At 74.6% G+C, this 57,671-nt stretch carries 47 protein-coding genes (1 of these 47 running past the window's edge); 27 read left to right on the top strand and 20 right to left on the bottom strand.

The features are described 5' to 3' along the window. The 3 genes from CAE01nite_RS00230 to CAE01nite_RS00220 all read right to left on the bottom strand — a co-directional run. Window positions 1-555, bottom strand: partial view of a class I fructose-bisphosphate aldolase gene (locus CAE01nite_RS00230; protein WP_146898391.1) — the 5' portion only. 282 nt of this gene lie to the left of the window's left edge; 555 of the gene's 837 nt are visible here — the first part of the coding sequence; it begins with the start codon at window positions 553-555; its stop codon lies beyond the left edge, outside the window. A gap of 78 nt (window positions 556-633) precedes the next feature. Beyond that, a complete protein-coding gene (locus CAE01nite_RS00225; protein WP_146898389.1) occupies window positions 634-1,665 on the bottom strand; it encodes an alcohol dehydrogenase catalytic domain-containing protein in 1,032 nt (343 codons plus the stop codon). Continuing rightward, window positions 1,665-2,516 carry a DeoR/GlpR family DNA-binding transcription regulator gene (locus tag CAE01nite_RS00220; protein ID WP_146898387.1) on the bottom strand — a complete coding sequence of 284 codons (852 nt, stop codon included), beginning with the start codon at window positions 2,514-2,516 and terminating at the stop codon, window positions 1,665-1,667. The genes CAE01nite_RS00225 and CAE01nite_RS00220 overlap by 1 nt, the downstream gene beginning before the upstream one ends. A gap of 276 nt (window positions 2,517-2,792) precedes the next feature. Here CAE01nite_RS00220 and CAE01nite_RS00215 point away from each other — a divergent pair, with 276 nt between their 5' ends. Further along, window positions 2,793-4,118 (top strand): MFS transporter, encoded by a 1,326-nt coding sequence (locus CAE01nite_RS00215; protein ID WP_222595774.1) that lies wholly within the window; start codon window positions 2,793-2,795, stop codon window positions 4,116-4,118. Window positions 4,119-4,201: 83 nt separating this feature from the next. After that, window positions 4,202-5,179 (top strand): glycerate kinase family protein, encoded by a 978-nt coding sequence (locus tag CAE01nite_RS00210; protein WP_146898385.1) that lies wholly within the window; start codon window positions 4,202-4,204, stop codon window positions 5,177-5,179. Window positions 5,180-5,273: 94 nt separating this feature from the next. Here CAE01nite_RS00210 and CAE01nite_RS00205 read toward each other — a convergent pair whose 3' ends face one another. The 3 genes from CAE01nite_RS00205 to CAE01nite_RS00195 all read right to left on the bottom strand — a co-directional run bounded on the left by CAE01nite_RS00205 (window position 5,274) and on the right by CAE01nite_RS00195 (window position 7,584). Beyond that, on the bottom strand, window positions 5,274-5,918 hold the full coding sequence (locus tag CAE01nite_RS00205) for a hypothetical protein (RefSeq protein WP_246130908.1): 645 nt from the start codon (window positions 5,916-5,918) through the stop codon (window positions 5,274-5,276). A 162-nt stretch (window positions 5,919-6,080) separates the two neighbouring features. After that, on the bottom strand, window positions 6,081-6,911 hold the full coding sequence (locus CAE01nite_RS00200; RefSeq protein WP_146898383.1) for a DUF2382 domain-containing protein: 831 nt from the start codon (window positions 6,909-6,911) through the stop codon (window positions 6,081-6,083). A gap of 265 nt (window positions 6,912-7,176) precedes the next feature. Then, a complete protein-coding gene (locus tag CAE01nite_RS00195) occupies window positions 7,177-7,584 on the bottom strand; it encodes a hypothetical protein (RefSeq protein ID WP_146898381.1) in 408 nt (135 codons plus the stop codon). Window positions 7,585-7,811: 227 nt separating this feature from the next. On the opposite strand from CAE01nite_RS00195, the gene CAE01nite_RS00190 reads away from it, so the two are divergent. Continuing rightward, the gene (locus CAE01nite_RS00190; protein ID WP_246130907.1) at window positions 7,812-8,606 is read left to right on the top strand and encodes a TetR/AcrR family transcriptional regulator C-terminal domain-containing protein; all 795 of its coding nucleotides are present in this window, start codon (window positions 7,812-7,814) and stop codon (window positions 8,604-8,606) included. 90 nt (window positions 8,607-8,696) lie between these two features. On the opposite strand, the gene CAE01nite_RS00185 is transcribed toward CAE01nite_RS00190, so the two are convergent. Together CAE01nite_RS00185 and lepB are read right to left on the bottom strand one after the other, a co-directional pair. Next, window positions 8,697-14,783: a peroxidase family protein gene (locus tag CAE01nite_RS00185; RefSeq protein WP_146898379.1), complete on the bottom strand. Its 6,087-nt coding sequence runs from the start codon at window positions 14,781-14,783 to the stop codon at window positions 8,697-8,699. Between the two features lie 175 nt (window positions 14,784-14,958). Continuing rightward, window positions 14,959-15,462 (bottom strand): signal peptidase I, encoded by a 504-nt coding sequence (gene lepB, locus CAE01nite_RS00180; protein WP_146898377.1) that lies wholly within the window; start codon window positions 15,460-15,462, stop codon window positions 14,959-14,961. Window positions 15,463-15,596: 134 nt separating this feature from the next. Between lepB and CAE01nite_RS00175 the strand changes: the two genes are divergently transcribed. From CAE01nite_RS00175 to CAE01nite_RS00155, 5 genes are all read left to right on the top strand, one after another. Then, complete coding sequence (locus CAE01nite_RS00175; RefSeq protein ID WP_246130906.1) at window positions 15,597-17,330, top strand: multicopper oxidase family protein; 1,734 nt, start codon at window positions 15,597-15,599, stop codon at window positions 17,328-17,330. 1 nt (window position 17,331) lies between these two features. Further along, entirely contained in the window at window positions 17,332-19,332 is a 2,001-nt protein-coding gene (locus tag CAE01nite_RS00170) for a CopD family protein (RefSeq protein ID WP_146898375.1), read from the top strand. 226 nt (window positions 19,333-19,558) lie between these two features. Continuing rightward, a complete protein-coding gene (locus CAE01nite_RS00165) occupies window positions 19,559-22,891 on the top strand; it encodes an ATP-binding protein (protein ID WP_146898373.1) in 3,333 nt (1,110 codons plus the stop codon). 54 nt (window positions 22,892-22,945) lie between these two features. Next, window positions 22,946-23,995, top strand: coding sequence for a Gfo/Idh/MocA family protein (locus CAE01nite_RS00160; RefSeq protein ID WP_146898371.1), 1,050 nt, complete (start codon window positions 22,946-22,948; stop codon window positions 23,993-23,995). 293 nt (window positions 23,996-24,288) lie between these two features. After that, the gene (locus tag CAE01nite_RS00155; RefSeq protein WP_146898369.1) at window positions 24,289-24,726 is read left to right on the top strand and encodes a hypothetical protein; all 438 of its coding nucleotides are present in this window, start codon (window positions 24,289-24,291) and stop codon (window positions 24,724-24,726) included. Window positions 24,727-24,832: 106 nt separating this feature from the next. Here the strand turns inward: CAE01nite_RS00155 and nhaA are convergent, their stop codons facing one another. Then, window positions 24,833-26,146 carry a Na+/H+ antiporter NhaA gene (gene nhaA / locus CAE01nite_RS00150; RefSeq protein WP_146898367.1) on the bottom strand — a complete coding sequence of 438 codons (1,314 nt, stop codon included), beginning with the start codon at window positions 26,144-26,146 and terminating at the stop codon, window positions 24,833-24,835. 301 nt (window positions 26,147-26,447) lie between these two features. On the opposite strand from nhaA, the gene CAE01nite_RS00145 reads away from it, so the two are divergent. After that, entirely contained in the window at window positions 26,448-27,623 is a 1,176-nt protein-coding gene (locus CAE01nite_RS00145; RefSeq protein ID WP_246130905.1) for an RtcB family protein, read from the top strand. Here the strand turns inward: CAE01nite_RS00145 and CAE01nite_RS00140 are convergent. Next, on the bottom strand, window positions 27,610-28,650 hold the full coding sequence (locus CAE01nite_RS00140) for an alpha/beta hydrolase (protein WP_186816347.1): 1,041 nt from the start codon (window positions 28,648-28,650) through the stop codon (window positions 27,610-27,612). The two genes, CAE01nite_RS00145 and CAE01nite_RS00140, sit on opposite strands and share 14 nt — an antisense overlap. A 165-nt stretch (window positions 28,651-28,815) precedes the next feature. Here CAE01nite_RS00140 and clpB point away from each other — a divergent pair, with 165 nt between their 5' ends. Further along, window positions 28,816-31,422, top strand: a complete 2,607-nt coding sequence (clpB, locus tag CAE01nite_RS00135; RefSeq protein ID WP_146898363.1) for an ATP-dependent chaperone ClpB — start codon at window positions 28,816-28,818, stop codon at window positions 31,420-31,422. A gap of 79 nt (window positions 31,423-31,501) precedes the next feature. On the opposite strand, the gene CAE01nite_RS00130 is transcribed toward clpB, so the two are convergent. Continuing rightward, window positions 31,502-32,752: a vanadium-dependent haloperoxidase gene (locus CAE01nite_RS00130; RefSeq protein ID WP_146898361.1), complete on the bottom strand. Its 1,251-nt coding sequence runs from the start codon at window positions 32,750-32,752 to the stop codon at window positions 31,502-31,504. A 69-nt stretch (window positions 32,753-32,821) separates the two neighbouring features. Beyond that, entirely contained in the window at window positions 32,822-33,478 is a 657-nt protein-coding gene (locus CAE01nite_RS00125; protein WP_146898360.1) for a helix-turn-helix transcriptional regulator, read from the bottom strand. 152 nt (window positions 33,479-33,630) lie between these two features. On the opposite strand from CAE01nite_RS00125, the gene CAE01nite_RS00120 reads away from it, so the two are divergent. Then, window positions 33,631-35,820, top strand: coding sequence for a serine/threonine-protein kinase (locus tag CAE01nite_RS00120; RefSeq protein ID WP_146898358.1), 2,190 nt, complete (start codon window positions 33,631-33,633; stop codon window positions 35,818-35,820). Window positions 35,821-35,848: 28 nt separating this feature from the next. Here the strand turns inward: CAE01nite_RS00120 and CAE01nite_RS00115 are convergent, their stop codons facing one another. Both CAE01nite_RS00115 and CAE01nite_RS00110 read right to left on the bottom strand, forming a co-directional pair. Next, window positions 35,849-36,520: a DUF4190 domain-containing protein gene (locus CAE01nite_RS00115; protein ID WP_146898356.1), complete on the bottom strand. Its 672-nt coding sequence runs from the start codon at window positions 36,518-36,520 to the stop codon at window positions 35,849-35,851. Between the two features lie 31 nt (window positions 36,521-36,551). Continuing rightward, window positions 36,552-37,355 carry an exodeoxyribonuclease III gene (locus CAE01nite_RS00110; RefSeq protein WP_146898354.1) on the bottom strand — a complete coding sequence of 268 codons (804 nt, stop codon included), beginning with the start codon at window positions 37,353-37,355 and terminating at the stop codon, window positions 36,552-36,554. A 100-nt stretch (window positions 37,356-37,455) separates the two neighbouring features. On the opposite strand from CAE01nite_RS00110, the gene CAE01nite_RS00105 reads away from it, so the two are divergent. Beyond that, window positions 37,456-38,244 (top strand): SDR family NAD(P)-dependent oxidoreductase, encoded by a 789-nt coding sequence (locus CAE01nite_RS00105; RefSeq protein ID WP_146898353.1) that lies wholly within the window; start codon window positions 37,456-37,458, stop codon window positions 38,242-38,244. Between the two features lie 10 nt (window positions 38,245-38,254). Continuing rightward, a complete protein-coding gene (gene pyrE / locus CAE01nite_RS00100; protein WP_146898351.1) occupies window positions 38,255-38,833 on the top strand; it encodes an orotate phosphoribosyltransferase in 579 nt (192 codons plus the stop codon). A gap of 25 nt (window positions 38,834-38,858) precedes the next feature. Here pyrE and CAE01nite_RS00095 read toward each other — a convergent pair whose 3' ends face one another. Then, window positions 38,859-39,647, bottom strand: a complete 789-nt coding sequence (locus CAE01nite_RS00095) for an HAD-IIA family hydrolase (RefSeq protein ID WP_146898349.1) — start codon at window positions 39,645-39,647, stop codon at window positions 38,859-38,861. Further along, on the bottom strand, window positions 39,644-40,375 hold the full coding sequence (locus CAE01nite_RS00090; protein ID WP_307724961.1) for a VTT domain-containing protein: 732 nt from the start codon (window positions 40,373-40,375) through the stop codon (window positions 39,644-39,646). Before CAE01nite_RS00090 ends, CAE01nite_RS00095 begins: the two co-directional genes overlap by 4 nt. Before the next feature lie 137 nt (window positions 40,376-40,512). On the opposite strand from CAE01nite_RS00090, the gene CAE01nite_RS00085 reads away from it, so the two are divergent. Together CAE01nite_RS00085 and fbaA are read left to right on the top strand one after the other, a co-directional pair. Continuing rightward, window positions 40,513-41,196 carry a TrmH family RNA methyltransferase gene (locus CAE01nite_RS00085; RefSeq protein WP_371862875.1) on the top strand — a complete coding sequence of 228 codons (684 nt, stop codon included), beginning with the start codon at window positions 40,513-40,515 and terminating at the stop codon, window positions 41,194-41,196. Between the two features lie 163 nt (window positions 41,197-41,359). Beyond that, the gene (gene fbaA / locus CAE01nite_RS00080; RefSeq protein WP_146898347.1) at window positions 41,360-42,382 is read left to right on the top strand and encodes a class II fructose-bisphosphate aldolase; all 1,023 of its coding nucleotides are present in this window, start codon (window positions 41,360-41,362) and stop codon (window positions 42,380-42,382) included. Between the two features lie 65 nt (window positions 42,383-42,447). Here fbaA and CAE01nite_RS00075 read toward each other — a convergent pair whose 3' ends face one another. Beyond that, the gene (locus CAE01nite_RS00075) at window positions 42,448-42,885 is read right to left on the bottom strand and encodes an STAS domain-containing protein (protein WP_371862874.1); all 438 of its coding nucleotides are present in this window, start codon (window positions 42,883-42,885) and stop codon (window positions 42,448-42,450) included. Window positions 42,886-42,980: 95 nt separating this feature from the next. Between CAE01nite_RS00075 and CAE01nite_RS00070 the strand changes: the two genes are divergently transcribed. Continuing rightward, window positions 42,981-45,137: a SpoIIE family protein phosphatase gene (locus CAE01nite_RS00070; RefSeq protein WP_146898344.1), complete on the top strand. Its 2,157-nt coding sequence runs from the start codon at window positions 42,981-42,983 to the stop codon at window positions 45,135-45,137. 46 nt (window positions 45,138-45,183) lie between these two features. Here CAE01nite_RS00070 and CAE01nite_RS00065 read toward each other — a convergent pair whose 3' ends face one another. Then, window positions 45,184-45,558, bottom strand: coding sequence for an STAS domain-containing protein (locus CAE01nite_RS00065; protein ID WP_146898342.1), 375 nt, complete (start codon window positions 45,556-45,558; stop codon window positions 45,184-45,186). A gap of 171 nt (window positions 45,559-45,729) precedes the next feature. Here CAE01nite_RS00065 and CAE01nite_RS00060 point away from each other — a divergent pair, with 171 nt between their 5' ends. The 3 genes from CAE01nite_RS00060 to CAE01nite_RS00050 all read left to right on the top strand — a co-directional run bounded on the left by CAE01nite_RS00060 (window position 45,730) and on the right by CAE01nite_RS00050 (window position 48,285). After that, window positions 45,730-46,182, top strand: a complete 453-nt coding sequence (locus CAE01nite_RS00060; RefSeq protein ID WP_246130904.1) for a DUF3151 domain-containing protein — start codon at window positions 45,730-45,732, stop codon at window positions 46,180-46,182. Window positions 46,183-46,340: 158 nt separating this feature from the next. Beyond that, entirely contained in the window at window positions 46,341-47,627 is a 1,287-nt protein-coding gene (locus tag CAE01nite_RS00055) for an adenylosuccinate synthase (RefSeq protein ID WP_146898337.1), read from the top strand. 22 nt (window positions 47,628-47,649) lie between these two features. Continuing rightward, window positions 47,650-48,285: a GNAT family N-acetyltransferase gene (locus tag CAE01nite_RS00050; RefSeq protein ID WP_246130903.1), complete on the top strand. Its 636-nt coding sequence runs from the start codon at window positions 47,650-47,652 to the stop codon at window positions 48,283-48,285. A 31-nt stretch (window positions 48,286-48,316) separates the two neighbouring features. Here CAE01nite_RS00050 and CAE01nite_RS00045 read toward each other — a convergent pair whose 3' ends face one another. Further along, window positions 48,317-48,556, bottom strand: a complete 240-nt coding sequence (locus CAE01nite_RS00045; protein ID WP_146898335.1) for an SCO4848 family membrane protein — start codon at window positions 48,554-48,556, stop codon at window positions 48,317-48,319. A gap of 79 nt (window positions 48,557-48,635) precedes the next feature. Between CAE01nite_RS00045 and purD the strand changes: the two genes are divergently transcribed. From purD to CAE01nite_RS00005, 8 genes are all read left to right on the top strand, one after another. After that, a complete protein-coding gene (purD, locus tag CAE01nite_RS00040; RefSeq protein ID WP_146898334.1) occupies window positions 48,636-50,012 on the top strand; it encodes a phosphoribosylamine--glycine ligase in 1,377 nt (458 codons plus the stop codon). Continuing rightward, window positions 50,009-50,959, top strand: a complete 951-nt coding sequence (locus CAE01nite_RS00035) for a phosphoribosylaminoimidazolesuccinocarboxamide synthase (protein WP_146898332.1) — start codon at window positions 50,009-50,011, stop codon at window positions 50,957-50,959. Before purD ends, CAE01nite_RS00035 begins: the two co-directional genes overlap by 4 nt. Before the next feature lie 164 nt (window positions 50,960-51,123). Next, window positions 51,124-52,191 (top strand): iron-siderophore ABC transporter substrate-binding protein, encoded by a 1,068-nt coding sequence (locus CAE01nite_RS00030; protein ID WP_246130902.1) that lies wholly within the window; start codon window positions 51,124-51,126, stop codon window positions 52,189-52,191. A gap of 31 nt (window positions 52,192-52,222) precedes the next feature. Next, a complete protein-coding gene (locus tag CAE01nite_RS00025) occupies window positions 52,223-53,278 on the top strand; it encodes a FecCD family ABC transporter permease (RefSeq protein WP_146898330.1) in 1,056 nt (351 codons plus the stop codon). Next, on the top strand, window positions 53,275-54,354 hold the full coding sequence (locus CAE01nite_RS00020) for a FecCD family ABC transporter permease (RefSeq protein WP_246130901.1): 1,080 nt from the start codon (window positions 53,275-53,277) through the stop codon (window positions 54,352-54,354). The genes CAE01nite_RS00025 and CAE01nite_RS00020 overlap by 4 nt, the downstream gene beginning before the upstream one ends. Next, window positions 54,351-55,205, top strand: a complete 855-nt coding sequence (locus CAE01nite_RS00015) for an ABC transporter ATP-binding protein (protein WP_146898328.1) — start codon at window positions 54,351-54,353, stop codon at window positions 55,203-55,205. The genes CAE01nite_RS00020 and CAE01nite_RS00015 overlap by 4 nt, the downstream gene beginning before the upstream one ends. Further along, window positions 55,202-55,822: an FMN-binding negative transcriptional regulator gene (locus CAE01nite_RS00010; protein WP_146898326.1), complete on the top strand. Its 621-nt coding sequence runs from the start codon at window positions 55,202-55,204 to the stop codon at window positions 55,820-55,822. Before CAE01nite_RS00015 ends, CAE01nite_RS00010 begins: the two co-directional genes overlap by 4 nt. Window positions 55,823-55,833: 11 nt before the next feature. Continuing rightward, entirely contained in the window at window positions 55,834-57,372 is a 1,539-nt protein-coding gene (locus tag CAE01nite_RS00005) for an amidohydrolase (protein WP_146898324.1), read from the top strand. Window positions 57,373-57,391: 19 nt separating this feature from the next. Here CAE01nite_RS00005 and CAE01nite_RS18295 read toward each other — a convergent pair. Further along, on the bottom strand, window positions 57,392-57,671 hold a 280-nt coding region (locus tag CAE01nite_RS18295), incomplete at its 5' end, for an HNH endonuclease signature motif containing protein (RefSeq protein ID WP_222595771.1).

Below are 57,671 nucleotides of genomic sequence, written 5' to 3'. Positions count from 1 at the left end.
GCCGAGCTCGGCGGCGGCGCGGGACGCGTACAGCACGGACTCCGTGCTGCCCTTCTTGTCGCCCCACATCTCCCCGCTCGGGTAGGCGTGGCAGACCACGGGGATGCCCCACTGGTGCGCCTCCTCGACGACCCTGGTGAGCATCTCGAGCATCGCGACCTGGTTGGCGGAGCCGGCAGAGATGCCGACGGCGATGCCGTCCGCGCCCAGGCGCAGGGCGTCCTGCACGGTCGCGATGGTGGCGTCATAGGTCGGGTGGAAGTCGACGGAGAACATCGACGCCTTGAGGATCCACGGGATCGGCGCCGGGTTGCCGCCGAACACGTGCCCGGCGATGCCCTTGGTGATGGTCACGGCGTCGGGCCGGCCGTCCTGGATGGAGGCGAACGTCTCGGCCATCGACGCCAGCCGCGGGGACACCCCGCGCGGGACGGCCTGGTCCAGGGCCACGGTCACGGTGCGGCCGTCGAGACCGAACAGGCGGCGCAGGCGGATCTCGCGACCCAGGCCGGCGGTCGTCCCGGTGGTGTTGAGGGCGTAGGCGTTGCTGGTCATGGTGGTGCCTCTTTCGGGGTGGGGACGGCGCCGTCCGGCGCCACGGTCGGGGGGAGGGGGGAGGGGGGAGGTGGGGCGTCAGGCCCAGGGGTCGACGCCGACGCGCATGTCCTTGCCGGACGCCGCGAGCTCGAGCGCCTCGGCCGTGCGGTCGAGCGGCAGCTGGGTGCCGATGAGGTCGGCGACGTGCAGCCGGCCGTCGGCGATGAGAGCGGCGACCGCGTGGAAGCCGTCGAGCCGGCAGGACGAGGCACCGACGATCTCCCACTCGTTGTAGTGGATGTCGTTGGCCACGACGGAGATCTCAGCGCTGGAGGGGAAGCCCGCGAACACCGAGACGCGGGCTCCAGGAGCCAGGGTCGAGGTGTACGGGGTGAAGGCGTCGGTCCGGCCGATCGCCATGATGAGGACGTCGACGCCGCCCTTGCTCCACTCGGCGATCTGGGCCGCGGTGTCCTCGCCGGGAGGGAGCACGAGGTCCGCACCGGACGCGGCGGCCACCGCGCGCCGGCCCTCGATGGGGTCGACGGCGGCGACGCGCGGCACGCCCAGCGCCTTCGCGAGCCGGATGTGCAGCAGCCCCAGGGGGCCGCAGCCCACGACGAGGAGCGTCTCCGCGTCGGTCGTCCGGACGAGCTTCTGGGCGTTGTACGCGCAGGCCGTCGGCTCGACGATCGCTGCCTCCGCGGGCGAGACGCCCGGCAGCGGCACGAGGTTGCGCACCGCGCGAGCCGGCACCCGGACGAACTGCGCGAGGCCGCCGGAGAGCTGGTACCCGAAGGCCTCCCGGTTCTTGCAGATGTTCTCGTGCCCCTTGCGGCAGGCGGCGCACTCACCGCACGAGACGATCGGGTACACGCACACCTGGGTGCCGACGGCGAGGCCCTCGGGCAGCGGCCCGTTGCTGTCGACGACGTGGCCGGCGAACTCGTGCCCGAGCACCGTGGGGAACGAGACGTTCTTGCTCTTCGTGCCGTTGTAGATGCGCAGGTCGGTCCCGCACAGCAGGGTCGCGTCGACCTGGATGAGCACGTCGCCGGGCTCGAGGACCGGGACGTCCACCTCCTCGATCGTCAGGTCGAGCGGGGCGGAGAGGACGGCGTGACGCATCAGGAGATCTCCAGTTCGGGGAGGTCGGACTCGCCCCACGTGTCGACGAGCCCGTCGGCGTGGGCGAGATGGATGTGGGTGGCGCCGGCCCGGCGCATGCGCTCGAGCTGGGCCTCGGTCGCACCGGAGTCGGTGACGAGCTCCCACGGCCGGTCCAGCGGGGACCAGAACGGGAAGGCGCCGCCGTCGAGCTTGGACGAGTCCGCCAGCACCACGACACGGGTGGCTCGCTGCATCATCCGAGTCTTGAGCCGGCTCTGCTCCAGGGTGCGGCAGGCCAGGCCGTACGCGGGGTCGAGGCCGTCGGTGCCCAGGAAGGCGATGGCGGCGTGGACCTGTCGCAGCATCTCCTCGGCGACGCCGCCGGTGATCGTCTCGTTGATGCCCCGGAGCCGGCCGCCGAGCACGACCAGGTCGACGTCTCCCGAGTCCATCAGCGCATTCACCACGCCGATGCCGTTCGTGACCACGGTGAGCTCGAACCCGCCCAGGTGGTCGGCGAGCCGGCTGGTCGTGCTGCCGGCGTCGACGATGAGCAGCTCGCCGTCGGTCACGAGCCGGGCGGCCTCGCGGCCGATCGCCTCCTTGGCCCGGGCGAACGTGGTCCGCCGCTCGCGGGTGGGCACCTCGACGGGCTGGACCAGCGCGATGCCGCCGTAGGTGCGGGTGACCCCGTGCTGCTCGCGCAGCCGGGTGAGGTCGCGCCGGACGGTCGCGAAGGACACGCCGAACTGCTGCGCGATCTCCTCGACCGACAGGTCCCCACCGGCGTTCTGCTCCAGCATCCGCAGGATCTGCGCACGCCGGGCGGCCCCCTTGTGGTCCTGCCGGCGACGGCCGTCGTTGGTCATGGACACAGTTCTACCGTGCGTGAACCGCGCAGTCAAGGCTTATGTGCGCGCTTCGCGCATCTACGACGGCCCGCCGGGGCTGTCCCCGTGTGAAAGCGCGCGGTCAGGCACTTAGTTGCGCACTCTTGACACGGCAGCATGCGCAAGTCGATCATCTAACGGACGCAACGAGGCGCGGGCACCTGTGGTGCTCCCCTCCATGGCGAGAGCCCTTCCGCTCCATGAGCGATTCACGCACAGGCCGTTCGGCCTCTGCCCCGGTACGAGGAGGTCACCGTGAGCAGCACCGCAGCAGCACCCGAGCACCAGACCGTTCACACCAGCGTCTCCGCACGCGCGTCCCGCGTGCGCTGGTTCATCGCGATCGCCTGTGCCGTCGGCCTGGCGATCAACTACATCGACCGCTCGGCGATCTCCGTCGCCCTGCCCTTCATGACCGAGGACTTCGCGCTCTCACCGGCGCAGCAGGGCCTGATCCTCTCGGCGTTCTCCTGGTCCTACGCCCTCATGCAGATCCCCGCCGGCCGGCTCATCGACCGGTTCGGCGAGCGGCTGATGTTCGGGGCGTCCGTGCTGGTGTGGTCGCTGTTCACCGGGCTCACCGCGGTCGCGTCGAGCTTCGGCGTCCTCATGGGCCTGCGTCTGGGCCTCGGCGTGGGTGAGGCGGGCGCGTACCCGTCGTCGGCCAAGACGGTGTCGCGGTGGTTCCCGCCCCGGGAGCGCGCACGGGCCACGTCCGTCTACGACTCCGGCGCCCGGATCGGCAGCGCCATCGCGACCCCGGTCATCGCCACGATCATCGCGGTGTGGGGCTGGCGGGCGGTCTTCGTCATCGCCTTCGTCTTCGGCGTCCTGTGGACCGCCGGCTGGTGGGCGCTGTACCGGCACCCCGAGGCGCTGCGCCGGGTCAACGACGCGGAGCTCGCCGTCATCAACGAGGACCGTGCCGTCCCCACGGGCGCGAAGGAGAAGCCGATGGCGCTCCGGCAGCTGCTGCGCTACCGGACCGTGTGGGCCATGATGCTCGGCTTCTTCTGCGTGAACTTCATGGTGACGTTCTTCCTGACCTGGTTCCCGTCCTACCTGGTGAACGAGCGCGGATTCGACCTGCTCAAGCTCGGCATCTTCGGCTCCATCCCGCCCATCGCGGCGATCGTCGGCTCCTGGATCGGTGGCCTCACCGGGGACTACCTGCTGGCCCGCGGGTGGAGCGTGACGCGCGTGCGCAAGACCTGCCTCGTGACCGGCATGCTGCTGTGCGCGGTCATCTCCCTCGCAGCCGTGGCGCCCGAGGCGTGGCAGGCACTGGCTCTCATGTCCGTCTCGTACGCGGCTGCCGCCTTCACCATCGTGACGATCTGGTGCCTCCCGTCCGACGTCGCCCCGACCGGCACCGTCGCCTCGCTCGGAGGTACGCAGAACTTCTTCTCCAACATCGGCTCGGCGCTGAGCCCGATCGTCATCGGCGCCCTGTACGGCGCGACCGGCAGCTTCCAGGCGCCGCTGGTCCTGGCCGGCGGTGTGGCCGTGGCGGGGGCGCTCATCTTCGGGCTCATGCTGCGTCGCGTCGAGCCGCTGGTGAAGACTCCGGTCACCGCGTGAACCCTCCGGGCGTGCCGGACGGCGGTCCACCGCCGTCCGGCACGCCCGTCGTCCCTGCCCGAGCCGTCGCGAGGAGTCCCGCGGTGCGTGTCCTGATCAGTCCCGACAAGTTCAAGGGCACCGCCTCCGCCGACGAGGTCGCCGCGGCGATGGCCGCCGCGGTCACCGCGCGCAGCTGGACCACCGAGCTCATCCCCATGGCCGACGGGGGCGAGGGCACCCTCGACGCCCTCGGTGGACCGAACCGCACGAGCACGGTCACCGGGCCGCTCGGGACGCCGGTGGAGGCCGCGTGGCGACTCGGGGACGGGGTGGCGGTCGTCGAGGCCGCGCGGTGCGCGGGCCTGGTGCTCGCGGGCGGTGCGGCCGGCAACCGGCCGCTCGAGGCCACCACGCGCGGGGTCGGCGAGCTGATCGCCGAGGCCGTCGCGCTCGGGGCGCGCCGCCTGCTCGTCACCGTCGGCGGGGTCGCGACGACGGACGGCGGCCGTGGGGCCCTGGATGCCGTCGGGGACCTGCCGCCCGGTGTCGACCTGCAGGTCGCGTGCGACGTCGCGACGCTCTTCGTCGATGCCGCGGCGGTGTTCGGCCCGCAGAAGGGCGCCACCCCCGGCGACGTCGCCGTCCTCACCCGGCGGCTGCAGGACCTGCGCGCGGAGTACCTGCGGACGACCGGGCGGGACGTCGGCGGGCTGCCGGGCAGCGGAGCCGCTGGTGGGCTGGCCGGTGGTCTGGCGGCGCTCGGCGCACGGCTCGTGCCGGGCGTGGACATGGTCGCCGACGCCCTTGGGATCGACGCCGCGCTGGCACGCGCTGACCTCGTGCTGACCGGTGAGGGCCGGCTGGACGCGCAGTCCTTCGAGGGCAAGGTCGTCGGTGGTGTGGACGGCCGCGCGCGGCGTGCCGGGATCCCGTGCCTCGCCGTCGTCGGCGTGGCCGACCCGGGCGTCGCGCGCCTGCCGGTCGTCAGCCTGGTCGAGGCGTGCGGCCTGGACCGGGCGCTGCACGACACCCGCGCCGCGATCACCGAGGCGACGGGGCTCCTGCTCGCCGGCGTGTGACCCCGTCGTGGGACGACTCACCCCCCACGCCGGGCCGGTCCGGCTCGGGTGGGGGGTGAGGTGGCGCCGGCTGTGCGCGCGGGTGGTGCGGGGGTCAGCGGCCGAGGCCGGCCCTGTCGACCTTGCGGTGGAACCGCATCCCGGCGAGGCCGCCGAGGACGGCGCCGGCGAGGCTCGCGGCGGCGATGACCAGCAGCGCGATGATGCCGCCGGTGGTCACGTCACCCTCCGAGATCGGGATGCGCGGGAAGCTGTTCAGCTGGCCCAGGACGTTGAACTGGTCGCCGGCGACGGCGGCCAGGACGGCGACGGCGACCGCGATGATGACGGCCCACAGCCACACGGCCAGGCCCTGCTTGGCGCCGTTGAAGCGCGCCATGCGCCCCGCCACGTAGCCACCGCAGTAGTAGGCGACGAACAACACGACGAGCAGGACGACCCCGCCGACGACCCCGACCGTGCCCGGGTCCGACGTGGCCTGCTCGGCCGCCTCGGCGGCGTCGGTGTTGCTCGCGACGCCCACCGCGGTGCCCGCGGCGGCGGCCAGTGCGGTCAGCAGGACCGCGGTGCCGGTGGCGGTGAGCCAGCCGAAGAAGGCGGAGCCGACCTTGATGCCACCGAACTGCTCCTTCTCGCGCGCGATCACGCTCTCGCGGTCGCGTCCGAAGCTCTTGGCGGAGACGGAACCCGAGGGCGTCGGGTCCGAGGCAGGGGTCGAGCCGTGCGGGGTGGTGCTCATGGCGGTGGTGCTCCTTGTGGTGACGCCGGGCCGTGCACCGGCGGGACGAGGGCCCCGGCCGGACCCGTGGTGCTCCGCGTGCGGAGCGCCACGGGTGTGGTGCTGGTGGGCGAGGGACGCCGGACCGTCGGTGCGGTCGCGGCGTCCCTGCGCCGGCTCAGGTCAGAGCCCGGTGGTGCCGCGACGCGTGTCCGTGTCGCCCTCGAGCTCGATCTGCTCCTTGCGGACGTCCTCGGTGACCGTCTCGGTCTCCGTGACGACGTCGGTGTCGAGGCGCACGCGCTCGACCGGGACGGTCTCCTTGGCGACGACGGGGCGCTCCTCGGTGAGGACCACCTCGTGCTCCTCCTCGCTGATGGCCGGGCCGTCGAGCGCGTTGCCGACGTTCGCGTCGGTGATCGGCTCACGCTCGAGCCGCACCTCCTCGTGGCTGACCGGCACGGACACCGTCTGCTGCTCGCTGACGACGTACTTGCGCAGACGGGCGCGGCCGGTGGCGACGCGCTCGGTGCCGACGTGCAGCTGCTCCTCGGAACGCGTCATGGCGTTGTCGGTGGTCGGGCCCGAGGTGTCGTGGCCGACTGTCCCGTGCTGGTTGACGTCGCTGACGCCCGCGGTCGTGCCGGCCGTGGTCGTGTCGTAGCCGGCCGTGGTGGTCTCGGTGCCGGTGGTGTAGTCGAGGCCGTAGTAGCGGAACAGCTCCGCCTCCTCGGTCTCGGACAGGTGGCCGTTGGCGTCCGCCACGCGGGGGGCACCCTTGACGGTCGCCTTGTCGTGGGGGACGACGATCTCGTCGCCGCGGATGGTCGCCTGCGCGAGCGGGATGAAGGACTCGGCCGTGCCGAACAGGCCCGTGGTGACGGTGACCCACTCCGGGTTGCCGGTCTGGTCGTCCAGGAAGACCTGGCTGACCTTGCCGACCTTGTCCCCGGTGGTGTCGACGACGGTGCCGCCGGACGCGAGCAGGTTCTGGATCTCGTTCGTGCTGATCATGTTTCCTCCATCGGTGTGCTGCGGACGTGCCTCGTGCTGTCGTACGTGCTCCGAGGCGGGTCGGGCCCGGTCGGCCGGTCGCCCCTGAGGGCGCTCCAGGCGGCCGCGGCCCGTCGGGGCGTCCCGGTGCGGCGTTGGCGACGGTCGGTGCGTCCGGCCCGCTGCGGATGACGTTTACAATGTCAACACGCCCTCAGGGGTCCGGCAACCTGAACGCCGGGATCGTGCTCGACCGGCGTCCCGCGGCGCCTCGACGGGAGCTGCGTCAGCGCTCGGCCGGCGGCAGGAGGCTGTGCTCGCCGCTGTCCGACTCCGCCCGTGGGGTGGTCCTGCTGGCCGGGTCGACGTCGGTGTCGCCGGCGGGGGAGAGCCCGTAGTGGGTGTAGAGCACGGTCTCCGCCCGTCCGTCGAGGTCGTCGCCGTGCGAGGTGACCGGCGCTGCAAGGACCTGGGCCCGGGTCACGTCCAGCAGGAGGCGGCCGCGCGCGTACGAGGCGCTCGCCAGCGGGGCGAAGCGGACGGAGCCGGTCGACTCCTCGGAGACCGTCACCCACTCGGGCCGTCCGGTGTGGTTGTCGGAGTAGATGCCCATGACGGCGCCGATGCGCAGCCCGTCCCGGTCGTACGCCGTCGACCGGGTCACCAGGAACGCCTGGTCCTCGCTGATCGGCATGACGCTCCTCGGGTGGGTCGGTCCGTGCGGCGGGCAGTGTCCGGCGACAGCGTGGAGCAGGGCGCGACGGCGGCCCTGCGGCCCGTCGTCGCCAGGCCGCTGTGCAGGCCGAACACCTAGACTGCCGCCGACGGCGGATCCACGCAGGACGCCGCGGGGGGCATCGGACCTGGATCGTCGCGTCGACGGTCGGTCCCTCCCCGTCGACCGGCGTCGGAGGGAGGACCGTGTCGGGACGAGCGACCCCCGCAGGAGCGGGTCGGGCGCCGGACGAGCGCCCCGCCGGTGACGAGCAGCGCCCACCGGCGACGACCCCCGGCACGCCCGGGGCCCGGCGGCTGCGGCCGGGCCTGAGCCGGAGCGTCGTCCTGGAGGCGGCCATCGACCACGTCGACCAGTTCGGGCTCGCCGAGCTGTCCATGCGCAAGCTGGGCGCCTCGCTCGGCGTCGAGGGCATGGCGCTCTACCGGTACGTGCAGAGCCGCGACGAGCTGCTCGACGCGATGGTCGACCGGCTGATGGACCAGCTGTACGCCGACCCGCAGGTCCTGCTCGCGCCGGAGGACGACTGGCAGACGTTCCTGCGCAAGGTCGCGGCGGGTGTCCGCCGCCTGGCGCTGACCCACCCGCAGATCTTCCCGCTGATCGCCACGCGCAGCCGGGCGGCGCCGTGGATCCGGCCGCCGCTGCGCAGCCTGCGCTGGATCGAGGGGTTCCTCGCGGCGCTGCTGTCACGCGGCTTCAGCGAGGACGCCGCCGTGTACGCCTACCGCGCGTTCGGCAGCTTCCTGGTCGGGCACCTGCTCCTCGAGGCGTCCGCCGAGGGCGCCGACATGGTCACGGTGACAGGCGTCGGCGTCGACGCCACGGACGAGGACCGGCCCACGCTGGACCTCAGCGCCTTCCCCACGCTGAGCCGCCTCGGCGAGCGGCTCGCCATCGAGGACATGCAGGAGGAGTTCGAGCACTCCCTGGGCAACCTGCTCGAGCGCCTGGAGGAGGCCCGGGCGCGGCTCGCCTGAGCCCGGACGACGGGCAGCGCCCCCGGGGGGTACCCGGGGGCGCTGCGGTGTGGTGCTGTCAGCGGTGACGACCGCCGGCTCGGTCCCCCCTCACGGGGTCCTGATGGTGAGGACGAGCCGGGGGTCGTTGGCCGTCTCTCGGGAGTCGAACTGGACGCCGTCGGTGCTGTCGGCGAACAGCTGGAAGGAGACGTCCCCGGCGGTGGTGACCCCGGTGACCGGGGTGGAGACCCGGCCCAGCGGCACGTTGCCGAAGTTGCCCACCGCGGCGGTCCCGACGCGGCCCGGCTGGCCGGTGTTCCACGTCATGGTGCCCTCGGTCCACACCGGGTTGGTCCGCCAGACCTGCGGGCCGTCCGGGGTGTTGTTGGTGACGTTGAGGCTGAGGTTCGCCGCGGTGATGGTCTCCCCGGCCGCCAGGGCCGGGATGGTGAACCGCACGTACGCCGAGGTGCGGGTCGCGGCGTTGCCGCCGGTGAACTCGCTGTCGACGTTCAGGGTCGTCGCGCCGCCGCTGGCGGTGGTGGGCAGGCCCTGCTGGACCCAGGTGTCCGCCGAGGCGTCCAGGGTCAGGGTGCGGGTACCGCCCGCCGCCGCCGTGGTGAAGCTCCACGTGACGTCGGTCAGGGCGAGGTTGGCGTTGTCCCGGATGGCGGTGGTGCCCCCGTCGAGGGTCACCGTGTACTGGGTGTTGGCCGCCAGGTTGGCGTTCGGGTTGAGGATCCACTGGTTGGTGGTCCCGCTCTGGGTGACGGTCGCCGGCACCAGAGTGCCGGTGGCCGAGCCCTGACGAAGGGTGAAGGTCGTCGGGGTCACGCCCTGCACCGCCTCGCTGAACGTCGCGGAGAGGTCAGCGGCCACCGCCACACCCGTGGCGTTGATCGCCGGCACCCGAGCCGTCACCGTCGGAGCCACGGTGTCCACCGGAGCCGTCCCGCCGGTGATGGTGAGGACGAGCCGGGGGTCGTTGGCCGTCTCCCGGGAGTCGAACTGGACGCCGTCCGTGCTGTCGGCGAACAGCTGGAAGGAGACGTCCCCGGCGGTGGTGACCCCGGTGACCGGGGTGGTGACCCGGCCCAGCGGCACGTTGCCGAAGTTGCCCACCGCGGCGGTCCCGACGCGGCCCGGCTGGCCGGTGTTCCACGTCATCGTCCCCTCGGTCCACACCGGGTTGGTCCGCCAGACCTGCGGGCCGTCCGGGGTGATGTTGGTGACGTTGAGGCTGAGGTTCGCCGCGGTGATGGTCTCCCCGGCTGCCAGGGCCGGGATGGTGAACCGCACGTACGTCGAGGTGCGGGTGTTGGCGACCCCCGGTGTGAACTCGCTGTCGACATTCAGGGTCGTCGCGCCGCCGCTGGTGGCTGTCGGGGCGCTCTGGTTGACGAAGGTGTCAGCCGAGGCGTCGAGCGTCAGCGTCCGGGTGCTCCCGCCCGCCGCGGCGGTGGTGAAGCTCCACGTGACGTCGGTCAGGGCGAGGTTGGCGTTGTCCCGGATGGCAGTGGTGCCCCCGTCGAGGGTCACCGTGTACTGGGTGTTGGCCGCCAGGTTCGCGTTCGGGTTGAGGATCCACTGGTTGGTGGTCCCGCTCTGGGTGACGGTCGCCGGCACCAGAGTGCCGGTGGCCGAGCCCTGACGAAGGGTGAAGGTCGTCGGGGTCACGCCCTGCACCGCCTCGCTGAACGTCGCGGAGAGGTCAGCGGCCACCGCCACACCCGTGGCGTTGATCGCCGGCACCCGAGCCGTCACCGTCGGAGCCACGGTGTCCACCGGAGCCGCAGTGGTGAAGGTCCAGGTCGTGGTGGCCAGCGGGCTGTTCGTGAGGTCGCGGATGGCTGCCGCGCCTCCGGTCAGCGTCGCGGTGTACTGCGTGCCGGCTGCCAGGTCGGCGGTCGGGTTGAGCGTCGCGACCCGTGTCGCGGCGTCGTACGTGACGGCTGCCGGGACGTCCGCGGCTGCTCCGGCCGCGCGGAGGGTGAAGCTGGTCCCGCTGACCCCCTGCACCGCCTCGCTGAAGGTGGCCGTGACGTTGTTGCCCACGACGACGTTCGTCGCGTCGGCCACCGGGGTCCGAGCGGTGACGGTCGGCGCCTCCGTGACGGCCGGCGTGTCGATCGTCTGGTCGGTGAACTGGAGCCGCTCGACCCGGCGCAGGGTGTCGGTGCCGTCGACCCCGGCCCCGCCGTCGTGCGCGACCGTCGCCACCCCTCCGGCGGCGGTGATGGTGTAGTCGCTCAGCGGCCCGGAGAAGACCGCCGTGTCGACCGCGGCCGCGTCGGTGGGAGTCAGGACCTCCCGGACGACGCGCAGACGGCCGGGGTTGATCTCACCGGACAGCACCCGGGCCTGGACGTCGCGCATGCGCTCGAACGTCTCGACCTGCGTGCTCGGCTCGGCGACCTGGTTCCGGACGCTGATGCGGACGTTGAGGTAGGCGTCGCCGTCGATGACGTCGTCGCCGCCGCGTCCCTCGATCGAGTCGCTGCCGGCGCCGCCCATGAGGATGTTGCCGCCGGTGAACGAGGTGACGTTCGGCGGGAGCACGCCGGCCAGCCCGGCGACCCGGGCGATCCCGGCAGCGGTGAGCTGGTGGTCCTCCATCGCTGCGGCGTCGCGGTCGTCACCCTTGAGGACGTCGTTCAGGTTGAAGCCCGACAGCGACTCGACAGCGTCGAACCGGTCACGGTTGGTCTCCACCGACGGCGGGAGCAGGACGCTGAGGTCCATGTCGGAGTTGCCGGCCACCGGGTCGGACTCGTGCGTGGCGAAGTCGAACCCGAGCATGCCCTCACTGCGCTGGATGCCCGGACCGAGGAGCATGACGTCGTCACCACCCTCGGCGTCGTAGTCGGTCTCGCCGCCGTACCCGATCAGCACGTCGTGCCCGGGCTCGTTGGGGTCGTCCTGGAACGGTGCGCCGTTGTCGCCCTGGAGCAGGTTGAACGCGCCGCCGCCGGTCCCGGTGACGGAAGCACCGCTCTCGATCCAGTCGTCGCCGTCGTCGCCGAAGACCGTGTCATCACCGGCGCCGCCGGTCACGTAGTCGTCGCCGGCACCGGCGAAGGTCTCCGCCATGTCGTTGCCGGTGACGACGAAGTCGTTGCCCCGACCGCTCTGGTTGAGGTCCCCGCCGAAGCCCTGACCGGACGACAGCGTGTCGTTGCCGTCGCCGCCCTTGAGGACGTCGTCGCCGTTGGAGTCCAGGAGGATGTCGTCGCCGAGACCACCGATGTGGTTGTCGTTGCCGTCACCGCCCTGCATCCAGTCGTTGCCGTCGTTGCCGCGGATCGTGTCGTCGCCCTCGCTGGACCACACGCGGTCGTTGCCGTCGGTGCCGTTGAAGACGACGTGCTCGACCCCGCCGTACCGGATGGTGCCGTCGGGCATGCGGGTCAGGGTGCCCTCGTTGAACGGCGTGGCCGGGTCGTCGAGGACGGGTCCGGACGTGCCGAGGTTGGCGATGTCGAACACCAGCGCCGGGCGGGAGAAGGAGTCCGCCGGGAGACCGCTGACGTCCGTGGTGCGCTGGATCAGCTCGGAGAAGGAGTTCCCCTCGAGCTGGGTCAGCAGGTTGAGGCCGGCGGTGCGGGACAGGTAGTAGAACCGGTCACCGAACTGCAGGTCCTCCATCTGGTCCTCGAACACGTAGTTGAAGGTCGGGCCGAGCAGACCACCGAACACCATCTGCTTCTCGGCGAGACCGCCGACCCACAGGTCGATGTCGTCGACGCCGGTCTGGCTCGCACCGCCGACCGTGACCCACGTGCGGTTGACCTCCGTGGTGACGCCGGTCTCCGGGTCGGTCACCTCGTGCGGAGCGCTGTTGAGGAACGCGTAGCGGTCCGCGGGGACGTTCGCGATGTCGTCGGCGGTGTTCGGGTCGGTGTCCCGCCCGTTGGCACCGAAGACGAGCGCATCGGCGGCTGCCCGCTTGGCCGCGACCGTGGTGGCGCTGGTGATGGTCGGGTGCTTGCCGTAGGCCGCGATGAAGTTGTTGAGCGACGACGAGTGCTTGAGGGAGAAGCTGAAGTCGGCCCAGCTCTGGTAGGGCGCCAGGGCCGAGTTGTTCGACTCCTCGTAGAACGCCTTGCGCGCATTGTTCAGCGTCGGGACACCGGTCTCCCGGGCCCGCGTGATGTTGAGGGTCGCGAGGTCGAGGGGGAGCCCGAGGAGGCGGTTGCGCAGAGCCTCGGTGGTGAACTCGTCGAGCTCGTTGCCGACCTGCCGAGTCATGCCGCGGACGATGTTGCCGGCCGCCTGGTCCGGCGAGAGGCCACCGGCCGTGAACGACGGCGGGTTGAGGAAGGCCTGGAGCAGGTCGATGTCCGACCGCGTCCCGACCGGGTTCACCCGGTCGACGGACTCGTTCAGCATCGAGTGCCCGAAGCGGTAGACCGCGTGGGCGAACTCGGCCTTGATGGCCGGGTTGATGCTGGTGTTGTAGCCGGTACCACCTTCGCCGAACGGGTTGACCAGCGGCTGGACCTTCCGGGCGAACTCCTCGAACGCCAGGTGCTGGTACTCCATCTCCGTGACGAAGCGGGCGGCCTGGAACAGGCGCTCGCCGTAGGTGTAGCTGCCGTCCACGGCGGCGTAGCGCACGGCGTTCCAGTCGGCGCGGTCGGCCTCGCTCATGAGCGCCGGGTCCTTGACGAAGGCGTCGATGTACTCCACGAGCCGGTTGTGCTCGGAGTGGAACACGTGGTGCACGGCGGTCAGGCCGATGTTCTCGTTGACCCGGCCGTCACCGGCGACGTAGTGCGCGTTGAGCATCTCGTCGTCGTAGGTCGAGCCGTTGCGGTCGTCGGCGGTGCCCGCGTCGGTGTCGGGCTGCGCGGGCACGCGCGGGGTCGTCGGGTCGAGGTCGTGGTCGACGGGGCCCGGGACGGCGTGGTGCGCGATGTCGTCCAGGAACGCGTGTCCCGACTTCGTCGCGCCGGTGGTGGTGACGGGAGCGGCGGGGTTGCCCTCGACGAGGCCGCCGGGGGCGCCCGGGACGACGAGCTGAGGGAACCCGTTCTCGCCGCGGGCGAACCGGCCGTACGGGTCGGTCGCGAGCAGCGGCACGTTGAGGACGTCAGCGTCGCTCAGCTGGATGCCGAGCACCGTGGCGGCCTGGCTCTTCACGTCGGCCCACGTGGCCATGCCGTCGTTGGCGGCGGTGAGCAGAGCACCCGAGGGCTGCGGGTCCCCGACCGCGTCCAGCACGTACTTGCGCAGGAACACCTGGTGCGACGGGTGCGAGGTGTAGGTCTGACTCTGGTCGATGAACGGTGACGTCTGGTTGGTGGCCTCGTGGTCACCGCTGTGGGTCGCCCGCGTGAGCACCATGAAGTTGGGCGGGTCGTCGGCGGTATTGCGGATGTTGTCCGGTCCGTCCAGGTCCGGGTTGTACAGCTTGTCAGCCGGCTGGAGGGGCACGAACACGGTGCCGACCCCGCCCTTGTTGACCAGGTCGAGGCCATGGTCGAAGAACTGGCCGAACAAGGTGAACCAGGAGTTGTACGGGGCGGACAGGCCGACGTCCGGCGCGGTGTTCGGGATGAAGTACGCACCGGTCTGCGGGTCGGCGACCGGCGGCGCCGGGTCGTCGAGCTCGTCCGTGGCGGCTGCGGCATCGACGGCGGCCGGGTTCGAGGCCGTCTGGTCGACGATGAGGTTGCTGATGATGCGGGGCTGGCTGTCGAGGACGTTGCCGGACGTCTGGACGTAGCTGCTGCTCGCGATCGGCGGGATGGAGCCCTCGGAGCCGTCCAGGTCGCCGCCCTCCGCGCCCTTGAGCGACTTCGGCACGATGCGCGGGAACCTCTGGTCCGCGGTCCCGTAGCGGCTCTGCCCGGTGATGAGGTTGTTGCACGTGCCGTCGATGGTCCGCAGACCCCACGGCAGCTCGGGGCCCGCGCCGGTCGGCGGGATCTGGTCCGCCGCCGTCCCCATCAACGTCCCGCACTGGTTGGCGGGCGTCAGCGTGTCCGCGTGCCGCTCGGCGATCTTGATCTGCTTGAGGATGAACCTCAGGTCCGAGGCGTTGAGGTTGAACCCCTGACCGACCGGTGCGGCTGCCGCCGGCAGCGTCGCCGCCGACATCGTCCCCAGCCCGACGACCGCGCCCACGGCGGCCGCGACGAACCGTCCCGCCCTACGCACGAGGACCAGCTCCCGCACGAGCGGGGATCGCACGATCCTCCGCACACCTGCTGACGTTCGTCGACATCTCGGTACTCCTTCGGTCCAGGCCGGTGTCGGTCGGGCAGCGCACCCGACGAAGCACGCCGAGCACGCTCCGCCGCCCACCGTCGTGTCCGGGCGCAAAATCGTGCGGGCCGCGCGTGAAACGCTTCGCGTGCCGCAGCCCTCACCAGTGCAGGAGCACGCGTCCGACGAGGTCCGCCTCGCTCACGGGCCCGTACTCCCGCGAGTCCGTGGACCGGGCCCGGTTGTCCCCGAGGACGAAGACGGACCCGGCCGGCACGACGACCTCCCCGAGGTACGTGCCGTCGATGCGGGAGTGGTCCACGTAGGGCTCGTCGACGACCCGGCCGTCGACCGTCAGACGGGCGTCCAGCATCGCCACACGGTCGTCCGGCAGGCCGACGACGCGCTTGACCGACAACGACTCGCTGTCGCCACGGAACACCACGAGGTCGCCGTGTCGCAGGCGGTCCGTGGCGTCGGCCGTGCGCAGGACGAGGACGACGTCGCCGTCGGCGAGGGTGGGCTCCATGCTGCTGCCGTCCACGGTCACCGGGACGAGCAGCAGCGCGCGGATCGCCACGACCACCGCGACCACGGCGACGACCGCGGAGGCGTCGCGGCGACCGTGCGTGCGCGCCGGCCGCACCGCGCCTCTGCGTCCCATGCGCACAGCCCAGCGCGCGGGCGTCACAGGGCTGTGAAGCCGCTCGGTACGCGCACGCCGGCAGCTGGGGACGAAGGCGCAGGTCAGCCCGGCATTACACGGCTCTGTTGCGGCCATCCCTCACCGTGATGCCGATGACTCTGCGGGGCCACCGCGGGGCGCGGCGTGAGGGCTGGTTGAGTGCCATGGAACGGCTGGTCGTCGATCGACGTGAGGTGCTCAAGCTGGGCGGACTGGGGGCGCTCGCGGCCGCCGGCCTCGTCGTGCCGATCGGTGTCCGGGCCGGCGCCGGATCGGCGAGCACGCTCGCCTCGGCCATCATGCCGCGGCCGTACCGCAGGGACTTCCTCCGGCCGCCGGTCCTCCAACCGTACGAGGTCGTCAAGGACGCCCAGGGCAGACCGGTGCTGGAGCGGTACTCCCTCACCGCGCGTCAGTTCGAGGCGGGCATCGTCGGCGGGGGGCTGCCGACGACGATGTGGGGCTACAACGGGATGGTCCCCGGCCCCACGATCAGCGTCCACCAGAACGTCCGGGTCGAGATGCGCGTGCGCAACGACCTGCCAGCGGTCGACACGACCTTCGGCCAGCCGTCGCTCACGTCGACGCACCTGCACGGCTCGGCGTCCCTGCCGCAGTTCGACGGCTACGCCAGCGACGTGACGCAGACGGGGTTCTACAAGACGTACGAGTACCCCGACTTCCAGGGCGCCCGCACGCTCTGGTACCACGACCACGCCGTCCACCACACGGCCGTGAACGCCTACTCGGGACTGGCGGCCCAGTACCACCTGCACGACGACCTGGAGGAGCGGATGCTCCCTCAGGGCCAGTTCGACGTGCCCCTGACGATCAGCGACGCGATGTTCGCGGCCGACGGCTCGCTCGCCTACGACGACAAGGGCGTGAAGAGCCTCTGGGGCGACGTCATCCTGGTCAACGGGGTGCCGTGGCCGGTCATGAAGGTCAAGCCGCGCATCTACCGGTTCCGCATCCTGGTCGCCTCCATCTCCCGGTCCTACCGGCTTCGACTGAGCACGGGGCACACGATGACCGTCGTCGCGACGGACGGCGGGATGGTCCCCGTCCCGCAGCCCGTGACGCAGTTCCGGGCCAGCTCGGGGGAGCGCTACGAGGTGCTGGTCGACTTCAGCAAGTACCCCGTCGGCGCCACCGTGGACCTGCTCAACGCCAGCAACCCCAACAACGTCAACTACGACCACACCAACAAGGTCATGCGCTTCCAGGTCGTCGCGCCGTCGAGCGACGACCCACCGCCGTACGCGATCCCGGCGGACTGGAGGATCGAGGGCGAGGGCAAGGCCACCATGGACCTCCAGCGCACCGGCAAGGAGCGGGTCACCCGGCTGCGCCTGAAGCACGACGACGTCACCAACGTCTGGAGCATCAACGGCGTCACCTGGGACGACGTCGTCGCCTCCGGCTACACGAAGATCGCGGCGAACCCCCGGATCGACGAGGTCCAGCTCTGGGAGCTCGAGAACTCCAGCGGGGGGTGGTTCCACCCGGTGCACATCCACCTCGTGGACTTCAAGATCGTGGGGCGCAACACCAACGGGGGTCAGCCGCACCCCTGGGAGCGCGGACCCAAGGACGTGGTGTACCTCGGGGAGGGCGAGACGGTCCGGCTCCTGGCCAAGTTCCACGTCAGCGACGACACGACCGGTGGCAGGTACATGATCCACTGCCACAACCTGGTCCACGAGGACCACGACATGATGACGCAGTTCCTGGTCGGCGACCCCGACTTCACGAACGACCCGCACCCGATCTACGCGGCCCCGCCGGTCAAGGACGACCTGCCGGAGGACTCGCCCACCTACCTCGAGTACCCCCCGGGCGTGTGACGTGCCCCCGCTCCGCGTCGTGGCCGGTCGTCGCGACCCGGCGCGGGCGCGGGTGCCCGGGCGGCCGCTCCTGTGGCCGGGCGCGGTCGCACTCGTCGTCCTGGTGGCCGCGCTCGTCGCAGCGGGGTCCACGCCGCAGGCCTCGCCGTTCGGTCTCGCCGACGCCGGCCCCGTGGTGCGCTGGGGGCTGCCCGTCGCGCGCCTCATGGTCGACCTCTGCGCGGTCGTCACCGTCGGAGGCCTCCTCGTGGCGTCGGTGCTGGTGCCCGGCTCGCACGCCGCCGGTGTGGTCGGCGGTCCGGCTGACCGGGCAGGCCGCTCCGCGGCGGGCTGGTCGGTGCTGTGGTCGGCGAGCGCGCTGCTGGCCGCCGCGCTGACCGCCTGGGAGGTCGCCGGGCTCCCTCCCGACCAGGTGCGGGCCGGTGACCTCCCGGCCCTCGTCTGGGCGCTGCCACCCGGGCGAGCGCTGGCGACGACGGCCGTGCTCGCGGCGACGCTGCCGGCGCTCGTGCTGCGACGGCGCACCCGGGGCCGGGACGCGGCTGCGCTGGTGCTCGCCCTGGTGGCGCTCACGCCACCGGTGTACACCGGCCATGCCGCGCACGTGGGGCAGGACGTCGCCACCGGCGCCCTCGTCGTGCACGTCGCGGCGGCGTCCGTGTGGCTCGGAGGGCTGGCGGGCCTGGCGCTCCACGTCCGACAGGACCCGCTCCTGGCCACGGCCGCGACCCGCTTCAGCGCCGTGGCGCTCGGGGCGTTCGCTGCGCTCGCCGTCTCCGGCGGTCTCGTCGCGGCGGCGTCCCTCGGGCCGCCGTCGGCACGCTGGACGTCGCCCTACGCCGGCCTCGTCCTGGTCAAGGTGGGTTGCGCGGTCGCGCTCGGCCTCGTCGGCTGGGCGCACCGCCGCCGGACGCTCGTGCGCCTGCGAGCGGGCAGACCGGGTGCGTTCGTGCGGCTGGTCGCCGCGGAGCTCGTGCTCATGGGCGCGACGGTCGGGATCGCGGTCGCGCTCTCGCGCACGCCCGGTGCGACCGGCAGCGGGCTGCTCGAGCGGCCCCGGCGGTCCGCGGGGCCGGGCGGGCTGGCCGAGCACGTGTCGCTCGGCGACCTGCTGACGGACTGGCGCCCGGAGCCGGTGCTGACCACGGCCACGCTCGTCGGCCTGGTCGCGCTGCGACGGTGGCGCCGTCCGGGCCCGGTCGCGTCGGCCGTGACCACGACCGGCCCGTCGGTCGGGGCCAGGCGGACGGCCGCGACGTGCCTGGCAGCGGGGCTGCTGATCCTGACGGCGGGCCTGCCGACGACGTACGACGGGCACCCCCTCGTCGGCGTCCAGGGCTGGCAGCTCGTCGTGCTCCTGCTCGCCGTCCCGGCCCTCCTCGTCGCCGGCGGGGTGGACGCGGCGCTCCGGTCGCCGGCACCGCGGAGCCGGTCGTCGGCCGCCTCCGGCGCAGCAGGCGGCCGAGCTCCGTGGCGGACGGCGTCCGACCCCGCGACCGGCTTCCTCGTGGTGCTGGTCGCCACGGTGGCCGTGCTCGCCTCACCCGTCCGCGTGCTGTCGGCTGCCGGGCCCGGGCGCGTGGTGACCTTGGTCCTGGTCGCTGCAGCCGGGGTGGTGTTCACGCTCTCGGTGTGGGGCCTCGGACCCGGCGGGCGTCGGCCGGTGGCCCGCCGTGCGCCCGTCCTGGCGCTGACGGTGCTGTTCCTCGGCGCCTTCGGAGCCCTGCTGGTGAGCGGTGCGGCAGGTGCCGGCGCCTGGACGGCGGCCGACCTGTCGGACCCCGCCGGTCTCGGGCCGGCCGGAGACCCCCGCGCAGCCGGGTGGGTGCTGTGCTCGTCCGCCGCGGTCCTCGCCGTCGCGGCGGCCGTCGTGCTCCACCGGCAGCTGCGGCACGAGGGCGTGGACCCGGCCGTGCGCGGCGAGCAGGCCGTCGCTGCGCCCTCAGGGACGGCTGGGTCCCCTGTCGAGGCCGAGACGGTGGGGGGAGCGCGGAAGGCGTAGCCGGGAGGGTCGTCGCACGGGCCCCGGACGAGGGAACCCGCTGGTCGCGACCGCGGGCACGGGTGGCGTGGGCAGGTCCGCCGGGGGGTAGCCGCCATGCGGAGGGGGTGGTAGACCGTCACGAACGGCTCCGAACCCGTCACTCCATGCAGTAGGTTCCGCGCAACCGACGCGGTCCGTGGGAAGGCCGGGCGGTGCCCGACGCTGGTTGTCCCGGGGGTTGCGGATGTCCGTGGTGCAGTACGACGACGTCCTGTACGAGTCCCTGGAGATCCGGGTGCTCGGGCCGCTGCGCGTCCGGCGCGCGAACGGGACCGTCGTGCAGCCGGCGGAGTGGCTCACCTCCCAGACCGCGGACCTGCTGAGGCTGCTCGCGGTGCGGGTCAACGAGCCCGTCGCCGTGGACGTCCTGACCGAGGCGCTGTGGCCCAAGGTGGACGAGGCCCGCGGCCGCGCCAGCCTGCGCAACGCGGCGTCCCGGCTGCGTAAGGTCCTCGGCGAGGACTGCGTGCAGCGCAGCCTCGGCGGGCTGGTCCTGACCGGCGCCTGGGTCGACGCGCACGCGTTCCGGACGCTGGCCCACCAGGCGCGCCGGGAGATGATGGCCGGGGCGTCCGCGCAGGTGGTCACGACCACGCGCGAGGCCGAGGCGGTGTACCTCGGCGAGTTCCGGGCGCAGAACGAGACCGCCGACTGGAGCGTGCGCGAGCGGGACGCGCTCGCGGCGACCTACCGGACCATGGTGGCCGACGCCGCCGAAGCCGCGGCCGCGCTGGGCTGGTGGCACGACGCAATCGCGTTCGCCGAGCGGACCCTGCACGCCGAGCCCGTCTCGGAGCGGGCGTTCCGCGTGCTCATGCGCGCGCAGCGCGGCATGGGCGAGACGGCGCTGGCCCTCAAGACCTACGACCGCTGCCGGCGCGTGCTGGCCGAGGACGTCGGGGCGGACCCGTCCCCCGCGACGCGCAAGCTGTACCTCGAGCTGCTGGCGGACGAGCCGGTCGCCCCGCCGGTGCCGCCGTTCAGCGGCCGGACGCACGAGTCGGAGTGGATCGGCGAGCTGCTCGAGACGGTCGCCGCCACCGGGGCCCCTGCGATGGTCTGCCTGACCGGCGAGCCGCGATCGGGCAAGACCCGGCTGGTCGAGCACGCCGTCTCCGCCGGCGGCGTGCCGCTCACGACGGTGACGTGCACACCGACGGACGACCCGTGGCCGGCGGTCCGCGCGGCCGCCGAGCGCGCCACCGGCGCGGGACCCGCCGGGGACGCACGCCCGCGGGCCGGGGGCGGCGCCGTCGCCGTCCTGGTGGACGACGCCCACGTGCTGCCCCGGGAGGCGGTCGACGCGCTGGCCGAGCGGCTGGCGACCCTGACCGGACCCGTGTGCGTCTTCGTCGCGGGCCGGCCGGCGCTCGCCGACGGGCGCGCGACCACGCTCGTCCGGCGCTGGGGCGGCCCGGCCAGCCGGCTGACGCTGCCGCCGCTGGAGTCCGAGGAGGTGGCCGAGCTGTGCGCGGCGCTGCTGCGCGGGGAGGTCTCCGAGCAGCTCGTGCAGGACGTGCTGGCGCAGACCGGCGGAGCGGCGGGCGCCGTCGTGGCGCTGGTGCGCGAGTGGGCCGCCGCCGGCCGCATCGCCGCGACCAGCTCGGGGCTGGTCGTCCTGCAGCCGCAGGTCCCCGGGGAGACGGACGCGACGGTGCGTCAGCTGCTCACCGAGGCGGTCGACCACCTGCCCCCGAACGCCCTGGACCTGCTCCAGCTGGTCGCCGTGGTGGGCCGACCCGTCACCGTCGAGCTGCTGCTGCCGCTGACGTCCGGGCTCGGACTGGCGGCCGGCGCGAACGACTTCCAGTGGCTGCGGACCACGCTGGACCACCTCACCGACCTCGCGCTGCTGAAGTCCACCCAGGCCGGGCTCGTGCCGCGCGACGCCCTCTTCAACGACCTCGTGCAGACCTGGCTGCGGCCCAGCGCCCGCCGTCAGCTGCACCGCCGGGTCGCCGAGCAGGCCTACATCACCGCCGCGGAGCGCGTGGAGCACTGGACCCGGGCCGGTGAGCCGCAGCTGGCCCGGGCCGCCGCGATGGACGCGGCCGCCGACGCGGTCGAGGACCACCAGCACGAGCGCGCCCGCCTCCACCTGCGGCGGCTGTGCCGGACGAGCGAGGAGAGCAACGCCACGCCCGCCGACCGGGCCGAGCTGTACGAGCGGTGGGGCGACGCGGCGGCGCTGCTGGGCCGGACCCACGAGGCGCGGGCGGCGTACGCGGCGGGCGCCTCGACCGCACGCGCGCACGGGCTGCCCGACCGCGCCCGGCTCGAGCTCAAGAGCAGGCAGGTGGTCGAGGGGACGATCGCCCCCGCCCCGACCCGCGAGCCGGACGCCCCGCCCGCCGGTGGGACGGCGACCCCGCCGGTGGACCGGCGGCCGCCCGACGTCGGTGCGCCGTCGGCGACGCCGGCCGTGGCGCCCGCGTGGCCGTACGCCGGAGCACCCACGGACGTGGACCACCTGACCGTGCGCAGCCAGCAGGCCATCCGGGAGGCGGACGCGCAGGGCGACCCCGACCTGCGGGCCTCCGCGCGCACGCGGTACATCTGGGACGTCGGCATCCCGCAGCGCAAGTTCCGCGCCGTCCGCCGGGTGTCCAAGCAGGCCCTCGGCCTGGCGACCGATCCCGACGTGCGTGCCGACGCCCTGGCCGGCGGGTGGATCGCCGGCGCCGTCGTGGGCGATGCCGCGGCGGCGGAGGTCGGCCTGGGCCGGTCCGCCGGGGGCCGAGGTGCGGCGGCCGGCTCCGGCGCCCTGCTCGCCGTCCGGGCGCTGGTCGCGCACGACCTCGGACGGCGCGAGGCCCGGTCGCTGCTGACCGCGGCGGCCGAGCAGGGTCTGCTCGCCGACCCCCTGCGGTACCAGTGGCTCGCCATCCGGGTGGCGACCGAGCGCTACGACTTCGGCGCGGCGATGCAGGCCGATGCGGCGCCCACGCCGGCGAACGCGTCGCCGCTCGTGCGGGCGCTGCGGGCGTGCGCCTCGGCCGCCCTGGCGATGGAGCTCGGCCGTCCCGACGAGGCGCGCCCCTGGCTGACCCAGGTGATCGAGGACTCCCGGCGCACGGGCGTCACCCTGCTGGTGCCCGAGGCGGCTGCCCGGCTCGCCGTCCTGGAGGCGCACACCGACGCACCGAGCGCCCGACGGCGCTTCGACCAGTTCGAGGAGGCGGTCGAGGGCCAGACCGCCTTCCCGCGCGAGTCCGTGCTCAAGCTCGTCGCGCGGGCTGCCATGCGGTCCGCCGACGGCCGGCACGCCGACGCCGCGGCCTCGGTCGCCGGCGCGGCGGACGTCGCCGAGCGAGCCGGCCTGGTCCACCTCGCGGCCCTCGCCCACCGGCACCGTGCCTTCCACCTCACGGCGGCCGGCAGCGTGCACGAGGCCCGGCTGGCCGCGGCCGCCGAGGCGCGCTGGCGCAACGTGGGCTCCCCGAAGGGACGGCGGCGGGCGGCGGAGCCCCCTGCCGAGGACCCCGAGCCTGCCGGTGCCCGCCGGGGTGGTCGCTGACCGGCTGACGCCGGTCCGCCCGCAGCGGGGCCGACGCGCGTAGGGTCGCGGACCGTGAGCATCCGCACCGCCCTCATCGGGTACGGCCTGGCCGGCCAGGTCTTCCACGCCCCGTTCCTCGCAGCCGACGAGGACTACTCCCTCGACGTGGTCGTCACCGGCGACGCCGAGCGCGCCGCCGAGGCGGCCCGTCGCCACCCGGGCGTGCGGGTCGTGCCGACCGTCGAGGAGCTGTTCGACGCGGCCGGTGACCTCGACCTCGTCGTCGTCGGGTCGCCGCCCGCGACGCACGCCGACCTCGCCCGCCGCGCGGTCGACGCCCGGCTCGCTGTCGTGGTGGACAAGCCGCTGTGCGCGACCGCCGCCGAGGGCGAGAGGCTCATCGAGCACGCCGACCGGGCCGGCGTCCCGCTCACCGTGTTCCAGAACCGGCGCTGGGACGGCGACTACGTGACGCTGCGCTCGTTGGTCGACGACGGCGCGCTGGGGACGGTGCGCCGCTTCGAGTCGCGGTTCGAGTGGTGGCGCGCCACGGAGACCAAGGCGTGGAAGGCCGCCGCGACGCCGGCGCAGGGCGGCGGGATCCTCTACGACCTGGGGACCCACCTGATCGACCAGGCGATCGGGCTGTTCGGGCCGGTCGAGCAGGCGTATGCCGAGCTGACCGCGCACCGGCCCGGCGCGGCCGCCGACGACGACTCGTTCGTGTCCCTGTTGCACCGGTCCGGTGTGCGCTCGCACCTGTGGATGAACGCCATGGCCGCGCAGGTCGGGCCGCGGTTCCACGTGCTGGGGTCGGCGGCGGCGTACACGTCGTGGGGGCTGGACCCCCAGGAGTCGTCACTGCTCGCCGGCGGGCGTCCGAGCGACGCGGACCACGGCCGCTACCCGGAGTCCCGGTGGGGGCAGCTCGGCGTCGACGGCGACCTGCGGCCGGTGCCGACCGTGCCGGGGGACTACGCCGGCTTCTACCGGACGCTCGCGCGGTCGCTGACGTCCGGCGGGCCCCTGCCGGTGGACCCCCGCGACGCCGTGGTGGTCCTGGCCCTCATCGAGTCGCTGCACCGCGACTTCCCCGTCGTGGACCGCTCGGCGCGCGGCTGACCGGCGGGACGGCCAGCAGGGCTGACCGGCAGGGCTGATTGGCAGGGTCGACCGGCAGGGACGGCCGGCAGGGCTGACCGATGTGGCGCGGGCCGCACCCGTGCCCCCTCACAGGGTGAGGGCGGCCGTCGATCTGGGGATCGGCCCGCCGCCGACGGCGACGGGCCTCCGGCGCAGACCCCGGCGCGCGCGACCCGCGCGCCGCTGCGCTGTGCCCGCGTGCCGACCGGTGCGCGGGGACGGACCAGCCCCCAACCCCGGCGCACCCCTGCCGGGCGCGACACCGGAGAGACATGCACGCCGCTACGGAGGCCATCGGCATGATGGCCTCGCTCACCTCGTTCCTGCTCTGGCTGCCCCAGGGCGCCCGCGTCTGGAAGCACCGCCACGACCCGGCACGGCTCGCCGGCATCGCCGTGAGCACGCAGGTCATCGCCCTCGCCGGGAACCTGCTGTGGGGCGTCTACGCGCTCCTCATCGACTCCTTCTGGCTCGGCGCGCCCGCGGTCGTCAACGGCCCGATCGCGATCGGGACCATCCTCGTCCTGCGGCGCGGGGCTCCCGCCGCCGCGACGCCCGCCGCGACGCCGGCCCTGCCCGACGCCCCGGCGGCCCCCACGCAGCCCGAGGCGGACCGGCCCGCCCGCACGCTGCAGGCGCCCGGGACGGCCGTCGCGCTCGACGACGTCGAGCCTGTCGGCCGCGGGACGCGCGAGCTCGTCCTGGTCTGACGGTCGCGACGCCGTCCGGACCGCCGTCCGGACCAGTTTCCCGTGCCGTCCGACCCGCCGTCCGGACCGATGTCCGATGCCGCCCGACCCGCCGGCCGGCGCGGGCTCACGCCGGGCGCTGGAAGACGTCCGGGACGCCGTCGGCGTCGTCGTCCGTCGTCTCCTCGGCTTCGATCCGGCGGTAGGCGCGGTTGCGCGCGCGGAGCACCACCGAGGCGAGCAGCGCGGAGACCACGGACCCGGTCAGCACGCCGACCTTGACGTGCTCCTCCCGGGGGCTGCCGGTGCCGAACGCCAGGTCGCCGACCAGCAGCGACACGGTGAACCCGATGCCCCCGAGCAGGGCGAGCCCCAGGACGTCGAGCCACCGCAGGCGCTCGTCCAGCCGGGCGTGGGTGAACCGCGACACCAGGGCGGTGGTCCCCAGGATCCCCACGGTCTTGCCGACGACGAGGGCGGCCACGATGCCCAGGGCGACGCGGTCCTGCAGCGCGTCGACCAGACCGGACAGCCCGCCCACGGTGACCCCCGCCGCGAAGAGTGCGAACACGGGGACCGCGAGCCCCGCCGAGATCGGCCGGAACCGGTGCTCGAGGTGCTCGGCGAGCCCGGGTCCGGTGTCCGGGCCGCCCGCCCGCACGCTGCGGACCACCGGGACGGTGAAGCCGAGCAGCACCCCGGCGACCGTGGCGTGGATGCCGGACGCGTGCATGAGGGCCCAGGCGCCCAGCGCGAGCGGCAGCAGCAGCCACCCCGAGCGCAGGCCGCGCTGCACGGCGAGCCCGAACACCGCGATGCAGGCGAGCGACCCGAGCAGCGGCGTGAGCGCCAGGTGCTCGGTGTAGAAGATCGCGATCACCGTGACGGCGAGCAGGTCGTCGACCACGGCCAGGGTCAGCAGGAACGTGCGCAGCGCGGCCGGCAGGTGCGTGCTGAGCACCGCCAGGACGGCGACGGCGAACGCGATGTCGGTCGCGGTCGGGATCGCCCAGCCGCGGGTCGCGTCGTCGCCGGCGCCCGCGGCGATCGCCACGTAGACCAGCGCCGGGGCCGCCATCCCCCCGACGGCCGCCAGGATCGGCAGTGCGGCCCGCCGCGGGTCGCGCAGGTCCCCGGCGACGAACTCGCGCTTGAGCTCGAGCCCGACGACGAAGAAGAAGACGGCCAGCAGACCGTCCGCCGCCCACGCCCCGACCGTCAGGTCCAGGTGCAGCGCCGCCGGGCCGATCCGGGTGTCCCGCAGCGCGGCGTACGAGCCCGCCGCCGGCGAGTTCGCCCAGACCAGCGCGACGACCGTGGCCACGAGCAGGATCGCGCCCCCCACGGTCTCCTGGCGCAGGATCTCCGAGATGCGGCTGGTCTCGGCCCAGGAGCGGCGGGTGAGCAGGCGCTGGGCGGGCTCGGGTCGCGGTGCGGTCATGGTGGGCTCTTCCGTCGAGGGTCGCCACGGACGTTGCCGACCAGACTTCCCGGCGCACCGCGGTCATCGTAGGGGCGGCTGGGGCCGGGACCCCAGTCGGTCCGTCCCGGTGCGGGGCCCGTGCGGTGCCGTCTCGTGCGGTGCGGTGCGGTGTCCGTGCGGTGCGGGCGGTGCCCGGGACGGGAGCAGCCGGCCGGTCGTCCAGGCCTCGCTTGCCGCCGGGGTGACCGCCCGGGTGGCGTCCTCGGCAGGGACCGGGTCGACTGGGTCGACCCCCCAGACCCTCCGGACAGGTGGCCCCGTGACCCGCACGACCCTCGGCGACAAGCTCCTCAGCTGGGCGTCGATCCTCGACGACGACACCCGCGCGCAGGCGCTGCGGACCGCGTCGATGCCGTTCGTCGTCCCGCACCTGGCGCTCATGCCGGACGCGCACCTGGGCAAGGGCGCGACCGTCGGCTCGGTGATCCCGACCGACCGGGCGATCATGCCGGCGGCCGTCGGCGTCGACATCGGCTGCGGGATGGTCGCCGTGCGCACGCAGCTGACCACGGACGACCTCGCCGGCCACGACCTGCGGGTCCTGCGGGAGCGGATCGAGAAGGCGGTGCCGACGTCGGCCGGGAGGTACAACACCCGGCTGACGCCCACGGCACAGGCTCGGGTGGACGTCCTGACCGAGGCCGCGCGGGAGGTCGGCCTCGACCCCACGGGCTACGCGGGCAACTGGACGCTGCAGCTGGGGACGCTCGGGTCCGGCAACCACTTCATCGAGGTCAGCCGGGACGAGCGCGGCCGGGTGTGGCTGTTCCTGCACTCGGGCTCGCGCGGGGTCGGCAACAAGATCGCGCAGCACCACATCGGCGTCGCGCAGCGGCTCGCCCAGCGCGAGGGCCTCGACCTGCCGGACCGCGACCTCGCCCACCTGACCGAGGGCACCCGGGAGTTCGACCGGTACATCGCCGACCTGCGGTGGGCCCAGGCCTTCGCGCTGGCGAACCGCGAGGAGATGATGGACCGCGTCGTGACGTGCCTGCAGCGGTGGTGGGGCGGCGAGGTCGAGCAGCTCGAGCGGATCAACTGCCACCACAACTTCACCGAGCACGAGCGGCACTTCGGTCGCGACGTCTGGGTCTCGCGCAAGGGCGCCATCCTCGCCACCCGGGGTGCGCCCGGGCTGATCCCGGGGTCCATGGGCGACGCGTCCTACGTCGTCGTCGGGCGCGGCGAGCCGGACTCGCTGTGCTCGGCGCCGCACGGCGCGGGCCGGGCGTACTCGCGCACGAAGGCGCGCAGGACGTTCACCCGGGCCCAGCTGCGCGAGGCGATGGCGGGGATCGAGTACCGCGACACCGACGCGTTCCTCGACGAGATCCCGGCCGCCTACAAGCCGATCGACCAGGTGATGGCGGACGCCGAGGACCTCGTCGAGATCCGCCACACGCTGCGCCAGCTCGTCAACGTCAAGGGCGACTGAGGTCCAGGGTCTCGTGCGTCCACGCCAGGACCTCGTCGAGGAACCGGGCGCGCGGGACGTCGCCGGACAGGGCGAGGTCGTGCACGCCGTCGGGCACCTGGACGACCGTGACGTCGTCGCCCAGGTGCGGCGCCCGGGCGACCATGTGCCGCACGTCGAGCACGGAGTCGGTGGTGGCGAGCTCCTCGTGCCACCGGTCGTGCGGGCCGCTGCGGGTGGAGCAGCACAGGAGCACCGGGCAGTCGATCGCCAGCCCGCGCGCGAGGCGGGCGTGCCCGCGCCGGATGCTCCGGATCCAGCCTGCGCGGATCGGGAACCCCTCGTGCGGCTTCCACGTCAGGTCGTACTCCCACGGGCCGCCCGACCCCACGTGCAGGCTCTGCCCGTAGTGGACGGCGAGGTGCCCGACGACCAGGCGGGGCGCCACGCCGCCGACGACGTCCAGGACGCGGGTCAGCACGACCCGCTGGAACCAGTCGCGGTTGAGGTCGAACCACGGGCTGTTGAGCACGACGGCGTCGACGACCGCCCGGCCGCGCTCGGCGTGCGCCCACAGCGACGCGAGCAGGCCGCCGGTGGAGTGGCCCATCACCACGAGGGTGTCGTGACCCTCCTCCTCGCGCACCACGTGCGCCGCGGCGGACAGCTCCTCGAGGTAGGTGCGCAGGTCCGTGACGTCGTTCGGCGTCTGCCAGCGGCGCAGCGACCGGCCGTACTTGCGCAGGTCCAGGGCGTAGAAGTCGTACCCGTGCTCCGCCCAGACGTCGCCCAGGTGGCGCTGGAAGAAGTAGTCGACGTAGCCGTGCAGGTACAGCACCGCGCGGCGGGTCGACGGACCGGTGCTCTCCCGGCGCACCAGCGTGGCCACGACCTCACCCTCGTGGTCGGGCCGCAGCGGCAGGGTGCGGGCGCTCCACCCGGCACCGAGGACGTCCGGCACCCAGCCGGCGTCGTGGGTCTCGGCGGTGCCCCCGGCCCCGTGCCGGGCGGCGGGCGGGACGGGGGCAGCGGTGCCGTCATCGACCATGCCGCCGATGGTGCCAGGTGGTCCGCCGGACCCAGCGGCTGTCACGCCCGGCGCGCGCGGTCGCGCTAGCATTGAGCGGAAGAGACTCAAGTCTGTCGGTGTTGTGTCGGACAGGCGCCTCGCCAGGGGCGCACGGCACGGATCGGACGCACGACCGGAGGACCCATGGACGCGAACAAGCTCACGACCAAGACGCAGGAAGCGCTCAGCGACGCCATCCAGCAGGCGTCCGCCGCCGGCAACCCCCAGCTGGAGCCGGTGCACCTGCTGAACGCCCTGCTCGCCCAGGAGGGCGTCGCCACGGCTCTGCTCGAGGCCGTCGGCGCGGACCGCACCGCTGTCGGGCGCCTCGTGCGCAGCGCGCTGGTCGCGCTGCCGTCCGCGAGCGGGTCGGCGGTCGCCCAGCCCGTGCCGTCCCGCGCGACGGGCGCGGTGCTGGACGCCGCCCGCACGGAGGCGCAGGCGCTGGGGGACGAGTACGTCTCGACCGAGCACCTGCTGCTCGGGCTGGCCGCCGGGACGGGCCCGGCCGCGGACGCCCTGCGCGGTGCGGGCGCGACCCGCGACGCGCTGCTCGGCGCGCTGCCGTCGGTGCGCGGGAACGCGCGCGTGACCAGCCCCAACCCCGAGGGGACCTACAAGGCGCTCGAGCAGTACGGCGTGGACCTGACCCTGGCCGCCCGGGACGGACGGCTCGACCCGGTGATCGGCCGTGACTCCGAGATCCGCCGGGTCGTGCAGGTGCTGTCCCGGCGCACCAAGAACAACCCCGTGCTGATCGGGGAGCCCGGTGTCGGCAAGACCGCCGTCGTCGAGGGCCTCGCCCAGCGGATGGTCGCCGGGGACGTCCCCGAGTCGCTGCGCGGCAAGCGGCTGATCTCGCTGGACCTGGGCTCGATGGTCGCCGGCGCGAAGTACCGCGGCGAGTTCGAGGAGCGCCTCAAGGCCGTGCTGGGGGAGATCAAGTCCTCCGAGGGCGAGGTCGTCACCTTCATCGACGAGCTGCACACCGTCGTGGGCGCCGGCGCAGCCGAAGGGTCGATGGACGCCGGCAACATGCTCAAGCCCATGCTCGCCCGCGGCGAGCTGCGCCTGGTGGGTGCGACCACGCTGGACGAGTACCGCGAGCGGATCGAGAAGGACGCCGCCCTGGAGCGACGGTTTCAGCAGGTCTACGTCGGCGAGCCCAGCGTGGAGGACACCGTCGCGATCCTGCGCGGCCTCGCCCCGCGCTACGAGGCGCACCACAAGGTGACGATCAGCGACGCCGCCCTGGTGGCCGCGGCGACCCTGTCGGACCGGTTCATCCCCGGCCGGCAGCTCCCCGACAAGGCGATCGACCTGGTCGACGAGGCCGCGTCCCGCCTGCGGATGGAGCTGGACTCGTCCCCGGTCGAGATCGACGTGCTGCAGCGCGCGGTCACGCGCCTGCAGATGGAGGAGTCGTACCTGTCCGAGGCGGACGACGACGCGTCCCGCGACCGGCTCGAGCGGCTGCGCGCCGACCTGGCCGACCGCCGCGAGGAGCTGGCCGCGCTGACGGCCCGCTGGGAGTCGGAGAAGGCGGGTCACAACCGGGTCGGGGACCTGCGGGCGCGGCTCGAGGAGCTGCAGATGGCCGCCGAGAAGGCGCTGCGCGAGGGTCGCTACGAGGACGCCGGCCGGATGCAGTACGGCGAGATCCCCGACGTGCAGCGTCAGCTGGAGGAGGCCGAGGCGGAGGAGCGGCGGATCGGGACGGACCTCGTCGGGCCCGCGCCCGAGCCGATGATCGCCGAGAAGGTGGGTCCGGACGAGATCGCCGAGGTGGTCTCGGCCTGGACCGGCATCCCGGCCGGGCGGCTGCTGGAGGGCGAGAGCGCCAAGCTGCTGCGCATGGAGGACGTGCTCGGCGAGCGGCTCATCGGCCAGTCGCCGGCGGTCCGTGCGGTGTCCGACGCGGTGCGCCGGTCCCGGGCCGGGGTCGCGGACCCCGACCGTCCGACCGGGTCGTTCCTGTTCCTCGGGCCGACCGGAGTCGGGAAGACCGAGCTCGCCAAGGCGCTCGCGGACTTCCTCTTCGACGACGAGCGGGCCATGGTGCGCATCGACATGTCCGAGTACTCCGAGAAGCACGCCGTCGCCCGCCTGGTCGGTGCGCCTCCGGGGTACGTCGGCTACGAGGAGGGCGGCCAGCTCACCGAGGCCGTCCGGCGCCGGCCGTACTCGGTGATCCTGCTCGACGAGGTGGAGAAGGCCCACCCGGAGGTCTTCGACATCCTCCTGCAGGTGCTCGACGACGGCCGGCTCACGGACGGGCAGGGCCGCACGGTCGACTTCCGCAACGTCATCCTCGTGCTGACGTCGAACCTGGGCTCCCAATTCCTCGTCGACCCGATGCTCGACGACGTCTCCAAGCGCGAGGCCGTCATGGCGTCGGTCCGGGCGGCGTTCAAGCCCGAGTTCCTCAACCGGCTCGACGACGTGGTGCTGTTCGACGCGCTCTCGCTCGCCGAGATCGGCCGCATCGTCGAGCTGCAGGTGCGGCGGATGAACGACCGGCTGGCCGACCGCCGGCTGTCCCTCGAGGTCACCCCGGCGGCCGCGGACTGGCTGGCGATCGAGGGCTTCGACCCGGCGTACGGTGCCCGCCCGCTGCGCCGGGTGGTCCAGCGCGAGATCGGCGACCGGCTGGCCCGGATGCTGCTGGCCGCCGAGGTCCACGACGGTCAGACGGTCCTGGTGGACCGGGCAGACACCCCCGACGGCGGGCTGGTGCTCACCGCCAAGTGAGCCGGCCCCAGCCGGCGAGGGGGCCGGCCCGGACGACCGGGCCGACCCCCTCGCCGCGACCCGGGTCCGGCGTGGACGCTCAGTGCAGCCGGACCACCACGCGGTCGGCGACCTCGCGACCGATGGCGTAGGCGTCGTCCATCGCGTCGCGGAAGTGCAGGCCGCCCCAGATCCGTGACTCCAGCGCGTCCCGCTCGAGGGCGCTGAGGGTCGGGTAGGTGCGCTCGGTGCCCAAGGCGCTGTTGCGCAGGGTCAGCGATGTGCCCTCGCCCAGCGTCTGCCGGAGGACCTCCATGGCGGGTGCGGTGAGGCAGCCGTGGCCGCTGGGGTAGTCGCTGTACGGCGGGTTCGGGAGGAGGGACGTCCACCCGGCCTGCGGCTCGGTGGCGGGGTTGCCGTCGCTCGCCGCGCCCGCGATCGCCTGGAAGGGACGCCAGAGGCCGACCTCGTGCTTCAGCCGCCAGCAGGTGATGAGCGAGTCGGTCATCGCGACGTGCATCGCGGCGAACAGACGCGCCGTCTGCGTCAGGCCGAGGGGACGGGCCTCGAGGTGACGCACGAGCGCGTCGCCGTACATGACCGCCGGGTTGATGTTGAAGAAGCGGGCCGTCGCGGTCTGGGCGTCCGTCCGGCCGGAGCCGGTGCTCGAACCGATGGCCTTGACCTCGGCGAAGTCGCGGGCGTACGCGCTGCTCGTCAGTGCGTCCGGGCCGTCCACCCGGACCGGGCGGGTGACGACGAGAGGACGCAGGTAGCCGAGCCAGGCGCCCAGCATGGGCACCGGGGGCTCGCCGGGCTCGTTCGGCGGGGCGGGGTTGGGGACCGGTTGCCAGACGCCGGGTGCGGGGTCGCGGTCGTAGACGATCGAGGCGTCGCCCAGCCCGTCCTCCGCCCGCTGGGCGATCAGCCGGTGGGCGACGCGGGCGCCGACGGCCTCACCGCGCTCCTGCGACCGCCCGTCCGGGACGCCCGCCAGCGTGACCTCCAGCCTGGCGTCGAGGGTGGCCGCGGCCGACGGCACGTAGTGCGTCAGCACGTCGTGCGCCGCGGTCGCCACGGCCGCCGCCTGGGAGACCCCACGGCGCTCGGCGGCCCGGGCGGCGTCGTACATTGCCAGCGAGGTGAAGCCGAGGAGCGGGACGTTGGTGGGGATCGGGGTGGTCGGCAGGGGGTAGACCGTCGCCGACGACGTGCGCTGCCAGTCGAGGACGACCTGCGACGACTCCGGTGACGTCGACCGGGCAGCCGGTCCGGCCTGGGTGGGAGCGGCGAGGCCCACGACCAGCAGCGCGGCGGTGGTCGTGGCCGCGAGGACCCGGGACAGGGACATGGGGACCTCCGGGGGAAGGAGCGGCTTTGTCCGACTCTCCGCGCCTCCAGCGCCCGTGACCATTCGCGTTCAGGCGAAAGTCGCCGCGTCGACCAGGTCCTCCTGAGCCCACACGTCGACGTCGGGCAGGTCGCGGCCCTCGACGGCGGCCACCGCAGCGAACCGGCTCGTGACACCGAGCTTGCGGAACGCGTGCTCGAGGTGCTTGCGCACCGTGCTGGGTGCCACGAAGAGGTCCGCGGCGATCTCCGCGTTCGAGCGGCCTGCTGCGACGCCGGCCAGGACGCGTCGCTCCTGGTTCGTGAGCGTCGGGAGGGGAGGCGAGAGGTGCGGCAGCGCGCGCTCGCGCACCAGGCGCCGCAGCGCGGGGGCGATCATCGCCAGCATCGCCAGGTCGGCGTCGCTGAACGCCGAGCCGGCCCGGCCCAGCCGGAGCTGCGTCTCGGAGTGGGCCGACCTCCGGATCGTGAGGGACAGCTCGTGGTCGGTGGGTGCGCGGGCGACCGGCGGCGTGGCGGCTGCCGGCGGTCCCGGCCGCCGACCGGGGCCGTGGGCGACCGTGCGACCGGCCCGCTCGGTGGCCACCGCGCCGATCGTGTCGCACGGCACGAGCTCGCGGACGAGGTCCAGCACGTCCCGGGGCAGGGGCTGCCCCGGGGCGGTCGCCGCCGCGAGCAGTCCGTGCAGGGCGCGCTGCTGACGTTCGCTGAGGGTGAGCGCGGGCATGACGTTCCCCGTCCGAGGCCGATCCCCTCGAGGTTAGACCGCCCTGACGTCCGGGGGAACGACGGGTCACCTCGGGCGCGGGCGGAGGAGCACCGGTGGATCTCACCCGCCCCGCTCTGGCCGCCGTGCGGGCCCGGGGATACGTTCGATCGGTGCCCCGCGAACCGGAGGACACGCTGGACCGCCCGGGCAGCGCTGCCCGAGCGGCACGCGAGCGCCTGGTCGCGGGGCGCTACCGGCTGGAGTCGGTGCTGGGCCGGGGTGGCATGGGCATCGTCTGGGCGGCTCGGGACCAGGTGCTGCCGCGCGACGTGGCGATCAAGGAGGTCCTGGCGCCGCTCGGGCTGGAGGACGCCGAGCGTGCGCTGCTGCGCGCGCGCACCCTGCGCGAGGCACGGTCGGCGGCACGCGTCTCGGCCGAGGGGGTCGTGGCCATCCTCGACGTCGTGGAGGAGGACGGTCGGCCGTGGCTGGTGATGGAGCGGCTGCCCTCCCGGACCCTGGAGGACGAGCTGAGCGAGCGGGGCGGGATCCCGCCGCGTGAGGTGGCCGAGATCGGGGCGTCGCTCGTGGCCGGGCTGGCCGCGGCGCACCGGGCCGGCATCCTGCACCGGGACGTCAAGCCGAGCAACATCATGTTCCGCGAGACGCCCCGCGGCCGGCGCGCCGTGCTGGGCGACTTCGGCATCGCCCACCTCGACGGCGACGCGACCCTCACCGCGACCGGGCAGATGATGGGGTCGCCGGCCTACATCGCGCCGGAGCGGGCGCGGGGGGAGCGGGCCACACCCGCGTCCGACCTGTGGTCGCTGGGCGTGACGCTGTGGGCCGCCGTCGAGGGATGGTCACCCTTCCAACGGGTCAACAGCCTCGCGAGCCTGACGGCCGTCATCACGGAGGAGCCGCCCCGGGCGGCGCACGCCGGACCGCTCGAGCCGCTGCTGGACGGCCTGCTCCGCAAGGACCCGGCCCGCAGGATCGACGCGACCACCGCCGGGCGGCTGCTGCGCGAAGCGCTCGCCGCCGAGGCGCCGCCGACCGCGAGCCCGGTTGTCCCGACCGCCGGCCCGGTCGTGCCTCCGGCGAGCCCGGTCGTGCCCACGGCGGGCCCGGTCGTCCCGACCGGCCCGGTCGTCTCCACGGGCCCGGTCCTCCCGACGGCGAGCCCGGCCCCGCCGACGCCGGCGTCCGTCCCGGCGTCCGTGCCCGTGCCGGTGCTCCTGCACGAGCCGAGCACGACGAGGCCGTTGCCGCGGCCGCCGACGGCGCCCGAGCGGACCCCGTCACCGGCCCTGGCGACTTCCGCGTCCATCGCACCGCTCGCCACCGGTGGCGCCGCTGCGGCGGTCGCCCCCGTACCCGCGCGCGCGACCGACGACGCCGACGTCCCCGACGCGCCGCCGTGGTGGACCCCCGGCCCGATCCGGGACGACGACGCCAGGTCACGGACCCGCCCGCGGCGTCGGCTGCTCGCCCTCGTGGCCTCCCTGGTCGCGGTCGGGCTCGTCGGCTTCGGCGCGACGCTGCTCCCGGGTCTGGGCGGGCCCGGCGACGACGTGGCCGGGACGCAGACCACGACGTCCGGCACGACGGTGGACGCGGGCGCGTCCGAGCCGGGTGCCGGGGCCGCCGACGACGCGGCCGACGACGCGGTGCAGGACGACGCAGCTCAGGACGGCGCGGCGGGGGACGACGCGGCGCAGGACGTCCCGGCCGCCGCGGACGACGCGCAGGGCGGGACGACGGCCGACGGCGCCGGGCAGGGCGCCACGGGGGGCGGCACGGACGGCACGGGGGCGGAGGCCGGCCAGGGAGCCGGGTCGGACGGTTCCCCCGCCGGGGGAGCCGTTCCCACGGGCGCGGGCGCCGCTGGTGCCGGCTCCGCCGGTGCGACCGCCCCCGTGGTCCCGGACGGCTTCCAGTGGCACGAGGACCCGACCGGCTTCGGGGTCGCGGTGCCGGCGGGCTGGACGGTGGAGCGGGAGGGCCCGCGGGTGTACCTGCACGACCCCGCGACGGCGGCGTACCTCCTCGTCGACCAGACCGACGAGCCGGCCCCGGACCCGGTCGAGGACTGGCGCCGGCAGGAGCCGGTGGTGGCCGACCGCCTGGCGGGCTACGCGCGGGTCGGCGAGATCGAGGCCGTCGACTTCCGCGGCTGGCGGGCCGCCGACTGGGAGTTCGTCTTCGGCCCCGGGCAGCGGACCCATGTGCTGAACCGCAACCTCGTCACCGCGCCCGACCAGGCCTACGCGCTGTACTGGTCGGTGCCGTCCTCCCGGTGGGACGCCATGCTGGGCGTCCACGAGCAGGTCGTGGCGAGCTTCCGGCCCCGGTCCTGACCCGGCGGCTCAGCCCCGGTCAGCCACGTCAGCCCAGGTCCGCGCTGCCGTCCAGCAGGGAACCGGTGAACGGTGCGTCCCGGTGGGCGACGCACAGCCCGGTCCGGTCGCCGTCCTCCCACGTGCCCGGGGTGGGCGCCCAGGTCACGGCGCCCAGGCCCGCCTCGAGCTCGCCAGTGCTCAGCTCGCACCCGGCGGCGACCAGCGCGTCCGCGTCGTCCTGGCCCGGCCAGATCGCGTCCGGGGCGAAGCGGAACTCGGAGACGACCTGCGCCGCGTGCGGCTCGTCGCACGGCACCACGGGCACCCGGCCGACGGCCTCGTCGGCGGGCAGGTCCGCCAGGCAGTGCCCGGTGACCAGCTGGGTGGCGTAGGCGTCCCGCGGGCCGTCCACGGCCAGCGACAGGGGCCGGTTCGCGAGGGCGGCCGAGACCAGGCCCACCACGACGACGACCTCGACGACCGTCCACACCACGCCGATCGCGATGCCGGCGAGCGCGAGCCCGCGTCCCTGCCGGACGCCGCGACGGATGCGGACCAGTGCGCCCAGGCCCAGCCCGATGCCGACCAGACCGAGGCCGACGACCGCGGTGACGAACGAGGCGACCGCCAGCCCGTCGGTCCGCGGTCGCGGCGCCGGCGCACCCCACCCGGGGGCGTAGTACGGCTCGTGCGGCACGGCCGCGGGCTGGTACGTCATGGGCCGAACCTAGCCCGGTACGCCGGGCGCCTCAGTCCGCCAGCTCCAGGACCACCGGGACGTGGTCGGACGGCGCTGTGCCCTTGCGCTCGTCGCGCTCGATGGAGACCGCCGTCGTCCGCGCGGCGACCGCCGGCGACACGTAGGCGAAGTCGATGCGCATCCCCTCGTTGCGCGGGAAGCGCAGCCGCTGGTAGTCCCAGTAGGTGTAGCGGCGGTCCTGCGGGACGTGCACGCGGGTGACCTCGGTGTAGCCGGCACCCTCGAACGCCGCGAAGGCGTCGCGCTCGGGCGGGGTGATGTGCGTCTGGTCGGCGAACACCGCCAGGTCCCACACGTCGGTGTCCCGCGGTGCCACGTTCCAGTCCCCGACGAGCGCCACCTGGGCGGTGGGGTCGCCGCCGGCGGGGCTGATCCAGCCCCGGGCCTGCTCGCGCAGCCGGTCGAGGAACCTGAGCTTGTACGCGTAGTGCGGGTGGCCGACGGTCCGCCCGTGCGGCACGTACAGGCTCCACACCCGCACGCCGCCGCACGTCGCGCCGATCGCCCGGGCCTCGAGCGCGGGGTCGTCGTCCCCGAACGTCGGCTGCGTGGGGAAGCCCCGCTCGACGTCGTCCAGCCCGACCCGCGACACGATCGCCACCCCGTTCCACTGGCTGAAGCCGAATGTGGCGACCCGGTAGCCGAGAGCCTCGAACGCCTCGCGCGGGAACTGCTCGTCCTTGCACTTGGTCTCCTGCAGGGCCAGGACGTCGACGCCGCTCCGCCCGAGGAAGGCGACCGCGCGGTCCACCCGGGAGCGGACGGAGTTGACGTTCCAGGTGGCCAGACGCATGCGCGCAGGCTAACCGCCGCGTCCGACGTGCCCCGACGCGATCCGGCGCAGCACGACGCAGCCCGACGCGCCCCGACTCGCCCCGACCTAGGGTGGCGCCATGGGTACCGCACTGATCACCGGGGCCACCGCGGGCCTCGGGCTGGAGTTCGCCTGGCAGCTCGCGACCGCGCGGCACGACGTGGTGCTCGTCGCCCGGGACGAGGAGCGCCTGGAGCGCCTGGCCTCGCAGCTGCGGGCCGCGGCCGGGGTTCGTGCCGAGGTGCTGCGCGCCGACCTGTCCGTGCGGGCGGACGTCGACCGCGTCGCCGAGCGGCTGCGGGCCACCGAGCGTCCCGTCGGCCTGCTGGTCAACAACGCCGGGATGGCGGTGCACCAGCCCTTCGTCGGTGGGGACCTCGAGCGCGAGGAGGCGGCGTTCGACGTCATGGTCCGTGCCGTCCTGGTGCTGTCGCACGCCGCGGTGGCGCAGATGGTCCCGCGCGGGCGTGGCGCCGTCCTCAACGTGGCCTCCGTGGCGGCGCTGACGGCGAGCGGCACGTACTCGGCGCACAAGGCGTGGGTCCGGACCTTCACCGAGGGCCTCGCGGTCGAGCTGCGCGGCACCGGGGTCACCGCGACGGCGCTGTGCCCGGGGCTGGTGCACACCGAGTTCCACGACCGCGCGGAGCTCGACATGAGCGGGCTGCCGGAGGTCGTGTGGCTGCACGCCGACGACGTGGTCGCCGCCGCGCTCGCGGACGTGCGCCGCGGCGCCGTCGTGTCCACGCCGAGCGTGCGGTACCGGGTGGCGTCCGCGTTCCTGCGGACCGCGCCGCGCCCGCTGGTGCGGGTGGCCGGCTCGCCCCGCCGGATCGCCGCCGCCGGCCGGCGGCGCGCCGCCCGCTAGCCTCGTCCGGGTGACCGACACCTCCGCCCTGTCCCCGACCCCCCGTGAGCAGCTGCGCGACCTGATCCGCGAGCTCGCCGTCGTGCGGGGGCGGGTCACCCTGTCCTCCGGGGCGCAGGCCGACTACTACGTCGACCTGCGTCGGGTCACGCTGCACCACCGGGCGGCGCCGCTGGTCGGGCACGTGCTGCTCGACCACCTCGAGGAGCTCGGGTTCGGCACCGCCGAGGTCGACGCCGTCGGCGGGCTCACGCTCGGGGCGGACCCGGTCGCGACCGCGCTGCTGCACGCCGCCGCGTCACGCGGGCAGGACCTCGACGCGTTCGTCGTCCGCAAGGAGGCCAAGGCCCACGGCATGCAGCGCCGCGTGGAGGGCCCGGACATCGCCGGTCGGCGCGTGGTGGTCCTGGAGGACACCAGCACGACCGGCTCCTCGCCGATCGCGGCCGTGGAGGCGGCCCGGGAGGCCGGCGCGGAGGTGGTCGCCGTCGCGGTGATCGTCGACCGCGCGACCGGCGCCGCCGAGCGCATCAGCGCCCTCGGCGTCCCGTACCACTACCTGTTCGACCTGGCGGACCTCGGCCTGTAGACCCGGCGGGTCCGCGGGTCGGCGGCTAGACCCGGCCGACGAGGTCCGCGACCGAGTCGACGACGTGCGCCGGGCGGAACGGGAACCGGTCCACGTCGCCGGCCCGGGTGGACCCCGTCAGCACGAGGTACGTCGTCAGCCCGGCCTCGATCCCGGCGACGATGTCGGTGTCCATCCGGTCACCGACCATCGCGGTGTGCTCGGAGTGCGCGTCGATCCGGTTCAGCGCGGACCTGAACATCATCGGGTTCGGCTTGCCGACGAAGTACGGCTCACGCCCGGTCGCCCGGGTGATGAGCGCGGCGACCGCGCCGGTGGCCGGCAGGTCGCCCTCCTTGCTGGGCCCGGTCGCGTCCGGGTTGGTGGCGATGAACCGCGCGCCGCCCTGGATGAGGCGGATGGCCTTGGTGATCGCCTCGAACGAGTAGGTCCGGGTCTCGCCCAGCACGACGTAGTCCGGGTCCGTGTCCGTCAGCGTGTAGCCGGCCTCGTAGAGCGCGGTGGTGAGACCGGCCTCCCCGATCACGTAGGCGCTGCCGTGCGGGACCTGGTCGGCGAGGAACTTCGCCGTCGCGAGCGCGGAGGTCCAGATCGCCTCCTCGGGCACCTCCAGGCCGCTGGCGGCGAGCCGGGCCCGCAGGTCGCGCGGGGTGAAGATCGAGTTGTTCGTCAGGATGAGGAACGGCCGGCCCCGGTCGCGCAGCGCCGTGAGGAACTCGGCGGCGCCCGGGATCGCGTACCCCTCGTGGACGAGCACGCCGTCCATGTCGGACAGCCAGCTGTGGATCTCCCGGGGCTCGGCGGCCGGGCTCATCCCTCGACGTCCTCGCGCTGGACGCGGGCGCGCTCGTGCGCCTCGTCGTAGTCGGTCCGGCGCCGGTTGCTGCGGGCCCGCAGCAGCTCGATCGCGACCGGGACCAGGGACAGCCCGACGATGAGGATCAGGATCGCCTCGATGTTGGTGCGCACGAACTCGATCTGACCCAGGAAGAACCCCAGGACCGTGACGCCCACCCCCCACAGCAGCGCCCCGATGACGTTGTAGCTGACGAAGGTCCGGTACCGCATGGCGCCGACGCCGGCGACGACGGGCGCGTAGGTCCGCACGAACGGGATGAAGCGGGCGACGATGATCGTCCGGCCGCCGTACCGGTCGAAGTAGGCGTGCGTGTCGTCGATGTACTTCTGCTTGAAGAACCGCGAGTCCGGCCGGTTGAACAGCCGCGGGCCCGCCTTGCGGCCGATCAGGTAGGCCAGCTGGTCGCCGAGGAACGCCGCGGCGAAGAGCGCCAGGCACAGCGCCCACAGCGGGACCTGGATCTCGTCCTGCGCCACCAGCATCCCGGCGGTGAACAGCAGCGAGTCCCCGGGCAGGAACGGGAACAGCAGCCCGGTCTCGACGAAGACCACCAGGACGATGCCCAGCAGGGCGAAGCCGCCGAAGCGGCCGATGAGGTACTCCGCGTCCAGGAAGTCGGGCCCGAGGGTCGCCAGCGGGCCGGCCATGGGCAGGGAGGCCGCGAGCGCAGTCGTGTCGATCACGCGCCCCAGGGTACGGGGGTGGCTGCGCGGCGCCTGTGGCAGGCGTGTGCGGGACCCGTGCGCAGAGCCCTGACCGGAGCCGCGTGGCACGGCGCACGACGACGGCGCGGCGGCCGCGTGCGGCAGGATCGGGCGTCGTGCACGCACCCGAGGACGAGCCGGTCGAGCCGCCGGGCCCGCGTCGACCGGTGGACGCGGACGCCGAGGTCGGCGTCGGCCCCTGGCCGGGGGGCCCGTCGGCGTGGCCCGACGACCCGCGCCTGGACCCCGAGCTGCTGGCCGCGGGGGACCGGCGCAACGTCGTGGACCGGTACCGGTACTGGACGGTGGAGGCGGTCGTCGCCGACCTGGACACCCGCCGGCACCCGTTCCACGTCGCGGTGGAGAACTGGGCGCACGACCTGAACATCGGGTCGGTGGTGCGCACGGCGAACGCGTTCGCTGCCGCTGAGGTGCACGTGGTGGGCCGGCGGCGCTGGAACCGGCGCGGGGCCATGGTCACCGACCGCTACCAGCACCTGCGCCACCACCCCCGGGTCGAGGACCTCCTCGCGTGGGCGGACTCGGCGGGGCTGCCGGTGCTCGGCGTCGACAACCTGCCCGGCTCCGTCCCCCTGGAGGGCTACCCGCTGCCCCGGGCGTGCGTGCTGCTGTTCGGCCAGGAGAGCGTGGGCCTGTCCGACGCCGCCCGGGCCGGGGCGCGCGACGTCCTGCACATCGCGCAGTTCGGGTCGACGCGGTCCATCAACGCCGGTGCCGCCGCCGCGATCGCGATGCACGCCTGGATCGGGCAGCACGCCGGGCCGCCGCCCTCGGACTGACCGGCACCCGGCACGCACCGGACCCGTCGACGACCGGCACCCGGCACGCACCGGACCCGCCGGCGACCGGCCCGGCGCCCCCGGCCCGCGCGGCGTGCGGTGTGCGGGACGTGCCAGACTTCCGAGGAAAGCCCCACCACTACTCACGTGCAGGAGATCGTCGATGGCCATCGCCACTCCCGAGGTCTACAACGAGATGATCGACCGGGCGAAGGCGGGCCGGTTCGCCTACCCGGCCGTCAACGTCACGTCGTCGCAGACCATCACCGCCGCCCTCCAGGGCTTCGCCGAGGCGGAGTCGGACGGCATCCTCCAGGTCTCCGTCGGGGGCGCCGAGTACGCGTCCGGGTCGACGGTCAAGGACCGCGTCTCCGGCTCGCTCGCGCTCGCCGCGTACGCCACCGAGGCCGCCAAGGGCTACGGGATCACCGTCGCCCTGCACACCGACCACTGCACGAAGAAGAACCTGGACTCCTGGGTCCGCCCGCTGCTCGCGCTCGAGGCCGAGGCGGTCAAGAACGGGCAGAACCCGCTCTTCCAGTCGCACATGTTCGACGGCTCGGACATCCCGCTGGACGAGAACCTCGTCATCGCCGAGGAGCTCCTCGAGCTGTCGGTCGCGGCCCGCACGATCCTCGAGATCGAGGTCGGGGTCGTCGGCGGCGAGGAGGACGGCCACGAGGCCGCCATCAACGACAAGCTGTACACGACCGCCGAGGACGGCCTGGCCACGGTCAAGGCGCTCGGCTCCGGTGAGAAGGGCCGGTACCTGACCGCCCTGACGTTCGGCAACGTGCACGGCGTCTACAAGCCCGGCGCGGTCAAGCTGCGCCCGTCGATCCTCGCCGACATCCAGAAGGCCGTCGGCGAGCAGATCGGCAAGGAGAACCCGTTCGACCTGGTGTTCCACGGCGGCTCCGGCTCCACCGAGGCGGAGATCTCCGAGGCGGTCGACAACGGCGTCATCAAGATGAACATCGACACCGACACCCAGTACGCGTTCACGCGCCCGGTGGTCGGCCACATGTTCACGAACTACGACGGCGTGCTGAAGATCGACGGCGAGGTCGGCAACAAGAAGGCCTACGACCCGCGCGCCTGGGGCAAGCTCGCCGAGGCCGGCATGGCCCAGCGCATCGTCGAGGCGTGCCAGCGCCTGCGGTCGGCGGGGCACAAGCTCGGCTGACCTGCCACGCACGAGGAAGGCCCCCACGGTCGCCGTGGGGGCCTTCGTCATGCCGGGGGTGCCGGTCAGGCCGTGGCGGGTCCGTCCGGGGTCGCCGGGTCGAAGCCGGGGTCGCCGTCGACGACGTCGAGCAGCTCGCCGATCCGGGTCACCTCGAGCAGGAACCGGACGGTCGGCGGGACCCGGATCAGCCGCACCCGGGACGGGCTGCGGGTGGAGAGCCGGGCCAGGAATGCGACGCCGGACGAGTCCATGAAGGTCACGTGGTGCGCGTCGACCTCGATCGGCAGGCCGGCACGCTCGGCCTCGGCCGTGGCCTCCTGCAGGTCGGCGCCGAGATCGGCGTCCACCTCGCCGGACAGCACGATCCGGGTCCGCTCGGCACCGAGGATGACGTGCACCGACCCGGGCTCCGCTGCCGTGGGGACCTGCCCGTTCGCGGTGCCGGACGACGAGGCTCCCGCCGTGGGGTCGGCGTCCGTCGGGCTGTTACCGTCTCGCACAATGCTCCTTCTGGGCGGGGCCGACCGCGTGCCGCGGCTCACGCGGACGCGTTCGCTCGTGGATCTCATCGAACGCTAGACGATCGGAGGCGATCGTGGTCAATTCTGCCGCCTCCGGTCCGACCTCCGACGACGCGGGCGACCTCGCCGCTCGCGCCCTGCGCGACAGCGACGCCGCCGTGGTGATCAGCGCCGCCGCCGTCCCCGAGCCGGTGATCGCGTGGGTGAACGGGGCTTTCACCCGGGCCACCGGGTACCCCGGCCCGGAGGCGGTGGGGCGTGGGGTCGGGCTGCTCCACGGCCCGGGGACCGACCCGGTCCAGGTGCGCCGGCTGGCGCGGGCGCGCGGCGAGGGTCGCTCCGAGGTCGTCACGCTGCTGTGCTACCGCCGGGACGGCAGCACGTCCTGGAACCACGTCGCGGTCAGCCCGGTGCGCGACGACGCCGGGCGGCTCACGCACTGGATCGACGTGCACACCGACGTCACCGACAGCGTCGACGCCCCCGGGCGCGTCCCGGGCGACGTCGTGCCCGGGCGGCGGCGAGGCACCGGGCTGGGGATCGTCGCGCGGGTGTCGGAGCTGCTGGCGGACGGCGACGGTGCGCGCACGCTGACCGCCATCGCAGACCTCCTCATGCAGGACGTCGTCACGTGGGCGGGCTTCTTCCTCGACGACGGCGGCCTGCGACCGGCCGAGGACGTCGAGGTCGGCGACGTCGCCCCCGCGCGGGCCCGCCGGCACGGTCCCGCGCCACGCACGACGGTGCACGAGCAGGCGCTGGACCTGGCCGAGGCGCACTCGGCCGTCGACGCCGCGCCGGACCCGGTCCAGCAGCTCCTGGACGGGACGCTGACCGGCCCGCTGGAGCTCGCGCTGGACGCCGACCTGCCGCCCCGGTCGGCGGCGGGGTGGCTCGTCCGGCACCTGCGCGAGCGGCTGGCGGGGACGTCCGTGCCGGTCGACCGGGTGACCGTCCTGCCGGTGGACGGCCGGGAGCGGGTGCTCGGGCTGCTCGTGGTCGTGCTGCCCGCCGAGGTGGCCGGTGTGCCCGGGCCGGCGGAGAGCGTCCGGACGGTGCTGCACCTGACCGCACGGCGCGTGGGCATGGCCGTGGAGAACCAGCGGCTGCACGCGCGCGAGCACCACATCGCCCAGGCGCTGCAGCGCGCCATGCTGCCCGTGCAGGCGGAGGTCGACGGGCTCGACGTCTGGAGCCACTACGCGCCCAGCGCCGCGCACGCGCAGGTGGGCGGCGACTGGTACGACGTCCTGCAGGTGAACCCGGGCGTCGTCGTCGTCGTGGTGGGGGACGTCGTCGGGCACGACGTGGAGGCAGCGGCGTCGATGGGCCAGCTGCGGTCCGTGGTGCGCGCGTACGCGTTCGACCAGCCCAGCCCCGGGCGCGTCCTGCAGCGGGTGGACCAGCTCGTCGTGGGCATGCGCATCCCGCGGGCGGCGAGCCTGGTGCTGACCACCCTCACCCGGACGGGCGACGGCTGGGACCTGGAGTACTCGCGCGCGGGTCACCTGCCCCCGATGCTCGTGCGCCCGTCGGGCGTGCAGCCGCTCACGGGGGCGCTGGGGCTGCTGGTGGGGTACGGGGGCACCGCCCGGACCTCACGCCGGGAACGGCTGCTGCCCGGCGACGTGCTGGTGTTCTACACCGACGGGCTGGTCGAGCGGCGCGACCGGTCCCTGCGGGACGGCATGGAGGCGCTGGAGGCCGCCTGCGCCGAGCTGAGCGCGACGGACGCGGCCGGGATCGGCGAGCAGCTGCTGGCCCGGTTCGGCGACGCCCCGGAGGACGACCTGGCGGTCGTCGTGGTGCGCGTGCCGGACCCGGGCGGCGAGTCCCTCGCGCCGGGCGACCAGGAGCGCCGCCAGCGCCGGTGGCTGCTGCCGAACGAGGCGGCGTCCATCGCCCGCGCCCGGCACGCCGTGCTGCGCACGTGCCACGCCTGGGACTTCCCGGACGCCCCCGCCGCGGAGCTCGTGGTGTCCGAGCTCGTCGCGAACGCCGTCCTGCATGGCTGGGGGGACGTCGCCCTGCGGCTCGCCGACCGCGGTGACGGCCTGCGGATCGAGGTCGAGGAGGCCAACCCCGCGCCGCCCGTGCCGACCGAGGGGCACGCCGACGCGGTCGGCGGCTACGGCATGCAGATCGTCGAGCGTCTGGCCGACTGGGGCTGGCACGCCAGCGGCACCGGCAAGCTCGTCTGGGCGCACGTGCGCCCCGTCCGCCGGCGCTGACCGGCGGCACCGTGCTGACCGGCGGGACCGACCGGCGGTCACCCCGTCAGCCGGGGGCGACCTCGTCCGCGACGGGGTGACGGAACCCGCTGGGCGGCGTCGCCGGCTCGCAGCGGTGCGCGGTGTCGATGCGGAAGAGGTCCAGCGCGCCGCAGATCTCGAGCACGAACAGGTCGCGCGCGTCGGGGTTGCGCAGCACGGTGGCCCCGCCGCGGCGGCGGGAGGAGTCCGCGAGCGAGATGAGGAACGCGGCGCCGGTGGAGTCCATGAACGAGACCCGGCACATGTCGATGACCAGCAGCTGCCTGCGCAGACCGGTCACACGCGCGGTGACCTCGGGGAACTGGTCGCGCTCGACGAGGTCCAGGTCCCCGGCGACGACGAGGGTCGTCGTCGAGGGGGACGTGGCGATCTCGATCATCGGGCTCCGAGCGGTCAGGTGCGCCGCGGCGGTCCGCGGCCGGGTGGCTCGCCGGGGGACCTGGATCGGCCCGTCCCGAGGAGCCGTCCGACTGTATCCACGCGGTCCGCGGGCCGCATGCCGAGGCGGGCGCCGGGGCGCCGGCGGCCGGCGGGGGACCACAATGGCCCGGTGAGCCACGACCTCCCGAACCCGAACCTGCTCGGCGGCCCTGCCCCGACGCTGCTGCCCGCCGACCACCCGGACGCCGTCGTGCGCGCGGCTCTGGCGGACGGCACCGACCTGCGCGAGGCGGTCCGCCGGGCGCCGGCGTCGTCGTACGTCTGGGCGCTGCTCGCCGAGCAGGCGCTCGCCGGCCACGGCACGCACCCGTCCGACCCGGTCGCGGCGTACGCGTTCGCGCGGACGGGGTACCACCGCGGCCTGGACACCCTGCGGCGCGCCGGGTGGCGCGGGCAGGGTCCGATCCCGGCGTCCCACGAGCCGAACCAGGGGTTCCTGCGCGCGCTGCTCGCCCTGGCGGAGGCCGCCGAGGCGATCGGCGAGACCGACGAGGCGCAGCGGTGCCGGACGTTCCTCACCGACTCCGGGACCTCCCCGCACGAGGTCGGCGCGCTGCGCTGACGCCTGGCGGAGGGCGCCGGGCGACCCCGCGCCCCTCCGGTAGCCTTGCGCCCGGTGCCGGGCGGCTGCCGCCCGCGTGCGCGGGCGTGACGTCGCCCGCGCGTCGCCACGCAGGGACGCGCCCGCGCCGCCTGGGGACAGATGAGAGTGGGGATGGCATGCCAGCCGTCGTGGTCGTCGGAGCGCAGTGGGGCGACGAGGGCAAGGGCAAGGCGACCGACCAGCTCGGGTCGCGGGTCGACTACGTCGTGAAGTTCAACGGCGGCAACAACGCCGGGCACACGGTCGTCGTCGGCGGGGAGAAGTACGCCCTGCACCTGCTGCCGTCCGGGATCCTGTCGCCCGGCGTCGTCCCGGTGATCGGCAACGGCGTGGTGGTCGACCTCGCGGTGCTGTTCCAGGAGCTCGAGGCGCTCATCGCCCGCGGCGTGGACGTGAGCCGGCTGCGCATCTCGGGCAACGCCCACCTCATCGCGCCGTACAACCGCACGCTGGACAAGGTCAGCGAGCGGTTCCTCGGCAAGCGCCGGATCGGCACGACCGGCCGCGGCATCGGCCCGACCTACGCCGACAAGATCAACCGCGTGGGCGTGCGCGTCCAGGACCTGTTCGACGAGAACATCCTGCGGCAGAAGGTCGAGGGCGCCCTCGACCAGAAGAACCACCTGCTGGTGAAGGTCTACAACCGCCGCGCCATCACGGTCGACGAGACGGTCGACGAGCTGCTCGGCTTCGCCGAGCGGGTCCGGCCGATGGTCGGCGACACCGCCCTGGAGCTCAACAAGGCGCTGGACGCCGGCCGCACCGTGCTCTTCGAGGGCGGCCAGGCGACCATGCTCGACGTCGACCACGGCACCTACCCGTTCGTCACGTCCTCCAACGCGACCGCGGGCGGGGCGTGCACGGGATCGGGCGTGGGGCCGACGCGGATCGACCGCGTGGTCGGGGTCATCAAGGCGTACACCACGCGGGTCGGCGAGGGACCGTTCCCCACCGAGCTGCTCGACGACATGGGCGAGCACCTGCGCGCGACCGGCGGCGAGTACGGGGTCACCACCGGCCGCCCGCGCCGCTGCGGCTGGTACGACGCCGTGATCGCCCGCTACTCGGGCCGGGTCAACGGGCTCACCGACCTCGTGCTCACCAAGCTCGACGTGCTGACGGGCCTGGAGAAGATCCCGGTCTGCGTCGCCTACGACGTCGACGGCGTCCGGCACGACGAGATGCCGCAGGACCAGAGCGACTTCCACCACGCGACCCCGGTCCTGGAGGAGCTCGACGGCTGGACCGAGGACATCAGCGAGTGCCGGACGTTCGAGGAGCTGCCGAAGAACGCCCAGCGGTACGTGCTCACGCTGGAGGAGATGTCCGGCACCCGGATCTCGTCGGTCGGTGTGGGGCCGGACCGGCAGGCGACGATCGTGCGCACCGACCTGCTCTCCTGACCCGCGTGAGGGGTGGTCGCCGGTGAGCGAGCCGCAGGTGTGGCGTCCGGCGCGGCTGCCGGGCGCGCGCAGCCTGCGCGCCGGCGACGTCCGGCTGCGCCCGCTGGTCGCGGACGACGCCGCCGCGCTCTTCGCCGCCCTGGACGACCCGCGGGTCTGGCGGGCCGGCTACGGCGGCGGTCCGGCCGGACGTCCGCTGACCGCCGCGGACATGGCGGTGTTCGTCGGCCGGCTGCTCACCCTCCCCGACCACGCCCCCTTCGCGGTCACGCTGGCGCACGACGGCGACGCCGGGCCCGCCGGGACGCTGGTCGGCACGAGCAGCCTGGGCGACGCCCGCCCGACGCTCGGCCGGGTGCACCTGGGCTGGACCGCCTACGCCCCGCGGGTCTGGGGGACGCAGGTGAACCCGTCCGCCAAGCTCGCGCTGCTGCGGCACGCGTTCGAGGACTGCGGGTACCACCGGGTCAAGATCCAGACCGACGTGCGCAACGAGCGCTCGCAGGCGGCGATCGCCCGGCTCGGCGCCACCCGGGAGGGCGTGCTGCGGGGGCACCAGCCCCGCGCGGACGGGACCTGGCGGGACACCGTGGTGTTCTCGATCCTCGCCGACGAGTGGCCGGGCGTGCGCGCGGGCCTGGAGGCGCGGGTCCGCTGAGGCGCCGCCGCCGGCGCCGGCGCCGGCCGGGTCAGGTCGCGGTGTCGACCGCGAGCGCGAGGCCGATGACCCCCAGGGTGCCCACCGCGAGCGCGAGGAGCATCGACACCCCGATGAGGACGGCGTGCACGCGCAGGAACCGGGTCGGCCGACCGCCGGCGTCCCGGGACCGGGGGTCCTTGAGGATCCGCCCGAGGAACCGGGGCCAGATGAGCAGGTTCCACAGCCCGGCGAGGACGAGGACGAGGGACCAGGACAGGGGCAGCTCCACGCGTCCAGTATCCCGGCCCACCGGCCGCGTCCCGGACGGCCCCGGACCGCCGTGGCGGCGCGCACTACGCTCACGAGCCGTGAGGATCCTCGTCATCGGAACCGGTGCCCGTGAGCACGCCCTCGTCCGCGCGCTCGCCGCAGGGACCGACGGGCCGCACGAGCTGCACGCGGCCCCCGGGAACCCCGGGATCGCCGCCCTGGCCACGCTGCACGCCGTCGACCCGGTCGACCCAGCCGCGGTCGCGGGGCTGGCGTCGTCCCTCGGGGTGGACCTCGTCGTCGTCGGCCCGGAGGCACCGCTGGTGGCGGGCGTGGCGGACGCCGTCCGCGAGGCCGGGATCGCCGTCTTCGGCCCCGGCGCCGAGGCGGCCGGCCTGGAGGGGTCGAAGGCGTTCGCCAAGGACGTCATGGCCGCCGCCGGGGTGCCCACCGCGATGGCGCACGTGTGCACGACCGTCGAGGAGGTCGAGTCGGCGCTCGACGCGTTCGGCGCCCCCTACGTCGTCAAGGACGACGGGCTGGCGGCCGGCAAGGGGGTCGTGGTCACCGACGACCGGGCCGCAGCGCTCGACCACGCCCGGGCCTGCCTGCGCGGCGGCGCCGGGCGGCCCGGCACGGTCGTGGTCGAGGAGTACCTCGACGGCCCCGAGGTCTCCCTGTTCTGCCTGACCGACGGGGTCACCGTCGTCCCGCTCGCCCCCGCCCAGGACTTCAAGCGCGCGCTGGACGGTGACCGGGGACCGAACACCGGCGGCATGGGCGCCTACAGCCCGCTGCCGTGGGCGCCGCCCGGGCTCGTGGACGAGGTGGTGTCCCGTATCGCCGAGCCCACGGTCGAGGAGATGGCCAGACGCGGCTCGCCCTTCACCGGCGTCCTGTACGTCGGCCTCGCGCTGACCGGGCGCGGCCTGCGCGTGGTGGAGTTCAACGCCCGCTTCGGTGACCCGGAGACCCAGGTGGTGCTCGCCCGGCTGGTCACCCCGCTCGCCGGCGTGCTGCACGCCGCCGCCACCGGCCGGCTCGCCGACCTGCCGCCGCTGCGCTGGCGCGACGACGCGGCCGTGACCGTCGTGGTCGCCGCGCACGGCTACCCCGGCGCCGTCCGTGCCGGCGACCGGATCACCGGGGTGGACGCCGCCGAGGCGACCGGCGCCCAGGTGCTGCACGCCGGGACGTCCCTGGCCGACGACGGTGCCCTGGTCGCCTCGGGCGGGCGGGTGCTGTCCGTGGTGGGGGTCGGGCCGGACCTGCCGGCGGCGCGGGCGGCGGCCTACGCGGGGGTGGAGCGCCTGGACCTGCCCGGCTCCCACCACCGCACCGACATCGCGCTCGCCGTCGCGGGCACGTCGTCGGGCACGTCGGCCGGCACGGCGTCGGGCACGGCGTCGGGCACGGCGTCGGGCACGGCGACCGGCACGGCGACCGGCACGGCGTCGGGCACGGTGACGGCATGAGCGCCGGGCTCCCCGGCCCCGGGCAGGCGGCGCACGGCGCACCGGACCTGCCGGGCTGGCGGCACACCTACGCCGGCAAGGTCCGCGACCTGTACCTGCCGGACGGCGACCACCCGGCCGGGGACGTCGTCCTCGTGGTGGCCAGCGACCGGATCAGCGCGTACGACCACGTGCTCCCCACGCCGGTCCCCGGCAAGGGCACCGTGCTCACCCAGCTCAGCCTGTGGTGGTTCGAGCAGCTCGCCGACCTCGTCCCCCACCACGTCGTGACCGCCGACCGCGGGCCGCACGGCGTGCCCGACGCCGTCGCCGGCCGCGCCATGGTGTGCCGGCGGCTGGACATGTACCCGGTGGAGTGCGTCGCCCGCGGGTACCTCACCGGGTCCGGGCTGGCCGAGTACCGCACGACCGGCGAGGTCTGCGGCATCCCGCTCGAGCCGGGTCTCGTCGACGGCTCCCGGCTGCCGCACCCGCTGTTCACCCCGGCCACGAAGGCCGCGGTCGGCGAGCACGACGAGAACGTCTCCTTCGACGTCGTGGCCGCGCAGATCGGCGCCGACGCCGCCGAGCGGCTGCGCGACCTCACGCTGGCCGTCTACACGCGGGCCGAGGCGATCGCCCGCGAGCGGGGCGTCATCCTCGCGGACACCAAGCTCGAGTTCGGGACCGCGCCCGCGGGCCTGGGGGGCGCTGGGACGGTCGTGCTCGGCGACGAGGTGCTGACCCCGGACTCCTCGCGGTTCTGGCCGGCGGACGCGTGGCAGCCGGGTCGTCCGCAGGAGAGCTTCGACAAGCAGTACGTCCGGGACTGGTTGACGTCCGCCGCCTCGGGGTGGGACCGGACCTCCGACGAGCCGCCGCCGCCCCTGCCCGACGACGTCGTGGAACGCACCCGCGACCGCTACCTCGAGGCCTACGAGCGCCTCACCGGGGCGCCGCTGACCTGACACCTCGGTCGCACGGGGACGGCTGGTGGCGAGCCGGCCGGGAGCCGGTCGGCGTCCGGACTTAGGTTAGCCTTGGCTTCAGCCGACCGACCTGCGTGAGCCGCGAGCGGTCGACCCTTCCCCGGTGGCGGCCCCGCCGTCCACCCGATCTGAGTGGAGCCCCCGTGCGCGCACGACCCGTCACCTCCCCGCGCCGGCTGCTCGGCACCCTCGCGGCCGCCGGCGCCGTCCTGACCCTGGCCGCCTGCGGCGGCGGCAGCGACGCCGGGGCGCCCGAGGCGTCCGGCAGCCCGTCCACCGGGTCGTCCACCGGGTCGGCCTCCGAGGGCGCCTTCCCGGTCACCATCGACAGCGCGCTGGGCGAGGCCACGATCGAGGAGGCGCCGCAGCGGGTCGTCACCGTCGGGTGGGCCGCGCAGGACGCCGCGGTCGCCCTCGGCGTCACCCCGGTCGGCATCCCGACCGACGCGTGGTCCGGCGACGCCGAGGGCTACCAGCCGTGGTTCCGCGAGGCCGTCGAGGACGACGGCGGCGACCTGCCGACCACCTACGCGGACCTGCCCACGGTCGACGTCGAGGCCATCGTGGAGATGGAGCCGGACGTCGTCCTCGCGCCGCTGTCCGGGCTGGACCAGGGCGTCTACGACCAGCTCTCCGCCTTCGCCCCCGTGGTCGCCTACCCGGACGGGCCGTGGATCAGCACCTGGCAGGAGGTCATCGACCTCACCGGGCAGGCGCTGGGCAAGCCCGACGAGGCCGCCGAGCTCGTCGCCTCGGTGGAGGACATGATCACGGGCGCCGGCGCCGAGAACGGCGACCTGGCCGGCAAGACCTTCGCCTACGCCTACATCGGCGAGCCCGGGCAGCTGGCCTTCTACCCCGAGACCGACGCACGCGTCTCGTTCCTCACCAGCCTCGGCATGGAGCTGGCCCCGTCGGTCGCCGCCCTGGAGATCCCCGAGGGCAGCTTCTACGCCTCCATCAGCCTGGAGAACGCCGACGTGCTGGACGACGTCGACGTCCTGATCAGCTGGTACAACAGCCCCGAGGAGCAGGCGGCCGCCGAGTCCCAGCCGCTCTTCGCCCAGATCCCGGCGGTCCAGCGCGGCTCCTACCTGCCGATGGTCGACCGCCAGCTCGCCGCCGCGACGACCGTCGTCACGCCGCTGTCGGTGCCGTGGGCGATCGACCGGTACGTCCCGCTCGTCGCCGAAGCCGCGGCGAAGGCCTGACCGACCTCGCCCGAGCCCACCCGTCCCTGCCATGACGACGACGACGGCCACACCGCCGCCGGCCGGTGCCACGACCGTGGTCCCCGGCCGGCGGCGCCGTGGCGGGCGGCTCGGCGTCGGGCTCGCGGTGACGCTGGCCGCGCTCGTGCTGGCGGTGGGTCTGAGCCTGGCCGTCGGGGCGCGCAGCGTCCCGCTCGGCGACGTGTGGGCGGGCCTGTTCGACCCCGACGGGACGTACGCGAGCGCCGTCGTCGCCGGCCGGGTGCCGCGGACGGTCCTCGGGCTCCTGGTCGGCAGCGCGCTGGCGGTGTCCGGGGCGCTCATCCAGGGCCTGACCCGCAACCCGCTCGGTGACCCGGGTCTGCTCGGGATCAACGCCGGCGCCGCCGCGTCGGTGGTGACCGTGACCGCGCTGCTCGGCGCCGGGTCGACGACGCGGCAGGTGTGGGCGGCGCTGCCGGGCGCCCTGCTGGCCGCGGTGGTCGTCTACGTCGTCGGGTCGGCGGGACGGGGCTCGACACCGGTGCGGCTCGTCCTGGCCGGTGCCGCGGTGGGCGCGGCGCTGCAGGCGTACGTCGGGGCGGTGTCGCTGTCCCTGCCCACGGTCTTCGTCGACTACCGCGAGTGGGCCGTCGGCTCGTTCGCCGGGCGCGATCCGGAGGTGGCGACCGCGATCGCCCCGTTCGTCGTCGCCGGGCTGGTCGTGGCGCTCGCCCTGGCCCGCTCGCTCAACGGCCTGGCGCTCGGTGAGGAGAGCGCCACGGCGCTCGGCGTGGCGACCCTGCGCACCCGGGTCCTCGGCGGGGCGACCGCGGCGCTGCTCGCCGCCGCCGCGACCGCGGCGGTGGGGCCCATCGCGTTCGTCGGCCTCGCGGTGCCGCACGTCGTGCGCGCGTTCACCGGCCCCGACTTCCGCTGGCAGCTGCCGTACTGCGTGCTGGCCGGGCCCCTGCTCGTGCTGCTCGCCGACGTGCTCGGCCGGGTCGTGGTGCGACCCGCCGAGCTGATGGTCGGCGTGGTGACCGCGTTCCTCGGCGCCCCGGTGCTCGTCGCGGTCATCCGCCGGCGCTCGGTGGCGGCGCTGTGAGCCGGGCGCCCGCCGCCGTGCCGACCGTGGCGACCCTGCCCGCGCCCGCGGCGTCGCCGGACCGGTGGCGCGCGCTGACCGGTCACCCGCTGCGCGGCCGGGCCGTCGTCGGCGTCGCCGTCCTGGTCGTCGCCCTGCTCGTCGGGGCGGTCCTGTCGCTGACCGCCGGGCGCCTGGGCGTGCCGATCGGGGACCTGCCGTCCGCCCTGGCCGGAACCGGCAGCCGGGCCCAGACCACCGTGCTAACCGCCCTGCGGCTGCCGCGGCTGGGGGTCGCCGTGGCCGCCGGCGCCGCGCTGGGCGCCGCCGGGGCGGTGTTCCAGAGCGTCACCCGCAACCCGCTCGGCAGCCCCGACGTCATCGGGCTCGGCGCGGGCGCGGCGGCGGGCGCGGCCGCCGCCGCGCTCGTGTGGCCCGGAGTGGTGCCGGTCGCCGTCGGCGCGCTGATCGGGTCGGTGCTGGCGACCGTGGCGGTGGTCGCCGGCGCGGGCGGCGGTGCCACGGCCCCGCTGCGCATGGTGGTCGTCGGCATCGGCGTCGCCGCGATGGCGCTCGCGTTCGTCCAGTACGCGCTCAGCCGGGCCCGCCTCGCCGACGCCCAGCAGGTCGACGCGTGGCTCCATGGCGGGCTGGACGGTCGCCGGGTCGCGGACGTCACCCTCGTCGCCGTCGCCCTCGTCGTGCTGCTGCCGCTCGCGCTCGCACTGTCACCCCGGCTGCAGCTGCTGGAGATGGGCGACGACGCCGCCACCGGCCTCGGCGTGCGGCCCGGTCGCACCCGCGCGGCCGCCGTGGTCGTCGGGGTGCTGCTCACCACGGCCGCCGTCACCGCGAGCGGCCCGATCACCTTCGTCGCGCTCGCGGCCCCGCAGATCGCGCGGCGCCTGCTGCGCTCCACCGGCCCCGGCATGGCGGCCGCGGCCCTCACCGGCGCCACTCTGCTCGTGCTCGCCGACGTCGTCGCGCAGAACCTGCCGCTCCCGGTGCGGCTGCCGGTGGGTATCGTCACGGCGGCGCTGGGCGGCGTCTACCTGGCCGCCCTGCTCGTGCGCGAGTGGCGGAAGGGGACGGTGTGAGCGGCGACGGCACGCAGGACCGGCTCTCCGCCCAGGGGCTGCGCCTGGCCTACGACGACCGGGTGGTGGTGGACGGCCTGACGGTCACCATCCCGGACGGCTCGTTCACGGTGATCGTCGGCCCGAACGCGTGCGGCAAGTCCACCCTGCTGCGCGCCCTGGCCCGCACGCTCACCCCGCGCGCCGGGGCCGTGCTCCTCGACGGCCGCCCCATCCTCGACCTGGCCAGCAAGGACGTCGCGCGCAGGCTCGCGCTGCTGCCGCAGTCCCCGCTCGCGCCGGCGTCCATCACCGTGGAGGACCTGGTCTCCCGCGGCCGGTTCCCGTACCAGCGGCTGCTGCGGCAGTGGTCGGCCGACGACGCCCGCGCCGTCGCCGCCGCGATGGCGGCGACCGGTGTCGCGGACCTGGCGCGGCGACCGGTCGACGAGCTGTCCGGCGGGCAGCGCCAGCGTGTCTGGCTCGCCATGTCCCTCGCGCAGGAGACGCCCCTGCTGCTCCTGGACGAGCCCACGACCTTCCTCGACATCGCGCACCAGCACGAGGTCCTGGACCTGTGCGCCGAGCTGCACGAGGCGGGACGGACGCTGGTCGCCGTCCTGCACGACCTCAACCAGGCGTCCCGCTACGCGACCCACCTCATCGCGATGAAGGACGGTCGGGTCGTCGCCCAGGGCGCCCCCGCCGAGGTGGTCACCGCCGAGCGGATCCGCGACGTCTTCGGGCTCGCGTGCCGGGTGCTGCCCGACCCGGAGACCGGCACGCCGATGGTCGTGCCCGCCCGGCGGGGTGCGCACACCCGGGCGTCGTCCGACCTGCCGGTCCCGCCGAGCCCGGTGGCCTCGCCGTGATCGACACCCCGGTCTACCGGCTCGACGACGACGCCGCCCTGCGCGACCTCGTCCGCACCCACGGCTGGGCCACGCTCGTGAGCCACCCGCCGACCGGGCTCGTCGCGTCGCACGTCCCGGTCCTGCTCGAGGACGGGCCTGGCCTGAGCGTCGTGGGGCACCTGGGCCGGCCGGACGACGTCGAGCACGCGCTCGGCACCCACGAGGTGCTGCTGCTGGTCGCCGGGCCGCACGGCTACGTCTCGCCGGGCTGGTACGGGTACGCCCCGGCGCTGCCGACGTGGAACTACGTCGCGGCGCACCTGTACGGCACGCCGGAGGTGCTCGGGCCGGAGGAGACGTACCGGGTGCTGTCCGACACGGTCGACCACTACGAGGGGGTCCGTGCGGACCCCGTGCGGCTCGACCCCGTCGCCGACCACGCCCGCCGGGTCGCCCGAGGAGCCGTCGGCTTCCGGCTGCGGATCACCCGCGTCCAGGCCAAGGCCAAGCTCAGCCAGGACAAGCCGGCCGACGTGGTGCAGCGGGTCATCGCCGCCCTGGACGCCGACCCGCAGTACGCCAACCCCGCACTGGCGGACCGCATGCGCGCCGAGCACGGACCCGGACGGGCGTGACGCCGGAGGCGGTGCCTGCCCTGCTGCTCACGGGCGCGCGGCTCGTCGGTGCGCCGTCGGGGGAGCCCGTGGACGTGCTCCTGCGGGACGGACGCGTCGCGGCGATCGGGGCCGGTCTCGCCGGTGCCCCGGGCACGGCCGGCGCGGACCGGGTGGCGCTGGGCGGGCGGACCCTGCTGCGCGGCCTGCGTGACGCGCACGTGCACATGGCGCAGTGGGCGCTGACCCGGCGACGGCTGGACCTCTCCGGTGCCCGGTCGGTCGAGGACGCGGTCTCGCTCACCGTCGCCCGCCTGACCGCCGACGCGCGGGCGCGGTCCTCCGGCTCCGGCGCCGGCGTCCTGGTGGGGATGGGGTTCCGGGACGGGCTGTGGCCGGAGCCCCCGACGGCACGCCGGCTGGACGAGGGTCTGCGCGCCGCCGGGCACGGTGACGCGGCGGTCTTCCTGATGTCCGGCGACCTGCACAGCGCCTGGCTGAGCACCCCGGCGCTGTCGCGGCTGGGTCGTGCCGGGCACCCGACCGGGCTGCTGCGCGAGGACGAGTGGATGCCGCTCATGAACGACCTCGAGCACGTGCCCGCCCACCGCCTCGACGCGTTCGTGGACGACGCCGCCCGCGCGGCCGCCGCGCGCGGCGTCACCACGGTCGTGGACCTGGAGATCGACGACACCCTGCGCAGCTGGACGCGCCGGGTCGCCACCGGTACCGACGTGCTGCGGGTCGCGGCGGGGGTCTGGCCGGACCACCTCGACGGAGCGGTCGCGCGCGGCCTGGCAACCGGCGACGTCGTCCCCGGCACCGGCGGGCTGGTCACGCTGGGGCCGCTCAAGGTGATCAGCGACGGGTCGCTGAACACGCGGACCGCGTTCTGCCGCGACCCGTACCCCGGGCGCTCGGGCGCTGCCGGCGACCGAGCAGACGGCCACGGCCTGCTGACCGTGGCACCGGCGGACCTCGTCCGGCTCATGGCCGAGGCGCACCGGCACGGCCTCGCGTGCGCGATCCACGCGATCGGCGACGAGGCGAACCGGCTGGTGCTGGACGCGTTCGCCGCGACCGGGGCGCGCGGGTCGGTGGAGCACGCCCAGCTGCTGCTCGACGGCGACGCGCAGCGATTCGCCGCCCTCGGCGTGGTGGCGAGCGTCCAGCCCGAGCACGCGATGGACGACCGCGACGTCGCCGACCGGTGGTGGCCGAACCGCACCGGGCGCGCGTTCGCGCTGCGCACGCTGCTGGACGCTGGCGTGACGCTGGCCCTGGGGTCGGACGCACCGGTCGCGCCGCTGGACCCGTGGCTGGCGATCGCGGCGGCCGTGCACCGCGCCCGGGACGGGCGTGAGCCGTGGCACCCGGAGCAGCGGATCTCCGTCACGGAGGCGCTGGACGCCTCCACCGGTGGCCGCGCGGTGCCCCGGGTCGGCGACCGTGCCGACCTCGTCGTGGTCGACGTCGACCCGCACGTGGCCGACGCGGCGACGCTGCGGGCGATGCCGGTGAGCGGGACGCTCCTGGGTGGCCGCTGGACCTGGGGGCCGCACGGGCGCTGAGGCACGGGTGCTGCGACGGTCAGGCTCCGTCGTCGATGCAGGGGTCGTCCAGCTCGCGTCCGGCGGCGTCGGTGAACACCCACCGCGGGCCCTGCCGGTGGATCTCGATCCCGCGCGCATGCACGTACCCGTGGTGGTGCCAGCACAGCAGGATCCCGTTCGCCACGCTCGTGCTGCCGTGATCGCGCGCCCAGTGTCGGACGTGGTGACATTCCGACAACGTCGGCGGTGCGCTGCACCCGGGGAACCGGCAATGCCGGTCCCGGGCGATGATCGCATTCCGCCTGGCCCGGGTGAAC

This window comes from Cellulomonas aerilata (genome assembly GCF_007991755.1).
Taxonomy (GTDB): Bacteria; Actinomycetota; Actinomycetes; order Actinomycetales; family Cellulomonadaceae; genus Pengzhenrongella; species Pengzhenrongella aerilata.
Note: the sequence above shows the minus strand (reverse complement) of the source record. Positions and strands in the feature narration are given on the sequence as shown.

Coding starts and splice junctions, on each gene's coding strand:
- CAE01nite_RS00225 (WP_146898389.1), bottom strand. CDS start 1,665: ATGCGTCACGCCGTCCTCTCCGCCCCGCTCGACCTGACGATCGAGGAG.
- CAE01nite_RS00220 (WP_146898387.1), bottom strand. CDS start 2,516: ATGACCAACGACGGCCGTCGCCGGCAGGACCACAAGGGGGCCGCCCGG.
- CAE01nite_RS00205 (WP_246130908.1), bottom strand. CDS start 5,918: ATGAGCACCACCCCGCACGGCTCGACCCCTGCCTCGGACCCGACGCCC.
- CAE01nite_RS00200 (WP_146898383.1), bottom strand. CDS start 6,911: ATGATCAGCACGAACGAGATCCAGAACCTGCTCGCGTCCGGCGGCACC.
- CAE01nite_RS00195 (WP_146898381.1), bottom strand. CDS start 7,584: ATGCCGATCAGCGAGGACCAGGCGTTCCTGGTGACCCGGTCGACGGCG.
- lepB (WP_146898377.1), bottom strand. CDS start 15,462: ATGGGACGCAGAGGCGCGGTGCGGCCGGCGCGCACGCACGGTCGCCGC.
- CAE01nite_RS00175 (WP_246130906.1), top strand. CDS start 15,597: ATGACTCTGCGGGGCCACCGCGGGGCGCGGCGTGAGGGCTGGTTGAGT.
- CAE01nite_RS00165 (WP_146898373.1), top strand. CDS start 19,559: ATGTCCGTGGTGCAGTACGACGACGTCCTGTACGAGTCCCTGGAGATC.
- CAE01nite_RS00155 (WP_146898369.1), top strand. CDS start 24,289: ATGCACGCCGCTACGGAGGCCATCGGCATGATGGCCTCGCTCACCTCG.
- nhaA (WP_146898367.1), bottom strand. CDS start 26,146: ATGACCGCACCGCGACCCGAGCCCGCCCAGCGCCTGCTCACCCGCCGC.
- CAE01nite_RS00140 (WP_186816347.1), bottom strand. CDS start 28,650: ATGGTCGATGACGGCACCGCTGCCCCCGTCCCGCCCGCCGCCCGGCAC.
- clpB (WP_146898363.1), top strand. CDS start 28,816: ATGGACGCGAACAAGCTCACGACCAAGACGCAGGAAGCGCTCAGCGAC.
- CAE01nite_RS00130 (WP_146898361.1), bottom strand. CDS start 32,752: ATGTCCCTGTCCCGGGTCCTCGCGGCCACGACCACCGCCGCGCTGCTG.
- CAE01nite_RS00125 (WP_146898360.1), bottom strand. CDS start 33,478: ATGCCCGCGCTCACCCTCAGCGAACGTCAGCAGCGCGCCCTGCACGGA.
- CAE01nite_RS00115 (WP_146898356.1), bottom strand. CDS start 36,520: ATGACGTACCAGCCCGCGGCCGTGCCGCACGAGCCGTACTACGCCCCC.
- CAE01nite_RS00110 (WP_146898354.1), bottom strand. CDS start 37,355: ATGCGTCTGGCCACCTGGAACGTCAACTCCGTCCGCTCCCGGGTGGAC.
- CAE01nite_RS00105 (WP_146898353.1), top strand. CDS start 37,456: ATGGGTACCGCACTGATCACCGGGGCCACCGCGGGCCTCGGGCTGGAG.
- CAE01nite_RS00095 (WP_146898349.1), bottom strand. CDS start 39,647: ATGAGCCCGGCCGCCGAGCCCCGGGAGATCCACAGCTGGCTGTCCGAC.
- fbaA (WP_146898347.1), top strand. CDS start 41,360: ATGGCCATCGCCACTCCCGAGGTCTACAACGAGATGATCGACCGGGCG.
- CAE01nite_RS00065 (WP_146898342.1), bottom strand. CDS start 45,558: ATGATCGAGATCGCCACGTCCCCCTCGACGACGACCCTCGTCGTCGCC.
- CAE01nite_RS00055 (WP_146898337.1), top strand. CDS start 46,341: ATGCCAGCCGTCGTGGTCGTCGGAGCGCAGTGGGGCGACGAGGGCAAG.
- CAE01nite_RS00035 (WP_146898332.1), top strand. CDS start 50,009: ATGAGCGCCGGGCTCCCCGGCCCCGGGCAGGCGGCGCACGGCGCACCG.
- CAE01nite_RS00025 (WP_146898330.1), top strand. CDS start 52,223: ATGACGACGACGACGGCCACACCGCCGCCGGCCGGTGCCACGACCGTG.